The sequence below is a fragment of the Streptomyces sp. NPDC037290 genome, assembly GCF_055603245.1.
Map to the genome: position 1 here is coordinate 268316 of NZ_JBVJVZ010000009.1, position 57262 is coordinate 325577.

Sequence of the window (57262 nt, forward strand, 5' to 3'; positions counted from 1 at the left end):
TCTTCTCTTTCGTTTCAGCTCCGTCTGGGGTTTGCACCCCCCCCGTGGTGACGGTCGCGGGTCTGTTCTCTACCCCGCCCCCCCCCCCCCCCCGGCGGCACGTCAGCTGAAGGCCGACGCGCAGGTGGTGGCGCCGGCGTGGGCCGGGTCGAGCGCGTTGGCCACCTCGTGAAAGGCGATGCGGTCGAACAGGCCGATCGCGACGTGCTCGGAGAGGTCGAGCGGGCACAGGTCCTGGAGCAGGACGTTGCGGACGTCGGAACCGCTCAGGTACTGGCTCTGCCAGGGTGTGGCCACCTCGTCGTACTTGGTGGCGATGACCGTGTAGTGCACGCCCGGGACGGTGTCGCCGTCCGCGTTGAGCTTGGCGAGGAAGTCGGATCCGGGGATCTGGTCGGCGAGGCCGGGGGTGGTGGCCTTGATCAGGTCGCCGGCGCCGGGGAAGTACGGCAGCAGGTGGGTGAGGCCGCTCAGGGTGGCGCCGTGGTTGTCCGGGGCCAGGCCGACGAGGGCGTTCACCTTGGCGGCTCCGCCGAGGAACTTCAGGTAGTAGCGGGGCATCAGGCCGCCCTGGGAGTGGCCGACGAGGTCGGCCCTGGCGGCGCCGGTCGCGGCGAGCACCTTGTCGACGAAGGCGGACAGCTGCTGTGCCGACTTGTCGATGGGGCCGAGGCCGTAGAAGAGGGGAACGCCGGACAACTGGCCGTAGTCGAGGGAGAAGACGCAGTACCCGCGGTCCTCCAGATAGGGCGCGAGGGAGAGCCAGTTGTCGACCGAGTTGCCCAGCGTGCCGTGCACCAGGACGACCGGGCGGGGATGGGCGGCGGAGGGCTTGCAGGAGAAGTCGTTCCAGCCCCGGCTGGGGGCGTCGGAGGCGTGGGCGGCGGCGGCCGGAACGGTGGCGACGGCGGCGGCGAGGAGCAGCGCGGCGAGGGGTCTGAGCGCTCGTTTCCAGGGCAGCATCGTGTGATCTCCTTGCGGCTCAAGGGAGGTGGGGGCCTTACCCTGTGATCCGGATCACGAGGATGCTGTTCACTCGTCAAGTTACGGGCGAGTAGCTCAGCTGTGAAGTTACGCGTCAGTAAAAACTTCCAGTGATCACCAGCGCCCGCCAAAAGCTGACGGATCATCACCAGGCCGGCTTGATCGGACCATGCGGAGCGATCCGCGCCAAACGCTCCCCCAGCGCGCGCACTTCACGCTCCCCCAGCAGCCCGGCCCATCCCGCGACCACCTCGGCGGCCGCCTCCTCCGCCGCACGGGTGCAGGCCCACCCACGCTCGGTCAGCACGACCAGCCGGGCCCGCGCGTCCCCGGGATGCGGCCGACGCTCGGCGTACCCCTTGCGCACGATCTCGTCCACCAGCTGGCTCGCCGCCTGCTTGGTCACCCCCAGGTGGGCGGCCAGGTCGGTGACGGTGGCGCCGCCCGGGGCCATCCGGGCGAAGGCGAAGCCGTGAGCGGGCCGCAGATCGGTGAAGCCGCGGGCGAGGACGCCGTCGTGGATGCGTTGCGTGAGGTCGCCCGCGGCGGCGAGCAGGGCGGCGGACAGGGCCATGGCTTCGGAGTTCTGCACGGGGGCATTGAAACACCCTTGACGAATCGGTCAAGCAGCTTGACCATATAGTCAAGTAACTTGACCACCTGAACGGAGATCACCGCCATGCCCGTCGTCCGCTCCTCGGCAGCCGTCACCCATGAGATCCACGGCGCCCGTTTCGTCTCCTACGCCACCCCGCTCACCGGCAGCAAGGAACTCTGCGCCTGGCGCGGTGAGATCCCGGCCGGCACCAGGGCGCCCGCCCACACCGTCAACCGGGAGGAGATCTTCCATCTGCTCGTCGGCGAGCTGCTGCTGACCCTCGACGGACACGCCGAGCAGATCTCGGCGGGCGACACGGTGATCGTCAACCCCGGCGCGACCCTGGCCGTCGAGAACCCCACCGACCACACCGCGATCTCCTGGGTCACCACCTCCATCGGCCTGGAGGCGCGGCTCGCCGACGGCACCCGCCTCACGCCGCCCTGGGCCAACTGACCGACGTGGAGCCGCCACCGCCCCCCAGTGCCCCCGGCATCACCGCCCTGGGCCCGAACTTCGCCCGCGCGCGGTCCGCGACCTCCTCGATACGGCGGACCTTCTCGTCGACGGGGTCGAAGGTGAGCTGGTGGGAGGCCTGGCCGGCGGGGGCCAGGCCCTCGGCACGCAGGGCGAGGGCGCGGACCCGGGCGCGCTGCAGGCCGAGCGCCTCGTACATGCCGTAGGCCGCCCCGGTCAGGGCCGCCGAGTGCGCGGTCGGCTCCCTGAGGGTGCGGCTGCGCGTGGTCGAGGAGCGGTCGGCGTAGCGCACGGTGAGGGTCAGGGTGCGGCAGATCCTGTCCACCGCGCGCAGCCGGGCGCCCAGTTCCTCGGCGGCGGACAGCAGGGCACGGCGGTGCCGGCCGGGGTCCAGCTCGTCCAGTTCGAAGGCCCGTTCCGTCACCAGCGAACGGGAGACGGCGTTCGGTACGACCCGGCCCCGGTCGATGCCGCTCGCCTTCTCACGCAGCTCGCGGCCGGCCTTCGCACCGATCAGCCGCTGGAGCGTGGACAGCGGCGCGGCGGCGACCAGGCCCAGGGTGTCCAGGCCGTACTCGCTCAGGGTGCGGGCGGTCGCCGCGCCGACGCCGGGCAGCGCGGACACGGGCCGCTCGGCGAGGAAGGCGGCGATGCCGTCCGGGTCCCCGGGCACGGCACACGTCACCCCGGGCCGGGCGCCCAGCAGCGCCACGCGGGCCAGCATCGGGCCCGGACCGGCGCCGATCACACAGTCGACGCCGTACCGCGCGAGGGCCCGCACCCGGATCACCGAGGCCAGCTCCACCGCGCTGCGCCCGAAGTACCGCTCGGCCCCGCGCAGATCGGCCAGCGCCCCGTCCGGGGGCAGCGCCTCGACGACCGGGGTGAAGTCCTCCAGCAACCCGAGCAGTCCCGGCAGGGCCGCCTCGTACATCGGCGGCAGCTGGAAACGTACGCAGAGGATGGTCATCCCGCACTCCCCGGACTCTGGTGCCACAACTTCCGTACGGCAGCAGGCCCTTGTGAGGCCTCCTGTCCCGCGGGCCGCAGATCGGCCCACGGATGCATCTGGTATCCGGTCGGCAGCTGGATCCGCCGGCCACCGGTCGGATCGCCGCCCGCACCCTCGGCCACCGGCGCGGCGAGCCGCGCCGCCACCTCGTCCAGGCCTCCCTCGGCACGCAGTTCCACCAGCTCGGCGAGGTTCCAGGCGGCGGAACCCACCACGCTCAGGCTGCGTGGGCCACGCCGCTGCACCACGCCCCGCACCAGCAGCAGCCAGGAGTGGAAGACGGTGTGGGCACACGCGTCGTGCGAGTCGTCGAAGAACGCCAGGTCGACCAGGCCCGTGCCGTCGTCCAACGTGGAGAAGACGACCCGCTTGCCGGAGCGGATCGGCGGGGTCTGGGTGGCCGCCTTGGCGCCCGCGACCAGCACCGTCTCGCCGTGCCGGACCTCGCGCAGCCGGCGCGCGGAGACCACGCCCAGCTCCTTGAGGAACTCCCGGTGGTCGTCCATCAGATTGCGCGAGGCGTCCATGGACAGCACACCCAGCTCGGCACTGAGCCGCTCCGCCGATGTCAGATCCGGCAGGCCGGCCGAGGCGGTCCTCCGCCCGCCCGCCAACGGCAGTTGGCCACCCCCGCCGCCCCGGGCTCCCCGGTGCAGTTCGGCCAGGTGCAGCTGCAGATCACGCCGGTTGGCACCGAAGGCGTCCAGCGCACCCACCTGGGCGAGCCTTTGGGCCAGCGGGCGGCTCGGCCGCGCCCGCTCCCAGAAGTCCACCAGGGAGGAGTACGGCTGCCCGGCCACGATCCTCTTCGCCTCGGCCTCGCTGATGCCGTGCACATCGGAGAAGGCGAGCCGCAGCCCCCACACCCCGGACTCGGACACCAGTTCGATCCGATGGGCGACGCCGGACACGTTCACGTCCAGCGGCAGGATCGGCACCCCGCGCCGCCGCGCATCGGCCAGCAGCAGCCGCTTCGGATACATCCCGGGATCGTGGGTGAGCAGCCCGGCGTAGAAAGCGGCCGGGTGATGCGCCTTCAGCCAGGCCGACTGGTACGTCGGCACGGCGAACGCGACGGCATGCGCCTTGCAGAACCCGTACGACCCGAAGGCCTCCACGATCTCCCAGGTCCGCCGGATCGTTTCCGCGTCGTACCCCCGAGCCGCCGCGGCCTGCGCGAACCACACCCGGATCCGCCCCTGCGACTCCGGGTCGGACAACCCGCGCCGCACCCGGTCGGCCTCGCCCCGCCCGCATCCGGTCATGACGGCGACGATGTCGATGACCTGCTCGTGGAAGACGACGACGCCGTACGTCCCCTGCAGCGACTCCTCCAGGTCCGGGTGCGGGTAACGCACCGGCGCCCGCCCGTGCCGCGCCTCGATGAACGGCCGCACCATGTCGGCGGCCACGGGTCCGGGCCGGAACAGCGAGATGTCGACGACCAGATCGTGAAAAGTACTCGGCTGCAGCCGTCCCACCAGGTCCCGCTGCCCCGGCGACTCGATCTGGAAGCACCCCAGCGTCTCGGTGGACCGGATCAGCCGGTACGTCTCCGGATCCCCCTCCGGCAGCGCGTCCAGATCGATCCGCTCCCCGGTCACCCGCTTCACCTCGGCGACCGCGTGCGCCATGGCCGACTGCATCCGCACGCCCAGCACATCGAGCTTGAGCAGCCCGAGATCCTCCACGTCCTCCTTGTCGAACTGCGACATGGGCAGTCCCTCGCCGCTGGTCGGCACCACCGGCGTACGGGCAAGGAGCGAGGCGTCGGACAGCAGCACCCCGCACGGATGCATGGCGACCCCGCGCGGCAGGGCGTCGAGCGCCTCGACCAGTTCCCACAGCCTGCCGTACCTGTCCTTCTCCCCCGCCAGCTGCTTCAGCTCGGGCAGTTCCTCCAGCGCGGCCCGCGCGTCACGCGCCCGGATGTGCGGAAAGGACTTGGCCACCCGGTCGATCTCAGCCGGGTCCATGGACAGGGCGGCACCCACGTCCCGGACGGCGTGCCGCACCCGGTAGGTCTCCGGCATGGACACGGTCGCGACCCGCTCGGTGCCGAACCGGTCGATGATCGCCCGGTAGACCTCCAGCCGGCGCGCTGACTCCACGTCGATGTCGATGTCCGGCAGCACGACGCGCTCCTTGGACAGGAAGCGCTCCATCAGCAGGCCGTGCTCGACCGGATCGGCGTGCGCGATACCCAGAAGATGATTGACGAGGGAGCCCGCGCCGGAACCGCGAGCGGCCACCCGGATGCCCATCTTCCGTACGTCGTCGACCACTTGGGCCACGGTCAGGAAGTAGGAGGCGAAGCCGTGGTGGGCGATGATGTCCAGCTCGCGGTGCATCCGCTCCCAGTACGCACGCCTTCCGCCGTAACCGAGCCGCACCATCCCCGCCACCGCCCGGGAGGCGAGCGCCCGCTGGGCGGTGCGGCGGCCGGCGCCCACCAGGTGCGCCTCGGGGAAGTGAACGGTCCCGATACCGAGGTCCCCCTCGGGATCGACCCGGCACTCCTCGGCCGTGGCCAGGGTCTGCTCCAGCAGCCGCAGGGCGGTGTGCCGCCGGTACCCGGCCGCCTCCACCACCCGCTCGGCGATGTGCAGCATGGCCTGCGCGTCCTTCAGCCAGGCCTCGCCGGAGTCCAGCTCTGCGCGCGGGTCGATCGGAACCAGGCGCCGGGCGGCGTCCAGCACGTCGGCGACCGGCCCCTGGCCAGGGTCGGCATACCGGACGGCGTTGCTGAGCACCGGCCGCACCCCCTGTTCGGCGGCGAAGCCGACGGTACGGGCGGCCAGCCGCAGGGAGCCGGGCCCGGTACCCGTACGACCGTGCCACACGGCCTCCAGCCGCAGGGCGTCCCCGTGGATCTCACGCCACGCCCCGAGAAGCTCCGCGGCCCGGTCGGGACGTCCCGCCGCAAGGGCCCGCCCCACGTCCGACCCCGGCCCGAGCAGCACGGTCAGGCCATCACCGTGGTTGCCCGACCAGGGCAGCTCGGGCGCGCCCGCACCCGCATGCGCCGCCGTGACGATCCGGCACAGATCCGCCCACCCCTGGGCATCACGGGCAAGGAAGGTCACACGTGGAGCCGACTCATCGACAAAGGCACCGCCCCGCACCGGCGCCTTCCTCCGCTCACGCCGTACGGCCTCGGCCTCGCCCACCGCCAGGTTCACCCCGAAGACCGGACGCACCCCCACCCCGGCACAGGCCTTGGCGAAGCGCACCGCGCCGGCGACGGTGTCACGGTCGGCGAGGGCGAGGACGTCCATCCCCCGCTCCGAGGCGCGCTCGGCCAGCCGCTCCGGATGGGATGCCCCGTACCTCAGGGAGAACCCGGAGACGGTGTGCAGATGCGCGAAGCCCGGCACACGCACCTCCCGCAGTCGTGAGCCCCGACCAGCTCTCGAACATCAGTTCCCTACTTCCGCCTCCACCATACCCCCATTCCCGAACATGTGTACGACATCCGTGAGGCCACCCCTCACCTGCGCAAACGCCACGGAGCCCCGCCCCCGCACACCGGGGGACGGGACTCCGTGACCATGCGTACTCGAACGTGTCAGCCGATCTGCGCGCCCGTGGCGGACAGCGCAGCGGTCACCGGCTGGAAGAACGTCTCCCCACCGGACGTGCAGTCCCCGCTTCCCCCGGACGTCAGCCCGATGGCGTTGCTCCCCGAGAACAGCGAGCCACCACTGTCACCGGGCTCGGCGCACACATCGGTCTGGATGAGACCGCTGACGGAGCCCTCCTGGTAGTTCACCGTGGCGTTCAGCCCGGTGACCGTGCCCTCGTGCACATGGGTGGTCGACCCGCTGCGCGTCACCTTCATCCCCACCGTCGCCTCGGCGGCGCCGGTGATCTTCTGGGTGGACCCGTTGTACAGGTCGACCTCGCTCGGGTGGTCGACCTGCGCCGTGTACTTGACGAGCCCGAAGTCGGTCCCCGGGAAGTGGGACTCCGCGTTCTGCCCGATCGCCTTGCCGCTGGAGTCCGACCAGGCGGAGATCGCCGCGGTGCAGTGCCCGGCGGTCAGGAAGTACGGCTGCCCGTCCTTGACCACGTTGAAGCCGAGCGAGCAGCGCCCGCCGGAACCGCTGATCGCGTCACCACCGGCGATGAAGGGCTTGAAGGCCCCCTTCGACCGCCTCAGCTCCGCCTTGCCGCCGAGCCCGTCGACCACCTGGCTCAGCCTGGCCCACCGCGCGCCGGAGACCGTCTTGTCGGCGGTGACGACGACCTTGTTGCTGACCGGGTCGGTCGCCCACGAGGTCCCCGGAATGGTCGCGTCCTTCTTCAGCGTCGTCCGGGCGCCGTCGAGTGCGGCGAGCGAGTTGGTGACGAGTCTCGCCTTGGCCCCGGCCGCCTCGACGGTGTTCGCCGCGCCCTCGTCGAGCACGTTGACGACGAGGCTCCTGGCCCGGGCGTCGTAATAGCTGCCGGCCGCGTCGGAGCCGAGGTTCTTCAGCAATGCCGAGGCGAGGTTTCCAGCCGCCGGTGCGGACAGGACCCGCAGCCGCGGAGCGGACTTCACGGGCTCGCTGGCGTTCGCATTCTGCAAGGTGACACCCGCGGCGACCAGTGCGGCGATTCCCGCACCGGCCATGGCGGCCCGCCGCCCGGATATGCGTCGGTGCTTCAACTCACGTCCTCCTGTGGGGGGACGGCCCGCGAGTTGTGGGGGCTCGACGGGCCGGAAGGCTGGTTGACGAGCGCCTACTCTTCCGAACCGCACAGGGAGCACACAAGGTTGACTTCAGGACGCGCGCAGAGAGGGCTTGCGCACCCCCCTGGGCTTGACTGGACACGATCAGTCCAGGAAATTCGCACCGCAAACACTACGGGCAAGTACTCCTCAGCGGAACGTCATGACACCGCTCGGCTTGTTCCTTACCCTCTCCGGGCGAGGAAAAGTCCCCGTACGCGGGGCGCGTACGGGGACTTTCGAGGAAGCCGGAGCCGCCGCTCGCTACGGCAGCGTGACCCCGTAGTAGCTCAACGCCTCGGTCACCGGCTGGAAGAACGTCGTACCACCGGAGGTGCAGTCACCGCTGCCCCCGGACGTCAGCCCGTACGCCACGCTGCCCGCGTACAGCGGGCCACCGCTGTCGCCGCCCTCGGCGCACACCGTGGTCTGGATCAGCCCGGAGACGACGTCACCGCCGCCGTAGTTGACGGTCGCGTTCAGCGCGGTGACCCGGCCGCTGTGCGTACCGGTGGTGGAACCGCGCCGGTAGACGGTCGTGCCCACGGACGGCGTGGCCGCGCTCGTGATGGACTGGCTGCCCACGGAACTCGGGTGCGAGATCGAGGAGTTCGTGTACCGGACGAGCGCGAAGTCATTGCCCGGGAAGCTGTAGCCGACGTTGGTGCCGAGCACCGTGCTGTGGCTGGAGTTGCTGTACCAGGTGGAGGCGACCTGGCCGCAGTGACCGGCGGTCAGGAAGTAGTAGGTACTGCCGCTGTGCACGTTGAAGCCGAGCGAGCAGCGGTACTGGCCGCCGTAGATGGCGTCGCCACCGCTGATGAGCTTGTTGAACCTGCCGGGGGTGTGCTTGATGGTGAGCGCGCCCGCGTCGGCGCCGGCCTGCCGCCTGATCCTGGCGATCTCGGCCTGGGTCACCGTGCTGTCGACGGTGACGACGACGCGGTCGGTCCTGCTGTCCACCGCCCAGGCCGTACCGGGTACGTCGGCCTTGAGGACGGAGTCGTCGACCTTGTTGAGCTGGGCGGCGCTGAACGAGTGGTCGTCGCTGGCGTTCGCGGTGGGGGCGGCGAACGCGGCCGCGGCCAGGAGGCCGGTGGCCACGGCGATCAGCCGGGTCCGTCTCGCGGTGCCGCTGCGGGGAGTGGTGCGCTTGATCCTCACTTTTCGTTCCCTCCCAGGGGAAGTCGGGGGGCCCGCGTGGGGTCGGGGCCCGTGAGTCGCAGCCAGGGGGATGGCCGGATCCCGAACATGCATGCCCCCTGACAAGCGCTGAGGGGGAGTATTCGGCCGAACGACCGGTCGCCACAAGAGTGCCTTTCGGCCGTCCGACTTTAAACCACTCTTACGCAGCAGACGCTTGACATCAGCTCAGCGCGCGTTCGCCCGCCTCGATCGCCACGTCCAGCGTGTTGCCGGGCGGCGGGAGGGGGCAGATGAAATGGTCGGCGAAGGCGCACGGCGGGAGCTGGGCGCGGTTGAAGTCGACGGTCGTACGTCCCTCGGCGTCCGGCGCGGCCGGATACAGGAAACGGAACCGGAAACTGGTGCCGCCGCTGGTGGCGTCGGCGAACACCGCCCACAGCAGCCCGTCGCCCTGCCGCGCGACCTGCAGGGTCAGCTCCCGGCCCGCCAGGGTGAAGGCCAGCTCACCGGCGAGGGCGAGCCCGCGCTCGCGCCCGTCCGCGTTGCCCACCCGCACGGTGCGCGTGCCGTCGTACGGCGTGAACCGCCCCGGCACCGACCAGCGGGACTCGTACGCGGCGGCCTCGATGCCCTTGAACGCGCGCCGGGTCCCGGACCCGGGGTCGTAGACCCGTACGCCCCAGACACCCTCGCGGACCAGCACGACCAGCCGCTTGTCCCCCAGCGCGACCCGCGCCCCGGTCACCGGCCCGGGGTCGGCGGCGAGCCGGACCGCGCCCGCGAAGGGCCTCCCGTCCACGGTCAGTCCCTCGGCCCCGGCGGCGGTGAGCACAACGCCCTCACCATCCGCCACCCAGGTCCCGGGGATGTCCGGAAGTCGCCCCTCCGGATGGTCCTCGACCCAGTGCGTGGCGGTCAGCGCAAGCGGCCCGTAGGGCGCCGAGACCTCCTCCACGCGCTGGGCGTGCCACTGCTGCCACGCCTCGGCGGGGTCCGTCGTCATGCCGTCGGTTCCTTTCATCCGTGGTCAGTCCTCCCCCGGGTGCGGCAGCCCGAGATGGGAGCGGAGCGTGCTGCCCCGGTATTGGGTGCGGAGCGCACCGCGCTCCTGGAGCAGCGGGACCACCCGGTCCACGAACTCCTCCAGACCGTCCGCGAGCTGCGGGACGAGGACGAAACCGTCCGCGGCCCCCTCCTGGACATACCGGTCCAGCTCGGCGGCGACCGCGTCGGGCGTGCCGACGAAGGACTGCCGCCCGCTCGCCTCGATCACGGTCTCCCGGATGGACAGCCCCTTCTCCTTCGCGAGCGCCCGCCACCGCTCGGCGAGCGCCTGCGTCGCGCCGTCCCGGCCCGCGGGGGCCGTCTCGGGCAGCGGGCCGTCGGGGTCACAGGCGGACAGGTCGGTCCCCCAGATCCGCTCCAGCGCGCACAGCGCGTACCGCGGGGTGATCCGCTGCCGCCGGATCCCGGCGGCCCGCTCCTGCGCCTCCTCGGCGGTGTCCGCGAGGACGACGGTGACGACGGGCATGACCCTCAGGTCCCGCGATGTCCGGCCGTACGCCGCGAGCCGCCGCGTGGTGTCGGCGCGGCGCGCGCGGGCCGCCTCCGGCGAGCCGTGCCGGACGAGGTGCACGTCGGCCGAGGCCGCGGCCGACTCCCGCGCCCCCTCGGACTCGCCCGCCCGGATGATCACGGGATGCCCCTGGGGGGAGCGGGGCAGGGCGAACTCCCCCGCGACCTCGAAACACCGGCCGCGGTGCGCGAACGGGCGGGGTGTCCCGTCGGGCGCCCAGGAGTCCCACAATCCCCTTACCACGCGGGAGAGTTCATCAGCCCGTGCGCCGGGGCCCGGCCGGCCGCAGGAGCGGAGGTTCGCACCGGTGCGGGCGTCCGCCCCGGTCACCGTGTGCCAGGCCGCCCGGCCGCCGCTGAGATGGTCCAGGGTGGCGAGCCGGCGGGCGATTTCGTACGGCTCACCGGACGCGCTGTGCACACCGGCCGCCAGTCCGAGCCGGTCGGTGACCCCGGCCAGCGCGTTCAGCACGGCGACCGGCTCCGGCCGGCCCACCGGGTGCACGTCGTGCGGCCGCCCCCGGTGCTCGGGCAGTCGCAGGTCCTCGTCGAGCAGCAGGAAGTCGAACCGTCCGCGTTCGGCGGTGCGGGCGAGGCGCTCGTGGGCGGCGAACTCGATCTGCGCGCCGACCCGCTGATCCGTCCACACGGTGGCGTCGCCGGCCCCGGGGAACCGGACCGCCAGGTGCATCCTGCGCCGTACGGTCATGACGTTCCCCCGGTCATGGCGTACTGGTTGGCGGGCCGGGCCAGACCCAGGTGCTCGCGCAGGGTACTGCCCGGGTAGAAGGTGCGGAACAGACCACGGTGCTGGAGCAGCGCCACCGTGCCGTTGACCAGCCGCTCCAGGTCACGGCGCGGCTCGACGGGCACGAGGTGGAACCCGTCCGTGACACCGTCGGCGTGCCAGCCTGCGACCAGTTCGGCGAGGTCGACCGGGCCGCCCCGGTACAGCGGCCCGCGCGCGCTCGGCCGGGGGCCGCCGCCACCGTGTCCGGGATCGGCCGCGTACTCCCCGTCGCCGAGGTCGACCAGCAGGCTCACCAGGATCCGCAGGGTGTCCGGGTCCCGCCCGCACCCGACGGTCCGAGCGCGCAGTTCGTCGCGTACGGCGGCGGCCTCGGCGGGGGTCGCGGCGCGGACCAGGGCCACGTCCGCGTGGCGGGCGGCGACGGTACGGGCCCGGCCCTCGGTGGCGTCGAGCACGCGCACGGGGTGGCCCTGCGGTGGCCGCGGCACGGTCGAGGGGCCCCGGACCGAGAAGGCGCTGCCGGTGAAGTCGACGCGGTGCAGCTTGTCCCGGTCCAGGAAACGGCCGGTCGGCACGTCCCGGATCTCGGCGCCGTCCTCCCAGCTGTCCCACAGCTTCGCGGCCACGTCGGCGACCTCACCCGCCTCGTCCCACAGCGCCTCGGCGGACTCCGCCCGGCGTCCGCCGAAGAGCCGGGCCTCGGCCTCGCCGGCGGACACGTCGATCCGCCATCCGGCCCGCCCCCGGCTGACCCAGTCCAGCGTCGCCACGGCGGCCTGCACCCGGAAGGGCTCGGTGTGGGTGGTGGTGACGGTCGGGACCAGGCCGATGCGCCGGGTCGCGGGCGCCGCCCGGGACAGCACGGCGAGCGCGTCGGGGCCGGGCCGGGCGAAGGAGTCGTCCAGCGTCACGAAGTCCAGCCCGCCACGCTCGGCGAGCCGGACCAGCTCGACGTACGGTTCGGCACCGAAGCAGTCCGGAAGGTCGACGGCGGCGGCGAGATGCAGCAGGCTGCTCATCCCCGGCGCCCCCGCCGCCACTGCCTCCGCATCCTCACAGCACCTTCGCCAGGAACGCCCGGGTCCGCTCCTGCCGCGGCCGGTCCAGCACCTCGCTCGGCGGCCCCTGTTCGACGATCCTGCCGTCGGCCATGAAGACCACCGTGTCGGCGACCTCACGGGCGAAGGCGATCTCGTGCGTGACGACGATCATCGTCGTGCCCTGGGCCGCCAGGCCCTTGATGACGTCGAGGACCTCACCGACCAGCTCGGGATCGAGCGCGGAGGTCGGCTCGTCGAACAGCAGCAGCTTCGGCTCCAGCGCGAGCGCCCGTGCGATGGCCACCCGCTGCTGCTGCCCACCGGACAGCTGCCGGGGGTACGCGCCGGCCCTGTCCCCGAGCCCCACCCGTTCCAGCAGCCGGCGCGCGCCCGCCACCGCCTCCTTCCGGGGCCGTCTCAGCGCGGACACGGGCGCCTCGACGACGTTGTCGAGGACCGTGAGGTGCGGGAAGAGGTTGAAGCTCTGGAAGACGAACCCGATCCGGGTGCGCTGCCGGAGCACCTCGCGCTCGGGCAGCTCGTACAGCTTGTCCCCGGCGCGCCGGTAGCCCATCAGTGAGCCGTCGACGCTGATCTCGCCCCGGTCGGCCTTCTCCAGATGGTTGATGGTGCGCAGCAGCGTGGACTTGCCGGAGCCGGAGGGGCCGAGCACGACCGTCACCTCACCGGCGCGCACCTGGAGGTCGATGCCCTTGAGGACGTCGAGCGAGCCGAAGCTCTTGTGCACGGACCTGATGTCGACCATGACGCTCATCGCGCGGGTTCCTTTACGTGTGAGGCGCTCAGAAAGGCCAGCGCCGCCCGGGCGGTGGCGTCGTTCTGCCGGAACGCGGCCCCGCCGGTGCGGGGCCGGGTGAAGGCGCCGGGGGTGCGGGCGTCGGTGTACGGACCGAGCGCGAAGCGCCGGGGATGCGGCCGCCCGGCGCCGTCGAGGATCCGGCCGTCGCCGGGGTCGACGCGGAGCAGCCCCTCGGGGGTCTCGGCGGCGCCGTCGGCGTGCAGCCCGCGCAGCAGGCGGTCGCGGGCCCGGCCGACGGTGGGCTCGGGCAGCCGGGCCTCGACCAGTGCGCGGGCCTCGACCGAGAAGCCGGGCACGGTGGGGCTGGCGGCCCGGAACACGCCGTCCTCGGCGGTGACGGTCATGTCGGCGCCGACGAACTTCAGCAGCCCGGCCCGGGACAGCGCGAGCATCTGCCGCAGCCGGGGTCCGGGCGGCCCGGACGCGAGGTAGCTGAAGAAGCCGTGCCACCAGGGACCGGTGTTCCCGAGCCGGACGAGCTGCCCGTAGACGGAGAGCAGCCCGAGGAAGACGCTCAGGTCGGCGCTGTACGACGGATCGTGCCGCCGCGCCAGATCGCCCTCGCCGTAGGCGCGCAGCCCGTCCTGGAGCTCCTCGTGCGAGGCGTACCGCACCCCGGCCAGCGGGTGGTCGAGCGCGGCGAGGTCGAGCCGGTCGGCGGGATCCGGTACGGCGGCGGTGACCAGCGCCTCGGTCTCCGCGGGGCCGGCGGCGGCCGCGTACTTCTCCTCGAAGTCGGCCCAGGCCATCGCCGTACGCCCGGCGTGGGCGGTGAACAGCCGGTGGTAGTGGGCGAAGCCCAGCTCCTTCTCCACCAGCGGCCACACATCGCGCCGGAAGTCGAAGCCGTCCGCGCGGGCCAGCAGCGCCTCCACCTCGGCCGGTCCGAAGAAACGGGGCAGCGGGGGCCGGTCACCGGTCCAGTCGTAGCCGATCTTCGAGTGGTACGGCACTCCGCGCCGGGAGCCGACGTGGAGCACCGGCTCCCGGCCCGAGGGAAGGTAGGCGTCGCCCTCGTACCGCCCGCCGCGTCCCTCGGTGAGCAGCACCATCAGGTCGACGAAGGCCAGCCCGAAGCCCCGCACGAGGACGGGTTCGCCGGGCCGCAGCGGGGACAGGTCGCTGTCGGCGGTGAAGTCGGGCGGCAGGTGCACCAGGCCGTGTTCGCGGGCGTAGGCGGCAAGCGCGGCCTGCTCGTCGTCGGGTTCGGCGTCGAGGTGGCCGATCGCGAGGACCACCAGGTCGGCGAGGAGGGGGCGCGGGTGGCCCTCCAGCCACACCTGCTGGCGGCCCTCGCGCGGGCCGCTGATCCGCAGGGCGCGCCGGGGGTGGTGGTGGACGGTGACGCCCGGCGGCAGATCGGCCAGGGCCTGCTCGTACACCCAGCGCAGATAGCGGCCCTGGAGCTGCCGGTCCGCGAAGGTGCTGCCGTCCAGTCCGGCCCACTCGTGCAGGGTGGGGCCCGCGCGCACCGGGCCGTCCATGGTCACCGTCTCGTCGGTGAACATGGTGACGTCCTCGGCGTGCGAGTTCATCCACAGCAGCGGCGACTGCGCCTGGCGCCAGATGCGGCCGCCGCCCGGCGGGTGCGGGTCCACCAGATGGATGTCGAGGCCGGTGCGGGCGTACAGCTCGGGGGCGTTGGCGGCGATGCGCTCCAGGAGGCCGGTCCCCCGCGGCCCGGCTCCCACGATCACCAGCTGCGGCCTCATCGGGCGTTCTCCGTACCGCGTGCGTAGTACTTCTCGACGTAGTGCTGGCCGAGGCCGAGCAGCGAGGTGACGACCGCGTACCAGAGGGTCGCGACCATCAGCAGCGGGATGACCTGGTAGGTGCGGTGGTAGATCAACTGGGCCGAGAACAGCAGGTCGTTGACGGCGATGACGCTGACGATCGAGGTGCCCTTGAGGGTGCCGATGAGCATGTTGCCGGCGGGCGGCACGATGGACCGCATGGCCTGCGGCAGCACGATCCGCCACCAGCGCCGCCACCGGCTCAGGCCGAGCGCCTGGGCGGCCTCGATCTGCCCGCGGTCCACGGAGAGGATGCCGGCCCGGACGACCTCGGCGGCGAACGCGGCCTCGTGCAGGGTGAGTCCGACGATCGCGACGGCGACCGGGGTGAGCAGGTTGACGGTCTTCACGCCGAGCACCTGCGGGTACAGCGCACCGATGTTGAACCACAGCAGCAGCTGCACCAGGATCGGTATCGACCGGAACAGCCACACATAGCCCCACCCGACCGCCCGCAGTACCGGGTTGGCGGAGAGCCGGAAGGCGGCGAGCAGGGTGCCGAGGGCGAAGCCGAGGACCATCACGACCGCGGTCAGCCACAGCGTGAGCCACAGTCCGCGCAGGATGGAGTCCGAGGTGAAGTAGCCGGCGACGACGTCCCACTGGAACGCCTGGTTGCGCAGGACGGAGTTGACGGCGAGGGCGAGCAGCACGAGGACGGCTGCGGCTGCGGTCCACTGGCCGTACCGGCGGCGCGGGACGATCCGCGGGGCGTTCGCCGGCTCGGGAATCTCCGCTGCGGTGGGGGCTTTGGCGAGGGTGTCGGATGACATGCGAAGGCTCCGTGACGCGAAGTGTCAGGGTGGTGCCTTCACACGGCCGAGCCCCTCAGCAGGGCCGTACACCGAGAGTACGCGGGCGTTTCGGTGCACTGTCAAGGTCGTCCGAACTGTGAGCCGCACTTCTCAAGTCAGTTGACGCAGAACCGGATGCCTGTTCCACTTGCCCCATGCATCCACAGCAGTGGCTGGTCACCCGCTCCCACATCGACTTCGGTCGCGTGTGGTCCTCTTCCTGTTGAGCTGACCCCCTGCACGCGCCTGCCCTGGGGGCGGGCGTGCACGCGTTCTCCCTCTTCTCCTCCCTGTTCGCTTTTCCCTCGCCTTCACACGCGCACCCCTCCCCTCGCGCCCTGCAACCCTTTCTGCTCCCAGGAGACCGCCACCGATGCGTATGCGGCATTTCATGCCTTTTGTCAGCATTACCTCCGCTGCCCTGCTCCTCACCGCCTGCGGCTCGGGCGGGACGGCCACGTCCGCGGTGGCCGCGGGGTCCGACGAGGTACCCACCACCGACGTCGTCTCGCGCGAGAAGAAGGACGACGCGGCGGCCCGGCTGCTGCCCGCCGGCACCACCCACCTCACCGTCGCGATCAGCGTCGGCGGCACTCCGCCCGGCACCACCTACCTGTCCGACGGAAAGACGCCGACCGGCCAGGACGTCGACTTCACCAAGGCGGTCGCCAGGGTGCTCGGCGTCGATCTGACGGTGGAACAGGCGAGCTTCGAGGCGATCCTGCCCGCGCTGGACAGCGGCAAGTACGACTTCGGCGCGAGCAACTTCGGCGTCACGGACGAGCGCCGCAAGACCATCGACTTCGTCACCTACGTCAACGACGGACAGGGCTTCGCCACCCGCAAGGACAGCAGGCTGACGAAGATCACCGACCTCGGGCAGCTGTGCGGCCTGAACGTGGCGACCGGAGCCGGCACCACCTTCGAGGCCACACTGGAGGAGAACAAGCACGTGTGCACCGACGCGGGCAAGAAGGCGTACCAGGTGCAGACGTACTCCGAGCAGAGCGCGATCTGGTCGTCCGTCCAGCAGGGCCGCAGCGACGTCGTGATGTCGACGATCAACGGCCTGCGGTACGCCGTGGCCCACCAGCCGGGCCTGAAGTTCCTGGGCGAGTACCACCGCCTGGACGTGGGCTTCGCCTTCAAGAAGGGCACCAGGCTGGCCCCCGCCTTCCAGGCGGCGGTCAACAGACTCCTGGCCGACGGCACGTACGCCAGGATCCTGAGGAAGTGGGGCACGACGGGGTCGGCCGTCAAGGAGTCCCGGATCAGCCCTCCGGAACTGAAGGACCAGCGGCGCGGTCCGGCCTGATCACCCGTCAGGGCCCGGAGAAGATGCGGAGAAGTCCGCAGTTCGTCACGATGAACACACGGTCTGACGATTCGGGACACGCCGATCCCTCGCGATGTGGTACGACGTTGGGATTCACCCGGACGCACCGGTCATCACCCATCCGCCGACGACTATCATATTTCACTCTCAGTCAGCAGCCGTAAGTGTCACGACCCTTGGGGGACAAGGACTCTCGACGGATCGACTGTGCACCAGTACCGTCACAAACCCCCCGCGCGGCGTCTATCCACTTGGCGCGCCGTCCGCATCATGGATGACCATAGGGATGCGGAAGCAAGAAGGACCGCTGTGAGAGGAGGCGTCCATGGGATCGGTACGCAAGGCGAGTGCGTGGCTCGGCCTCGTCGACGACAACGATGACGAGCGTTACTACGACGACGAGTACTCCGAGGGCACCGAATCCGGGGACGCCTGGGTCACGGACCCCCGGGTGAAGGTGGCCACGGACACGGCCGAGGAGAAGGGCCGCCGGATCGGCACGGTCACCCCGGACAGCTTCCGGGACGCCCGCGCCATCGGCGAGCTGTTCCGGGACGGCGTACCGGTGATCATGAACCTCACCGCGATGGAACCCTCCGACGCCAAGCGCGTGGTGGACTTCGCGGCGGGCCTCATCTTCGGTCTGCGCGGTTCGATCGACCGCGTGTCCAACCGCGTGTTCCTGCTGACGCCCGCCGACACGGAGATCATCAGCGGTGAGGCGTCCGCCCACCGCGAGGACGGCTTCTTCAACCAGAGCTGAGGCAGGGCCGCTCACCGGCCCTGCCCGTCCGGGGCCTCACCGGAAGGCGTCGAGCCCGGTGAGCGCCTTGCCCAGCACGAGCTGGTGCATCTCGACGGTGCCCTCGTAGGTGAGCACCGACTCGAGGTTGGTCGCGTGCCGCATCACGGGGTACTCGAGGGAGATCCCGTTGGCACCGAGGATCGTCCGCGCCGTACGGCAGATCTCGATGGCCTCGCGGACGTTGTTGAGTTTGCCGAAGCTGACCTGCTCGGGGCGCAGGCGGCCGGCGTCCATCCGCCGCCCCAGATGGTGGGCGAGCAGGATTCCCTTGTGCAGTTCGACCGCCATGTCGGCGAGCTTGGCCTGGGTGAGCTGGAAGCCGCCGATGGGCCGCCCGAACTGCTCCCGCGTCTTCGCGTAGTCGACCGCCGCCTCGAAGCTGCTGCGCGCGGCGCCCATCGCGCCCCAGACGATGCCGTACCGGGCGTGCGAGAGACAGCTGAGCGGTCCGCGCAGACCGGTGACCTCGGGAAGGACGGCGGTGGCGGGCAGCCGTACGTCGTCCAGGACGAGTTCACTGGTGACGGAGGCGCGCAGGGACCACTTGTGCTTGATCTCGGGCGCCGAGAAGCCGGGGCTGTCGGTGGGGACGACGAAGCCGCGGATGCCGTCCTCGGTCTGCGCCCAGACGACGGCGACCCCGGCGACCGATCCGTTGGTGATCCACATCTTGCGGCCGCTGAGGACCCAGTCCCCGCCGTCGCGCTTGGCGTGGGTGCGCATCGAGGCGGGGTCGGAGCCGTGGTCGGGCTCGGTCAGCCCGAAGCAGCCGATCACCTCGCCGGCCGCCATGCGCGGCAGCCACTGCTGCTTCTGCTCCTCGCTGCCGAACCGGTGGATCGCGTACATGGCGAGGGAGCCCTGCACGGAGACCAGGGACCGGATCCCGGAGTCGGCGGCCTCCAGCTCCAGACAGGCGAGCCCGTACTGCACGGCACTGGCCCCGGCGCACCCGTAGCCGCTGAGCGACATCCCGAGCGCCCCGATCCTGCCCAGCTCCCTCGCGAGCTCGCGGATGCCGGGCAGCTCCCCCTTCTCGTACCACTCGGCGACGTGCGGCAGCACCCGGTCCGCCGCCCAGGCGCGCACGGTGTCCCGCACGGCCAGGTCTTCCGGTTCCAGCAGGTCGTCGATCCCGAGCGGGTCGGCGGGATCGAAAGGGGGCAACTTCGAGGACGCGGACATGGGACACCCTCCGGCACACAAGAAACTAGCACCGCTAGTTACATTTTGACGCCGACGTTACGGTGCAGTGTCCCGCAACGTCCAGTGGTCATCGTGTTCCGTGCGTCAGGCCGAGACGCGGGAGTCCGCCACTTCCCGCGGTGCGGGCAGCTCCACCGCGACCGCGGGCTCCGCGCACTGCATGACCCTCGGCAGCCGCAGCGCCATCAGCGCACCCAGCACCAGCAGACCCGCGCTCACCAGCAGCGTCACATGCAGCCCGTGCACGAAGGAGTCCCGCGCGGCCCGGCGCAGCGCCGCCCCCGCGGATCCGCCGAGGCGCCCGGCGACGTCGTAGGCCTCGCCGAGCGAGTGCCCCGCCGCGTCCGAGGCGTGCCCCGGCACGCCTCGCACCGAGCGCAGACCCGGGGCGTAGGCGGCGTTCATCACGCTGCCGAGCAGCGCGATGCCGATGCCCGCACCGAGCTGGTACGACGTCTCGCCGATCGCGGCCGCCCCGCCGGCCTGGTCCACCGGGGCCTCGCTGAGCATCGACTCGTAGGCGCCGAAGAGCGTGGTCTCCAGGCCGAAGCCGAGCAGCACGAAACCGGACAGCAGCAGCGGGGCGTTGTCGGTGCCGCCCATCGCGGTGAGCGTCACGACCGCCGCCGCGGTGAGGCAGAAGCCGAAGCAGACCATCCGGCGCGGCCCGAAGCGGCGCAGCATCCGCGCTCCCGCCAGGCCCGCCGCCATCGCCGCGATGGTCAGCGGCAGCAGCCTCAGGCCGGTCTGCAGCGGGGAGAGCCCGAGCACCAGTTGCAGATACTGGGCGGCGATCAGCTCCAGGCCGACGAGCGCGAGCATCGCCAGCACGATGCAGGCCACCGAGGTGCTGAACGCGGGCCGGCGGAACATCCGCAGATCCACGAGCGGATGCGGCAGCCGCCGCTGTCGCCGCACGAAGAAGAACAGGAGCGCCGCGCCGGCCAGCAGCGGCAGAAGGGTGAAGGGACCCGCCGGCGCCTGACCGCCGCCCAGCCGCTTCACGCCGAGGACGACACCGAAGAGACCGCCGGCCGCCATCAGGGCACCGACGACGTCCCAGGGGCCGCCCTGCTCCCCGCGGGACTCGGGCAGCAGGATCCGGCCCACCGGCAGGCTCACCAGCATCAGCGGGATGTTGACCAGGAACACCGCGCCCCACCAGAAGTGCTCCAGGAGGAAACCGCCGAGCAGCGGTCCGACCGCCGCGCCGACGGCGGCCACCGCGCTCCAGATGCCGATGGCGAGCGCGCGCTCGCGGCGGTCGGGAAAGACCTGACGCAGGATCGACAGCGTCGCCGGCATGATCATGGCGCCGCCGACGCCGAGCAGCGCACGGGCGAGGATCAGCGTCTCGGCCGTCTGCGCGAACGCGGCCAGGGCGGACGCGACGCCGAAGAGGCCGTAGCCCAGCAGCAGGACGCGTCTGCGGCCGATCCGGTCGCCGAGGGTGCCGAAGAGGATCAGCAGCGAGGCGCAGACCAGCGGATAGACGTCGACGATCCAGAGCAGTTGTATGGCGCCGGGCTTGAGGTCCTCGGTGACGGCGGGCACCGCCACGTGCAGCACGGTCGCGTCGAGGGCGACGAGCAGCAGGCTGACGCAGAGGACGACGAGGACGACCCAGCGGCTCGCACCGGCCCCGGCCGTCCGACGGCGCGGCCGTGCGGCAGCCGTGGTCGTCCCGGACATGTACGTACCTCCCAGATGAGCCTCGCGTTGGGGCGGACCGACGGGGTGGGGACTCCCTGTCGTACGGCCGGAGAGGAGCGGTGTCTCCGGCCCGCGCGAACCCACGCGGGTGACTCGTCAGCGTACGCGAGTTCGTCACGGGGGCACGTGGCGGACCTCTCACACGCACGACGGAACCCGTGTGGCGTACGCCACGGCACCTCCTCCGGACCACGCCCCGGGGGCCGGTCCGGTTCCGTCGGCGGTCGATAATCGAGCCCGTGACCGATCTTGAGACGCGCGTGGCCCCCTCCCACGCCTCCCTCCTGCGCCGGGCGGCCCCGGCCCTCCTGGGGTACGCGGCGGTCCGCGCCCTGGGGCTGGTCGTGCTGGCGGTGTGGAGCGCCGCGCGCGGCAAGAGCGCGTACACCTTGCTGACCGCGCGCTGGGACTCGCTGTGGTACACACGGGTCGCCGAACTGGGGTACGGCTACGAGGTGCGGCTGCCGAACGGCGACGTCCACTCCAACCTGGCGTTCTTCCCGCTGCTGCCGTGGCTGGAGCGGCTGGGGCACGCGGCCCTGCCGCTGTCGTACGCGGACGTCGGTTTCGTCGTCGCCCTGCTCGCCTCGCTCGCCGCGGCCTGCGGCATCTTCGCGGTCGCCGACCGGGTGTACGGGCCGCGGGTGGGGATCTGCGCCGTGCTGCTGTGGGCGGTGCTGCCGGTCGGGATCGTGCAGTCGATGGCGTACAGCGAGTCGCTGTTCACGGCGCTGGCGGCCTGGTCGCTGTACGCACTGCTGACCGGCCGCTGGATCACCGCCGGCACGCTGGCCGCACTCGCGGGGCTCACCCGGCCGGTGGGGGCCGCGGTGGTCGCGGCGGTGTGGGTGGCGGGTGTGACCTCGTTCGTGCGAGAGAGGAGCGCGTCGCGCACGTTCCGCGCGCGCAACGAGACTCACGCCCCCGCGCATTCCTCGGGCGCGCCCGAAGGCGCACACGCCCCGGCGCGTACGAGCGGCGCGCAGGACACCGAGGGCGCTTCCTGTAGCGCCTCCTCCACCTCTTTCGCACCACACGCCGCGCCCGGGCGGGTCGCCCTCGGCATGCTCATCGCGCCGCTCGGGGCCGCCGGTTATGTGCTCTGGGTCGGGCGGCGGACCGGCAAGGGGCCGCTCGGGTACCTGGACGTCCAGGCCGGATGGCGCAACGGCTTCGACGGCGGCTACGCCTTCGCACGCTTCGTGGCCGACAAGTTCACGTCATTTCCGTCCGCCCTCGCCGGCCTCGGCCTGATCATCGGGGTCGCCCTGCTGCTGTGGCTCTACGTGACCGGCGTGCGCCGGCGTCAGCCCGTCGAACTCCTGGTGTACACGGGTGTCGTCCTCGCGCTCGCCCTGTGCGCGTCGAGCTACTTCGGCTCCAAGCCGCGGCTGCTGGTGCCGGCCTTCCCGGTGCTGCTGCCGCTCGCCTGCGCCCTCGCCCGGTCGCGCACGTCCCGATCCGTGCTGGTCATGGCCGTCCTGGCCGTCGCCTCGGCGGTCTACGGGGCCTTCTGGCTGAACGGTTCCGGTCCACCATGATCCACTTCGTCCACGCGATGACGCCGCGGAGAATTCCGCGCCAGGACCGGGTTAACGCATTCATAAGCGCGATATAAACAACGCCCGGCATGATCAAAGGAATTGCAGAGGACGGCGTCACCGGATTGCAGAATCACTGGAATTCAGACCTCGCTTGAGAGGTTTCCCACATCACATCGTCATCACAAAGCCGCTGTTTCGACCGGGGACACAGCTCACTCGCTGTAACGTCGATTGGGTGCGTACCGAACGAAACCTCACCCGGCGTCTGGACCGGGTGTTCGCCAGACTCGACCGTGAGCCGGAACGACCGGCCCACATCGATGTGCCAAGGATGAGCCGGCACCGGGTCGTTCTCTTCACCGCGACCCTGGCTTTCTACCTGGCGATCGTGTGGGCCGTGGTGATCACGTCCTGGCTGGTCCGGCTCGACTGGCAGGTCATGTTCTTCCGGCCGTACCAGCAGTGGCCGCAGATCCACGCCTTCCTCGACTACTACGTGGTGCTCGGCCAGCGCGGCCCCACCGCGGTGATGGTCGCGGCCTGGCTCGGCTGGCGCTCCTGGCGGCAGCACACCCTGCGCCCGCTGCTCACCCTGGCCACCTCACTGCTCCTGCTGAACATCACGGTCGGCGCCGCCAAGCTCGGCATGGGGCGCCTCGGTCCGCACTACGCGACCGTGATCGGCTCGAACGAGATGGGTCTGGGCGGCGATATATTCCCCAGCGGCCACACCGCCAACGCGGTGGTGACGTGGGGCATCCTGGCCTATCTGGCCTCTACCCCGAGAGCGCGCCGCTGGCTGTCGGCGCTGTCCGCGATCACGGCGCTCGGGGTCGGCCTCACCACCGTCTACCTCGGTACGCACTGGCTGAGCGACGTCCTGCTGGGCTGGGCCGCGGGCCTGCTGATCCTGCTCGCCCTGCCGTGGTTCGAGCCGCTGATCGCCAGGACCGAGACCGCGCTGTTCGATCTGCGCGACCGTTGGCGCGCCCGCCGTGGCCGCCCCCTGCCCGAACCGGCCGTCCCCGTCACGCCGGTGGTGCTCAGGCCGCGCGCCACGCCGGCCGAGCAGCCGACCCCGGCGCGCGAACCGGTCGCCACGACCCGCGCCTCCAGAGGGCTGGCCCATCTGGCCCCCGGTCCGCACACGACCCGTTCCGAACGCACTCCGGTCACCCCGGCGGGCAGCCGCCGCCCACCGCACACCGACCACCGCCTGCCCCGCGGCACGACGCAGCCGGCGGCCCGCCCTCTCACGGGCGGCTGACAGCGGGGCCTCGGTCACGCCGGCGCGGACAGCGCCCCGCAAGGGGCGCGGGGAGCGGCGCGACAGGCCGATACGGCGCCGCAGGGGAGCACATGACGGCCCCGCGGAGCGCTACCCCTTCCAGGCACGCACCACGAGACCTTCCCGCACCTCGAAGTTCAGCCGCCCCACCCGGTACTCCATGGTGATGATCGCGCCCGGCGGCAACGACCGCACCGTCGGCCATCCCCGCTCCCGAGCGAGCCGCTCGGCGTTCGCGGCGTCGAGGCCGACGTACCCGTCCGGACTGTCCTGGGGCTCCGCTGACGGAGCGGGAATCGGTGCCATGCCGCCACGCTACCGCGCAGCCCAGGGTAAGAGTCCTATCAGACTCCCGTCACACTTCTGTCACAGCTTCCCGGCCGGCGTACCGCTCGAACCCCTTCACACGTACGAGGGTTTCCGCAGGTCTCCGCGGGGTAATCGAACGCAATTCCCGTGTTGCGCAGCACCGCTTCGAATTGGCCCGGGAAAAGTGCCGCGGCGCCGATCCAGGCGGCTCCCGGAGCGGGATTCCCACGCAATCCGGTGCCCCGCCCCGGCAGCTGACGCCGCATAGGAAATTCACTCATTCAGCACACGACGGCCGTATGCCCCCGGTCGAAGCGCATGCCAGGGCGAGCATCAGGACGCCCGCTCACGGGTACGCGTGCCGCGGGCGTGGGCGGGTCCGGGCGCGAGGATGCGGAGGGGCGGGCGAGCGATGGGGACCGAGACCGTACGGGCGACGGCAGGGCCGGTGCGCGGCAGGAACCGGGCTGGACGGGTGGTGGTCGACTGGCTCACCACCACCGACCACAAGAAGATCGGGCATCTGTACCTGATCACGGCGTTCGGCTTCTTCCTGGCCGGTGGGGTGATGGCGCTGCTGATGCGGGCCGAGCTGGCCCGGCCGGGGCTGCAGATCATGACCGATGAGCAGTTCAACCAGCTGTTCACGCTGCACGGCACGATCATGCTGCTGCTGTTCGCGACCCCGAGCTTCGCGGGGTTCGCCAATGAGCTGATGCCGCTGCAGATAGGCGCCCCGGACGTGGCGTTCCCTCGGCTGAACATGCTGTCGTACTGGCTGTTCGCCTTCGGCGGGCTGATCGTGCTGGGCTCGCTGCTGGTGCCCGACGGGCCGGCCGACTTCGGCTGGTTCGCCTACGCGCCCCTCAACAGCGCCACCCACTCCCCCGGCGTCGGACCGGACCTGTGGATCATGGGCCTGGCCCTGTCGGGCTTCGGGACGATCCTCGGCGCGGTCAACTTCATCACCACGATCGTCGGGATGCGCGCGCCGGGCATGACGATGTTCCGGATGCCGGTCTTCACCTGGAACACGCTGTTCACGTCGATCCTGATCCTGCTGGCGTTCCCGGTGCTCGCGGCCGCGCTGCTGGTGCTGGAGGCGGACCGGCGGTTCGGGTCCCGGGTGTTCGAGGCCGCCGACGGCGGGGCGCTGCTGTGGCAGCACCTGTTCTGGTTCTTCGGGCACCCCGAGGTGTACATCATCGCGCTGCCGTTCTTCGGGATCATCACGGAGATCATCCCCGTGTTCAGCCGGAAGCCGGTCTTCGGCTATCTGACGCTGGTCGGCGCGACGATGGCGATCACCGGGCTGTCGGTCGTGGTGTGGGCGCACCATATGTTCGCGACCGGCGCGGTGTTGCTGCCGTTCTTCTCCTTCATGTCGTTCCTGATCGCGGTGCCGACGGGCGTGAAGTTCTTCAACTGGGCCGGCACGATGTTCATGGGCTCGCTGTCCTTCGAGACGCCGATGCTGTGGGCGACGGGCTTCCTGGTGACGTTCCTGTTCGGCGGGCTGACCGGGGTGATCCTGGCCTCCCCGCCGCTGGACTTCCATGTCACGGACTCGTACTTCGTCGTCGCCCACTTCCACTACGTCGTCTTCGGCACGGTCGTCTTCGCGGTCTTCGGCGGCTTCTCCTTCTGGTGGCCGAAGTTCACCGGCAAGATGCTGGACGAGCGGCTCGGGAAGATCCACTTCTGGACGTTGTTCGTCGGCTTCCACACCACGTTCCTGGTGCAGCACTGGCTCGGCGCCGAGGGCATGCCCCGCCGGTACGCCGACTACCTGGCGGCCGACGGCTTCACCGCCCTCAACACGGTCTCCACGATCGGCGCGTTCCTGCTGGGCCTGTCGACGCTGCCGTTCCTCTGCAACGTCTGGAAGACGGCGAGGTACGGCGAGAAGGTCGACACCGACGACCCCTGGGGCTACGGCCGGTCCCTGGAGTGGGCGACCTCCTGCCCGCCGCCCCGGCACAACTTCGTCACGCTGCCCCGGATCCGCTCGGTGTCCCCGGCGTTCGACCTGCACCACCCGGAGTACGCGGAGCGGGCGCCGCGGCCAGAGCCGCGTCGAGCCGGTCCCGGATCCTCCTGATGGCCTCAGTCAGCTCGGCGGGCTCGATCACCTCGAACGGGAAGCCCAGCATCATGACGTGAACGACCATCAGGTCCGGGTTCGCCGCGCCGGAGCGGAGGATGCACGTGTCCGGGCCGTCGGACTCCAGCGTCCCGGCGGACGGCGAGATCCGCTCGGCGGCCTCCTGCAGCGGCACCAGCAGCCGTACGGCCGAGTGCGTGGCGTACGCGCGCGTGGAGACGCCCTTGGAGACATAGGCGGCCAGGTCCTCGGCAGGGGGTTCGCGCGGGGTGAAGCGGGGTCCGTGCGGCGGCTTCGGGGTGATCCGGTCGGCGCGGAACGTGCGCCAGCCGGCCCGGTCGACGTCCCAGGCGACCAGGTACCAGCGCCGCTCGCTGCACACCAGCCGGTGCGGCTCGACGGTGCGGCGGCTGGCGGCGCCGTCGTGGCTGCGGTACTCGAAGCGCAGCAGTTCGGCGTCCCGGCACAGGTGCGCGAGTTCGGTGAGCAGGGCCGGGTCGACCGGCGACACCGGCGGGCCGCCGCGCAGCATGGGCACGGTGAAGGCGTTGAGGGCGCTCACCCGGCGGCGCAGCCGGTTCGGCAGCACCTGCTCCAGCTTGGCGAGGGCGCGTACGGAGGTCTCGCCGATGCCTTCGATGCCCTGGCCCGCCGCGGTGCGCAGGCCCACGGCCACGGCGACGGCCTCGTCGTCGTCCAGCAGCAGCGGCGGGAGTTCGGCGCCCGCGCCGAGCTGGTAGCCGCCGCCGGTGCCGGGGCTGGCGTTGACCGGGTAGCCCAGCTCGCGCAGCCGGTCCACGTCCCGGCGGACCGTGCGCGAGGTGACGCCGAGGCGGTCGGCGAGTTCGGCGCCGGACCACTCGCGGTGGGCCTGGAGCAGCGAGAGCAGGCGCAGGAGTCGTGCCGAGGTCTCCAACATGGGGCCGAGTCTGCCAGGGGATGCGGACAGCCGCTGTCCTCGACGGGACAGCGGCTGTCTCGGGCGTACCGGGCGCGGCTCAGAGAGCGAGGCGCTGGCCGGGCACGATCAGGTTCGGGTCGGCGCCGATGACCTTCTTGTTGGCGGTGTAGATCCGCTGCCAGGTGGTGCCGTGCCGGGCGGCGATGGCGCTCAGCGTGTCGCCCTCGCGGACGGTGTAGTCACCGCGCAAGGCGCTGCGGCCGGTCGGGGCCGCGGGGCGCTGCGGCGTCTTCGCCGGAGCGGACCGGGCCGGGGTGGACCTGGTCGGGGCGGACTTCGTCGTCACGCCCTTCGAGGCCGCCGTGCCCGAGGAGCCGGTGCGGTCCGCCGCGGGAGCGGTACCGAAGGCTCCGGCGCGGGCCGAGCAGACGGGCCAGGCGCCCCAGCCCTGGGCGTGCTGGACCTGGGTGGCGACGGCGATCTGCGCGCTCCTGGAGGCCTGGTCGGCCGTCGGGGCGTAGGCAGTGCCGCCGTACGCGCGCCAGGTGCCGGCGGAGAACTGGAGCCCGCCGTAGTAGCCGTTGCCGGTGTTGATGTGCCAGTTGCCGCCGCTCTCGCACTGGGCGATGCGGTCCCACACCCCGTTGTCCGCCGCTGCGGCGTTACCGGTGGCGGCCAGCAGGCCCAGTGGGGCCAGCAGGGCGGCTCCGGCGAGCGCGGCCGTCGTACGGCCCTTGCGGGCGCCGTCGGGACGGGCGGTGCTACGGGTGGTATCGGCACACTCGGACATGTAGTTCCCTCTCCACGAACCCGGGCTCCCCCGGGCGGAGCACGTCTCGCCGCGACGGACCGCGGTTGGCCGTGCCCGCCCCGTCCGCGTGACCGGTGCCGGCGGTGGTGCCGTGCCGGTGCCGGTCGTCGGACGTACCCGAGCGGTGCTCGTTGCACACGGCGGAGGAATGTAGGGAGGTCGAGCGGTCACAATCAACCAACTCGCTGTCATTCCAGGCCAGTTGCCCGTTACCGCGGGTATCAGCGATTTTTTGCCACCCACTAGATCCACTGATTTCCTGATTTGTCGACCACCGGCCGCAGCGATCTGTGACTTACTTCACCCCTCCAAGTTCCTTGACGCGGCGGGCAGTTGACCGTGAGTGGCGGATTCCGCACCCAAGGTGACCGTGTACGGCGGTTGGTTCGAACCGGTCGGCCGCAAGGCGTGACCCCCACCACAGGACGCCCGTTGTCTTCTTCATGAGCCCGGAACCCCGGGGCTCATCGGCCGGGAGCCACCCGGCCGACCCAGCACAGCATCCCGAGGGAGCCACCGTGCCGCGCATGCTCGACGTCAGCGACGCCGTACGCGCCGAGATCGGCGACGAAGAAGCCGACCGGCTGCTCGCCGGAGAGACCGCCCCGGGCAGTTACGACTGCACGTCCTGCCGCACCCCGGGCGACTCCGAGCAGGAGCGCACCAGCACCGTTCTGTTCGTCGGCGACGAGACCGCCGTCCTCGCCTTCGCCCACGCCAGCTGCCTGCCCTCCCAGGTCGTCCAGGTCACCGAGGAGCAGCTGCGGGGCGCCGTGCGCTCCATCGGCGGAATCGCCGGCGACGCCGCCGCGGGCGCGCCGCAGCAGGCCGCGACCGAGCCGGCGGTACTCGGCGTGACCAGCGGACTCGTGCTGGTCGAGGGCGAGTTGCACCCGGCGCTCGTCGTGGAGCCCACCTCGCCAATCGTGCGTCCGGGTACCACCGGGTCCGGCGACGACTTCCTTCCGCTCCTCATCGAGCAGGGGTTCATGCCGGTGACCGAGCTGGCGTCCGTGCCCCCGGTGCTGCACGGCTGGTCGGTGCTGCTCGCCGCGGGCCAGCTGCACGCGGTGCTGCAGCCCTCGGCGAGCGGCGGACAGCCGGTCGCCTGGTGGCAGGCGCATCAGCCGCTGCAGGTGACGGACAGCTGGCGGGCCGCCGCCAACAAGCACCAGCAGGCGCTGATGTTCGCCGCACCGGTGGGCTCGATCGGGCGGCAGCCGCGGGAGGACCTGCTGCGGGACTCCCTCGACAAGGCGGCGGCCGCCGGGAAGCTGGTGGCCGCGGCGCTGCCTCTCGCGGGCACGTGATCTTCCGGCCCCACCCGGCCCCGCACCCCTGACCAAGTGACCGCATCCCTTTGGGGCTCCGGTCGTTTGGACATACGTGCACGCATACGACACTCCTCCCCGCCGGTCATCGTTCTCCACCATTCCCTCCGCACGGACGGGACAGGAAGGGGCTGGTGGTGCCTCGGCCACGCCGATCTACGACTCGCTCTACGCGGAGTGGGTCAAGAGCTTCCGTACGCTGCCGGGTGACCGGAGCGGCGAGGAGGGACTGAGGTTCTGCCCCTTCGGGCACCTCACGGACCGTACGGCCTCCTACGGAGGGCACCGGGCGGGGTCGTTCAGCAGCTCGTACAGCGCCTACAGCGCGGGGGCCTACAGCGCGCGCCAGCAGTCGCAGTGGCAGCGGATCGGCACGCTGGGGCGGCAGCAGCACGACACCGGGATGCAGCACGTACCGGCGGCGCTGCCTCCAGGGCCGCGCCGGGGCGTGTGACCGGCGCACGGTGAAGGGCGGCACCTGGTCCTCCAGGTGCCGCCCTTCGCGTCGTACCGCCGTGGTGCTTCTGCTACTTCTTCTTCGCGCCGCGCTTCTCGCGCACCCGCACCGAGATGTGGATCGGGGTGCCCTCGAAACCGAACTCCTCACGCAGCCGGCGCTCGATGAAGCGGCGGTAGCCCGCCTCGATGAAGCCGGAGGCGAAGAGGACGAACCGCGGGGGCTTGGTGCCGGCCTGGGTGCCGAACAGGATGCGCGGCTGCTTGCCGCCCCGGACCGGGTGCGGGTGGGCCGAGACCAGCTCGCCGAGGAAGGCGTTGAGGCGGCCGGTGGGGACGCGGGTCTCCCAGCCGGCGAGGGCGGTCTCGATCGCCGGGACCAGCTTCTCCATGTGGCGGCCGGTGCGCGCCGAGACGTTCACGCGCGGGGCCCAGGCGACCTGGCCCAGCTCGGTCTCGATCTCCCGCTCCAGGTAGTAGCGGCGCTCCTCGTCGAGGTTGTCCCACTTGTTGTAGGCGACGACCATCGCGCGGCCCGCCTCGACAGCCATGGTGATGATCCGCTGGTCCTGGACCGAGATGTTCTCGGAGGCGTCGATCAGGACGACCGCGACCTCGGCCTTCTCCACGGCGGCGGCCGTGCGCAGCGAGGCGTAGTAGTCGGCGCCCTGCTGGAGGTGGACGCGCTTGCGGATGCCGGCGGTGTCCACGAACTTCCAGGTCTTGCCGCCGAGTTCGATGATCTCGTCGACCGGGTCGCGGGTGGTGCCCGCCAGCTCGTTGACGACGACGCGCTCCTCGCCGGCCACCTTGTTCAGCAGGGAGGACTTGCCGACGTTCGGGCGGCCGATCAGGGCGATCCGGCGGGGGCCCCCGACGGCCGTGCCGAAGGACTGCTCGGGCGCCTCGGGCAGGACTTCCAGGACGGCGTCGAGCATGTCGCCGGTGCCACGGCCGTGCAGGGCCGAGACCGGGTGCGGCTCGCCGAGGCCCAGGTTCCACAGGTAGGCCGCGTCGGCCTCGCCGCTCGGGCCGTCGACCTTGTTGGCGCACAGCACGACCGGCTTGCCGGCCTTGCGCAGCAGCCGTACGACCGCCTCGTCGGTGTCGGTCGCGCCGACCTTGGCGTCCACGACGAAGACGACCGCGTCGGCCGCCTCGATCGCGTACTCGGCCTGGGCGGCGACGGAGGCGTCGATGCCGAGGACGTCCTGCTCCCAGCCGCCGGTGTCGACGACCTTGAAGCGGCGCCCGGCCCACTCGGCCTCGTAGGTGACGCGGTCGCGGGTGACGCCGGGCTTGTCCTCGACGACCGCCTCGCGACGGCCGATCATCCGGTTCACCAGGGTCGACTTGCCGACATTGGGGCGGCCGACGACGGCGAGCACGGGCAGCGGACCGTGGCCCGCCGCCTCGATGGCGCCCTCGACGTCCTCGATGTCGAAGCCCTCTTCCGCGGCGAGCTCCATGAACTCCGCGTACTCGGCGTCGCCGAGAGCCCCGTGGTCGTACTCGTGCGCGTCCTCGTACGCGTCCGAGCCGTCGGGCTGGATCTGGTCGTTCATGAAGTCCGTACCTCGTTCGTTCGTGGTGATCGGTGGACCGGCCCGGATCGTCCGGCTGATCCACTACTCAAGGGTCGCCCAGCGCCCGGTCAGGCGCCTGGCGTTTTCCAGGTGGCTGGTGAGCTGCTTCTGGATGCGCTCGGTCGCCTCGTCCAGCGCTCTGCGCGTGCGCCTCCCGCTGCCGTCGCCCGCGTCGAAGGGATCGCCGAAGACGACGTCGACGCGGGAGCGCAGGGGAGGAAGCCCCTTTATCAACCGTCCGCGCCTGTCCGTGCTTCCCAGTACGGCGATGGGCACGATCGGCGCACCGCTGCGTACCGCGAAGTAGGCGAGCCCGGCGCGCAGCGAGGCGAAGTCGCCCTCACCCCGGGTGCCCTCCGGGAAGATGCCCAGCACACCGCCGGCCTCCAGCACGCCGAGCGCCCGGGTGATCGCCGTGCGGTCGGCGACGGCGCGGTCCACCTTCAGCTGGCCGATGCCGGTCAGGAAGGGGTCCAGCGGGCCGACGAAGGCTTCCTTCTTGATCAGGAAGTGCGTCGGCCGGGGCGCGACGCCCATGACCATCGGGCCGTCGATGTTGTGGGAGTGGTTCACGGCGAAGATCACCGGGCCGGTGGCCGGCACCTTCCAGGCGCCGAGCACCCTCGGCTTGAACAGCCCGTACATCAGGCCGACGCCGATGCGCCGCCCGACCTCGGCGCCCCGCGGCGAAGGAACCGGTGGTCGGCTCACTTCCCGGCCCGCTTCTCCTCGACCAGGGTGACGACGCACTCGATGACCTGGGCGAGGGTGAGCTCGGTGGTGTCCACCTCGACCGCGTCGCCGGCCTTGGCGAGCGGCGAGGTCTTGCGGCTGGAGTCGGCCGCGTCCCGCTTGATCAGGGCCTCGCGGGTGGCGTGGACGTCGGCGCCCTTCAGCTCACCGCTGCGGCGGGCCGCGCGGGCCTCCGGGGAGGCGGTGAGGAAGATCTTCAGGTCGGCGTCCGGCAGGACGGTCGTACCGATGTCACGGCCCTCGACGACGATGCCGTTCTCCGCGCCGGCGGCCAGCGAGCGCTGCAGCTCGGTGATCCGGGAGCGCACCTCGGGCACCGCGCTGACGGCGCTGACCTTGGAGGTGACCTCCTGGGTGCGGATCGGGCCGGACACGTCGAGGCCGTCGACCGTGATGGTCGGCTTGTCCGGGTCGGTGCCGGAGACGATCTCCGGCTTGCCGGCGACGGCCGCGATGGCGGTCGGGTCCTCCAGGTCGATGCCGTTGCTCACCATCCACCAGGTGATCGCCCGGTACTGGGCGCCGGTGTCCAGGTAACTCAGGCCGAGCTGCGCGGCGACGGCCTTCGACGTGCTCGACTTGCCCGTGCCGGAGGGGCCGTCGATCGCGACGATCACGGGCTTGGCGGTCGGGGCGGCGCCGTTTTCCACGGAGGGACACCTTCCTGGTGCGGTGCGGGCGGGGTGCGGGGAGCGAGAGCGCCCTGCACAAGGTTACTGGGTGCGCGTCACTCGTCCGGACGCGTGCGGGCGGCCTACTGCCGCAGAGCCCAGCCGCGCTCCCGCAACGCGGCGGTCAGCGCCCCCGCCGCCTTCGGCTCCACGCTCAGCTGGACCAGACCGGCCTGCTGCCCGGTCGCGTGCTCGATGCGCACGTCCTCGATGTTGACCCCGGCCCGCCCGGCGTCCGCGAAGATGCGGGCCAGCTGGCCGGGCTGGTCGTCGATGAGCACGACGACGGTCTCGTACACACGCGGCGCGCTGCCGTGCTTGCCGGGTACCCGTACCTGGCCGGCGTTCCCGCGGCGCAGCACGTCCTCGATGCCGGCGGTGCCCTCGCGCCGCTTGGCGTCGTCGGACGACTGCAGGGCGCGCAGGGCCTCGACGGTCTCGCCCAGGTCGGCGGCGACGTCGGAGAGCAGGTCGGCGACGGGGCCCGGGTTCGCGGACAGGATGTCGATCCACATGCGCGGGTCGGACGCGGCGATCCGGGTCACGTCCCGGATGCCCTGCCCGCACAGCCGTACGGCGGCCTCCTCGGCGTTCTCCAGGCGTGCGGCGACCATGCTGGACACCAGGTGGGGCATGTGGGAGACGAGAGCGACGGCGCGGTCGTGGGCGTCGGCGTCCATGACGACCGGGACGGCCCGGCAGTGCGAGACCAGCTCCAGGGCGAGGTTCAGCACCTCGGTGTCGGTGTCCCGGGTCGGGGTGAGGACCCAGGGGCGGCCCTCGAAGAGGTCGCCGGTCGCGGCCAGCGGGCCGGACTTCTCCCGGCCGGACATGGGGTGCGTGCCGATGTACGCCGACAGGTCCAGGCCGAGCGCCTCCAGCTCGCGGCGCGGGCCGCCCTTGACGCTGGCCACGTCCAGGTAGCCGCGGGCCACGCCGCGGCGCATGGCGTCGGCGAGGACGCCGGCCACGTGCGCGGGCGGTGCGGCCACGATCGCCACGTCGACGGGTCCCTCGGGGGCCTCGTCGGTGCCGGCGCCCAGCGCGGCGGCCGTACGGGCCTGCTCGGGGTCGTGGTCGGTGAGGTGGACGACGACGCCACGCTGGGCGAGGGCCAGGGCGGCGGAGGTGCCGATGAGGCCGGTGCCGATGACGAGTGCGGTTCTCACTGGGCGATGTCCTTGCGCAGGGCGGCCGCGGCACCGAGGTAGACGTGGTTGATGTCGGCGCGGGGCCTGTCCGACTCGATGTGCGCGAGGATCCGTACGACCCGGGGCAGGGCGCCCGCGATGTCCAGTTCCTGGGCGCAGATCAGGGGCACGTCCACGATGCCCAGCTTGCGGGCGGCCGCGGCCGGGAAGTCGCTGTGCAGATCGGGCGTGGCCGTGAACCAGATGCTGATCAGGTCGTCGGTGGTCAGTCCGTTCCGCTCCAGGACCGCGGTGAGCAGGGCTCCGACCTGCTCGTCCATGTGCCCGGCCTCGTCCCGCTCCAGTTGGACGGCCCCCCGGACCGCTCGTACCGCCACGGCGCTGCTCCCTGCTGACGTGCGGATCTGTTCTTGGTCCGTCCAGCGTAGTCAGCCCGCGCGGACGCGGCGCACCGCGACCGATCACTGAGACGATGCGGCTGTTCCGGTATGTGCCGGTTCGGCACCTTGTTCTCTTCAACGTCTGTACGGAGTGGTGACATGAACCAGCCCGCGACGCGGCGCACGGCTATGGCGACGGGCGCGGCGGCGATCGCCGCGGGATGCGTGGGGTGCGGCGGCGGCAACAAGAGCTCCTCGTCCCCCGCCTCCTCCGGGCCCGCCACCCCGGCTCCCACGTCCTCGGCCGCCACCTCCTCGGCCTCGCCGATGCCCGAGTCCCCCGTCACCGATTCCTCCCACGAGAAGGCGCTGGCCAAGGCGGGGGACATCCCGGAGGGCGGCGGGAAGATCTTCAAGGAGCAGAAGATCGTCGTCACCCAGCCGAAGAAGGGCGAGTTCAAGGCGTTCTCGGCGATCTGTACGCACATGGGCTGCACCGTGAGCACGGTCGCGGACGGCACGATCGACTGCCCGTGTCACGGCAGCAGGTTCCACATCGCCGACGGCGCGGTGGCGCACGGCCCCGCGACCAGGCCGCTGCCGAAGAAATCGATCAAGGTGGAGAAGAACGCGATCCACCTGACGTGAGGGGTCCGCGTACGCTCCCGGCATGCAGCCCGAGACCCTGGTACGCGACCACACCGTCTACGCCTGTGTCATGGGTTCCCGGGCCTTCGGTCTGGCGACGGACACGAGCGACACCGACCGGCGGGGTGTGTTCCTCGCCCCCACACCCCTGTTCTGGCGGTTCGAGAAGCCGCCGACGCATGTGGAGGGGCCGGGCGAGGAGCAGTTCTCCTGGGAGCTCGAGCGGTTCTGCGAGCTGGCGCTGCGGGGCAACCCGAACATCCTGGAGTGTCTCCACTCACCGCTCGTGGAGTACACGGACGACACCGGCCGGGAGCTGCTCTCCCTGCGCGAGGCCTTCCTCTCCCGGCGGGCCCACGACACCTTCACCCGCTACGCCCTCGGCCAGCGCAGGAAGCTCGACGCAGACGTCCGTACGACGGGCGCCCCCCGCTGGAAGCACGCCATGCACCTGCTGCGCCTGCTGACGACCGCGCGGGACCTGCTGCGCACCGGCGAGCTGCGGATCGAGGTCGGTGACCAGCGCGAGCCGCTGCTCGCGGTGAAGCGGGGCGAGGTCCCCTGGGCCGAGGTCGAGAGGTGGATGGCCCGCCTGGGAACGGAGACGGAACAGGCCCTGCACCGCACCCCGCTCCCGCCCGATCCGGACCACGCACGCGTGGCCGACTTCCTGTTCCGGGTCCGCCGGGACTCAGCCCTGCAGGCGGACGCGTATCACGAAGTCGTGCAGGGCGTCGTACGCGCCGGGAGCGTCCGGCAGGACTGAGGCGGCCTGGGCCTCGTCGAGCACGGCGTGCAGCCGCTCCACGTCGGCCTCCGCGCGCGCGTGCTCGACACCGGCCGCCCCGTGCTCCCGCTCGCCCTTGGCCGCTATCAGCTCCGGCAGATAGCCGGGCGCGTCCACCAGCTGGAGCAGTGTGGGCAGATGGGCCTGGACCTCGCCGCTGCGCATGAGGTGGATGCCGGTGAGCAGCACCCGGAAGGTGTAGAGCAGCGGTTTGAGTTCGCCGGTCTTCTCGAACAACCGCCACTGGGTCACCGCGAACCCCCGGTAGTGGTGGGCGTGGTGACTGGTGAGGACGCCGGGGGCGAGCCCGGCCAGCTCCCGGTGCGCGTCCCCCGTGTGCACGACCAGCGGTGAGAGCAGCTGCTCCAGCACATAGCCGTTGCGGCGCAGCATCAGCCGGACGAACTTGCGCAGATCGTGCGTGACGAGGTCCAGCTCGACGCCGTAGCGCACCCAGGTCCGCGAGCGGGTCTCCTCCGGTTCGTGCAGGCCGACGAGGTCGGCCGGCGGGAGCAGGTGGACGCCCCGCAGGTCCACGTCGGAGTCCTGCGAGGGGAAGCCGTACAGATGGGCTCCGGAGACGGTCGCGAACAGCAGGGGGTCGGGCTGTTCCGCGACCACGGGCTTCAGGTCGATGTCGAGGTCGTCGATCATGGCCCCAAGCGTCCCAGAGCGCGCCCGGGGCCAACAGGTCGCCCCGGGACGCGGCAGGGCGTTCTAGAGGTCGACTTCCTTCATCAGCATCCCGACCTCGGTGTTGGACAGCCGACGCAGCCAGCCCGACTTCTGGTCGCCGAGGGTGATGGGGCCGAAGGAGGTGCGTACCAGCTTCTCGACCGGGAAGCCGGCCTCCGCCAGCATGCGCCGCACGATGTGCTTGCGGCCCTCGTGCAGGGTCACCTCGACCAGGTAGTTCTTGCCGGTCTGCTCCACGACCCGGAAGTGGTCCGCGCGGGCGTAGCCGTCCTCCAGCTGGATGCCGTCCTTCAGGCGCTTGCCGAGGTCGCGCGGGATCGGGCCGACGATCGCGGCGAGGTAGGTCTTCTTCACGCCGTACTTCGGGTGCGTGAGGCGGTGCGCCAGCTCGCCGTGGTTGGTGAGCAGGATGACGCCCTCGGTCTCGGTGTCCAGCCGCCCGACGTGGAAGAGCCGCGTCTCACGGTTGGTGACGTAGTCCCCGAGGCACTGCCGGCCCTCCGGGTCCTCCATCGTGGAGACGACACCGGCGGGCTTGTTCAGCGAGAAGAACTGGTACGACTGCGTGGCGACGGTCAGGCCGTCGACCTTGACCTCGTCCTTCTCCGGGTCGACCCGGCGACCCTGCTCCAGCACGATCTCGCCGTTGATCTCGACCCGCGCCTGCTCGATCAGCTCCTCGCAGGCCCGCCGGGAGCCGTAGCCGGCGCGCGCGAGGACCTTCTGCAGCCGCTCGCCCTCCTGCTCGGCGCCCGGGAAGGTCTTGGGCAGCTTGATGTCCTTCTTGCCCGCGTAGCGCTCCCGGTTGCGTTCCTCGGTCCGCGTCTCGTACTCACGCGAGCGCGCCGGGGCCGTACGGCCGCCCCGCTGCTGGGACTGCTTCGGGCCGCCCTTGGCGCCGCCTCGCGCGCTGCCGCCGCGCCCCGACTTGGGGCCGTCCTGCGTGGCGCCGGGGCCCACGTCGTAGCGGCGCTCCTCGGGGCGGGGCTTGCGGGGACGGCCCTGCCCCTGCCGCTCGTCCCGGTTGTTGCCGGCGCCGCGGTGGTTACCGCGCCCGCCCTGCCCGCCACTCTTGCCGCTGCCGCTGCTTCGCATCAAGGTTTCCGTCTTAGTCGTCTGCGTCCTGACCACCGGGCGCGTCGGGCGCGTCCGGGTCGAACGACGGGACCCCTTCCTGGGTCTCGGCCTCGATCGCCTCCGCCTCCGGGAGGAAGGGCGCGAGCTCCGGAAGCTCGTCCAGGCCACGCAGGCCCATCCGCTCCAGGAAGTAGTTCGTCGTCCTGTACAGGATCGCACCTGTTTCGGGTTCCGTGCCCGCCTCCTCGACCAGACCCCGTTGCAGGAGGGTGCGCATCACGCCGTCGCAGTTGACCCCGCGTACGGCGGAGACGCGGCTGCGGCTGACCGGCTGGCGGTAGGCGACGACCGCGAGGGTCTCCAGTGCCGCCTGGGTGAGCCGGGCGGTCTGGCCGTCCAGGACGAGCCGCTCGACGGCGGGGGCGTACTCGGCCCGCGTGTAGAAGCGCCAGCCGCCCGCGACGAACCGCAGCTCGAAGCCGCGGCCCTGCACGGTGTACTCGTCGGCCAGCGCCCGCAGCGCGTCCGCGACCTGCCGTCTCGGCCGTTCCAGCAGCTTGGCCAGGTGCTCCTCGGTGGCGGGCTCGTCCACGACCATGAGCATGGCCTCCAGGGCCGGCTTGAGGTCGAGGTCGGCGACGCCGCGCAGCCCCGCGGGGAGCTCTGTGGTCTCGCTCATGCCTTCTTCTCCTCCTTGGGCAGCTCGGGCGGCCGGTCGAACTCGTCGGTGACCATCGGTGCCGCGTCCGTCTCCCCGCCGGTCCAGCGCACCAGCAGTTCCCCGAGCGCGGCCTCCTGCTCCAGGGCGACGGCCTTCTCGCGGTACAGCTCCAGCAGGGCGAGGAACCGGGCCACGACGGTCAGGGTGTCGTCGGTGTCCTCGACCAGCGCCCGGAAGCTCGCCTCGCCCAGTTCCCTCAGCCGCGCGACCACGATTCCGGCCTGTTCCTGCACGCTGACCAGGGGGGCGTGGATGTGGTCGACATAGACCTGCGGCTTGGGCCTCGGCTGCATCGCCTTGACCGCGAGCCTGGCGAACCCCTCGGGGCCGATGCTGATGACGACCTCGGGCAGCAGCTCGGCGTGGTGCGGTTCGAGGCCGACGGTACGGGGCCGGCGGCGGGCCTCGTCGTCGAGGCGCCGGTTGAAGATGTCGGCGATCTGTTTGTACGCGCGGTACTGCAGCAGCCGCGCGAACAGCAGGTCCCTGGCCTCCAGCAGCGCCAGGTCGGCCTCGTCCTCCACCTCGGCTGCGGGCAGCAGCCGGGCCGCCTTGAGGTCCAGCAGCGTGGCGGCGACGACGAGGAACTCCGTGGTCTGGTCCAGGTCCCAGTCCGGCCCCATGGCTCGGATGTGCGCCATGAACTCGTCGGTGACCTTGGACAGGGCGACCTCGGTGACGTCCAGCTTGTGCTTGGAGATGAGCTGGAGGAGCAGATCGAAGGGGCCCTCGAAGTTCGAGAGCCGGACCTTGAAGACGCCGTCGGGAGCGGTTGCACCCGCACCAGCCTCCGGCTGAGGGTCCTGGGGCTCGTACCCGGGCAGCGCACCTTCCGGCTCGGGCTCCGGCTCGGGAAGCGGAGCTCCAGGCTCGGGAAGCAGGGCCTCCGGCTCGGGAAGCGGAGCTCCAGGCTCGGGAAGCAGGGCCTCCGGCTCGGGCAGCGGAGCTTCAGGCTCGGGGGCCTTCACGCGCTCCGCGACCGGCTCGACCGGTGCCGCCCCCGGCCCCCGCCCCAGCGCACGCCGACGACCGGCACCGGCGCCGGGGTGGGGAACGTCGTTGGAGGTCATGGCCTCCGCAGGCTACCCCTAGCGCCCGCGCAGCCGCCGTACCAGGATGCTCGCGTCCCCGCGGGACTCCAGGTCGGCCAGGACCACGGCCACCGCCTCGCGGACGATCCGCCCGCGGTCGACCGCGAGACCGTGCTCGCCCCGGAGCACCAGACGGGCGTGCTCGAGGTCCATCAGCTCCTCGGCCGACACGTACACCGTGATCTTCTCGTCGTGCCGCTCGCGCCCACTGGGCCGCCGTGACGCCGACCGCCCCCGCTTGCGCGGCTGAGCGGCGGCCGAACCTTCCTGCGCCGCCGGCGAGGACGCCTGTCGCCGTGCCGGCCGGGTGCGGGACTCGCCGGCGTCGGCGGGCTCCGCCTCCGCCGCGGCGTGTTCCGCGCCCTCTCCGTCGCCGCCCTGGACGGGCACCGACTGCGGTGCGTCCTCGGCGGCGGCCATGTCGTCGCTCTCCCCCGCGGGAGCCGGCACCCGGGCCTCACCGTTGGCCCCGCGCCGGGGAGTCGACGGCTGGAGTGCCATCCCCCCTGTCGTACGGAAGAGTTCGTCGGCCCCGGGCAGACTCACTCGGCGTGACACCGGGCGAGCACCTCCCTGGCGAGCTGGCGATAGGCGGCGGCACCGACGGAGTTGGAGGCGTAGGTGGTGATCGGCTCACCGGCGACCGTGGTCTCCGGGAAGCGGACCGTGCGCCCGATGACCGTGTGGTAGACGTGGTCGTCGAACGCCTCGACCACACGGGCCAGGACCTCGCGGCTGTGGACCGTGCGCGAGTCGTACATCGTGGCGAGGATGCCGTCCAGCTCCAGGTCGGGGTTGAGCCGCTCCTGGACCTTCTCGATCGTCTCGGTCAGCAGGGCCACACCGCGCAGGGCGAAGAACTCGCACTCCAGCGGCACGATCACCTTGTGAGCGGCCGTCAGGGCGTTGACGGTGAGCAGGCCGAGCGAGGGCTGACAGTCGATCACGATGTAGTCGTAGTCGGGCATCAGCGGCTTCAGGGCGCGCTGGAGGGTCGACTCGCGCGCGACCTCCGACACCAGCTGGACCTCCGCCGCCGACAGGTCGATGTTGCTGGGCAGCAGGTCCATGTTGGGGACCGCCGTCTTCAGCAGGACCTCGTCGGCGGACATGCCCCGCTCCATGAGCAGGTTGTAGACGGTGAGGTCCAGCTCCATGGGGTTGACGCCGAGTCCCACCGACAGCGCGCCCTGCGGGTCGAAGTCCACGAGCAGCACGCGCCGGCCGTACTCCGCGAGCGCGGCACCCAGGTTGATGGTCGACGTCGTCTTGCCGACGCCGCCCTTCTGGTTGCACATCGCGATGATCTTCGCGGGGCCGTGGTCGGTCAGCGGGCCCGGGATCGGGAAGTACGGCAGCGGGCGTCCGGTCGGGCCGATGCGCTCGCGGCGCTGGCGGGCCGCGTCGGGCGCGAGCGTGGCCGCGTACTCGGGATCGGGCTCGTACTCGGCGTCGGGGTCGTAGAAGTGCCCCTCGGGCAGTTCGTCGTAGTCGGCGAAGTGGTTGTGGGGCGCGCCACTTCCGTCGCCGGCCATGGCGTTCACGTGATGGCCATCCATGCTCTGGTGTGCTGTCCGGGCGGTCTGCGGTCCCGGACTCTGGTGGGCTGCGAAGGTGCGCACAGCTACGGAGCCGACAGCCTCGAATCCCGCGGGGCCCTGGCCCCGTGCGGGCATTCCTGGTTGACCACCCCCGGGAGAAAATGTCGACTCATTCACAAGTCGTCTTACCTCCTTGGTGACCAGGAAACTTCTAGACAAGGTCAGCGTGGCACCATGCCGACGGTTGGCGACTCTATGGCGTGTCGGCGGTCCGCAGCAACACAATCCGCCGGACCCGGCAGGATGTGTCGGCAATGAAACATCTCGCTGTCAAGGGCGTACGGCCGTCGCACAGCAGGTTTCACCGGTGTACGAATCGGTCGAAGGGTTGCGTTCGAGGCGAGTTGGCCAAGAGTCGCCAAGTGACCATACACACATCCGGCCGGACCTTGTCGGGCAAGGTCCGGCCGGGTGCGACGGGTTGACGAGCCGTGTTGACGAATCGCCTTTTGGATTAGCCGAGCAGGGTCTCCAGCGCCACGTACTCCAGGCCGTGCGCCTCTGCGACCTCCTTGTAAACGACCTTGCCGTCATGGGTGTTGAGACCCTTGGCGAGCGCGGCGTCGCGGCGCAGCGCCTCGACCCAGCCGTTGTTGGCCAGCGAGACGATGTAGGGCAGCGTCGCGTTGGTGAGGGCGTTGGTGGAGGTGTTGGGCACCGCGCCGGGCATGTTGGCGACGCAGTAGAAGACCGAGTTGTGCACCTGGAAGGTCGGCTCGGCGTGCGTCGTCGGGCGGGAGTCCTCGAAGCAGCCGCCCTGGTCGATCGCGATGTCGACAAGAACACTTCCGGGCTTCATACGGGCCACCAGCTCGTTGGTGACCAGCTTCGGGGCCTTGGCGCCCGGGATGAGGACCGCGCCGATGACGAGGTCGGCGTCGAGGACGGCCTTCTCCAGCTCGAAGGAGTTGGACATGATCGCCTTGACCTTCGTACCGAAGATCTTGTCGGCCTCGCGCAGCTTGTTGATGTCGCGGTCGAGCAGGGTGACGTCGAAGCCCATGCCGACGGCGACCTGGGTGGCGTTCCAGCCGGAGACACCGCCGCCGATGACCACGGCCTTCGCCGGGGTCACACCCGGGACACCGCCCGGCAGCACGCCACGGCCGCCGGCCGCGCGCATCAGGTGGTAGGCGCCGACCTGCGGGGCGAGGCGGCCCGCGACCTCGGACATCGGGGCCAGCAGCGGCAGCGCGCGGTTGGGCAGCTCGACGGTCTCGTAGGCGATGGCCGTGGTGCCGGACTCGATGAGCGCGTCCGTGCACTCCTTGGAGGCGGCCAGGTGCAGGTAGGTGAAGAGGATCTGGTCCTTGCGGAGGCGGTGGTACTCCTCCGCGATGGGCTCCTTGACCTTCAGCAGCAGGTCGGCGGTGGCCCACACCTCGTCGGCGGTGTCGAGGATCCCGGCACCCGCGGAGACGTACTCCGCGTCCGTGATCGAGGAGCCGAGGCCGGCTCCCCGCTCGATGACGACCTGGTGGCCGTTGCGCACCAGCTCGTGCACACCGGCGGGGGTGATGGCCACCCGGAACTCGTTGTTCTTGACCTCGCGGGGGATGCCGACCTTCACGTCGATCACGGTCCTTGGCTCAGAGGGTATGGGGGGTGCATTACATGACATACCCAGGCATGCGGGGCACACCGGGAGACACCGCAGGAGAACGTGCGGCAGAGCCAGTTTAATGAAGGCGTTCCGCCTGTCTAGCCTTTCATTGCATCAATCTTCGCTGGATGTACTGCGGATTTCGCAGGCGTTAGCGTCCTGATTCGGGCTTGCCTCGGTGTTCTGGGCCTCCTCGTCCAGCATGCGCCCGGCCGCCGCGCGGTGCAGACGGGCGGCGGTGGGGTCGCCGAGATGCTCCAGCGTGTCGGCCAGCCGCAGCTGCACCGCGGCCTGCAGCCGGACGTCCTCGGCGCGCCGCGCCCACTCCACCGCCTCCTGGCAGGTGCGCAGCGACTCCTCGAACCGCCCGGCGTACTCCTGCACCCGGGCCAGCTCGCTCAACGCCCGCGCGTGGGCCGCGACATCGCCGCTCCTGCGGTGGCCGGCGACGGCGGCCCGCCAGTTCCTGAGGGCCTCGCCGTAGCGGCCCGCGTAGGTGTGCGTGGTGGCGATCCGGCCGTACAGCCGGGCGACCTGATCGCGCTCGCCGCGGGCCAGCCGCTCGGCGAGCGCCCGGCCGAACCAGTCGGCGGCCCGGTCGTAGTCCCCCAGCTCCTGGTACGCGCCACCTACGGATTCCATTGCGCGGCCGGTCGCATACGGGTCATTTGCTCTGCGTCCAGCGTCCAGAGCCAGCCGGTACCGTGCCAGCGCGGCCCTGGTGCGGCCGGTCTGCGCGTCCACGTCGCCGAGGTTCAGCAGCGCCGCGGCCTTCTCCCGGGCCAGCCCGCGCCGCTCGGCGACATCCAGGACGAGACTGTGCACGTCGTACAGGTCGGCTGCCGCGGCCTGGGTGCCCACATGCGCGACCATGGCCCTGACCAGCTGGGACATCAGCCGCCGGGCCAGGGTGTCCAGCTCGCCGTCGGCCACCGCGAGACGCGCGGACGCCAGCAGCGCGGGCCGCCGGACGAGCAGCCAGTCGGCGGCCGCCCGGGGATGGGGGAAGCGCACCTCGCGGGGCATCGCGTTCAGCTTCTCCCGGGCCTGCGGGCTGTCCGTCTCGGTGATCGCCCGGCACGACTGCAGCAGCCGTACGGTCCGCTCCAGCATCCGGGCCCGGGCGAGCTGCAGCTCCGCGGGCCGCTCCTGGCTCTCGGCGAGGGCACGCAGCAGCGGGTGCAGACAGCCGGGGACGTCGTACAGGGGCAGTGGCGAGTCCACCGTGCGCAGCAGGCCGAGGGCGACGAGGTCGTCGAGGACGGCGCGCGCGGCACCGACCGAGCAGCCGGCGAGGGCCGAGGCCGTGTGCGGGTCGATCAGGCCGGCCGGGGCGAGGGAGAGCAGCGGCAGCATCCGGGCGGCCGGGCCGGGCAGCTCGCTGCGGACGTGCCGGAAGACCCGGGCCAGCGGGGTGCCGTCCGTGCCGTCGTCGGAGGTGTGCAGCCGCTTGGCGAGGTCGGAGACGGCGGACTTGGGGCGGGCGGCGAGCCAGCCGCCGGCCAGGACGAGCGCGGCCGGATGGCCCTGGCAGGCCTCGACCAGGCTCTCAGCGGAACGCGGGTCGACCGTGATGCGGACCGCGCCGGTGTAACGGGTGAGCAGTTCCACCGCGGACTTGGTGTCCAGACCGCCCAGGGTGCAGGGCCTGACGTCCGCGATACCGGTGAGCGGGCCCGAGGAGACGGCCACCACCAGGCAGTCCGGGGCCTGTGGGAGCAGCGCGTCGACCTGCTCGGCGCCGGCCGCGTCGTCCAGCAGCAGCAGGGCGCGCCGGCCGGCGAGGGCGGTGCGCAGCGCCTCGGTCAGGTCGTCCTCGGCGGCGCCGGCCGGGGCGGGCAGCTCCAGCGCGGCGAGCAGCTCACGGGCGGCGCGCGCGACCGGCACGGGGGTGCCGTCGGGCTCGCTGAGCCGGGCCCGCAGCACCCCGTCGGGGTACTGGCCGGCGACCTGGCGGACGAGTTCCTCGGCGAGGGCGGTGCGGCCGGAACCGGGGCGGCCCGCGATCAGGAGCACGCGCGCGCGAGGGGCCTTGCGGCCGGAGAGGGTGTCCAGGCCCGCGCGCTCGATGTCGGCGCGCAGCTCCTTCAACTCCCTTGTACGGCCCAGGAAATGGTCTTCCGTGCCCGTACGCGCCGACAGCCGCACGAAGCCTGTGTCCACCGCCTGATCCGTCACGGGCCACACTCCCGTCCCACCGCACGCGCAAGCCCGCCGGATCTTCCGCTACGGGCGTGCAAGAGCCTAGTTCACGCGCTGCGACGCGCCGTGGGGAGCGCGGCGGACGGGTCCCCTGATCGGATCAGGCGATGGTCACACCAGTACGCCGTACGGGTGTGGTTCAGGACGCGAAGGGGCGGGCCGGCCAGGGCGCGTCGGCCGGGCGCAGCGCGTCGAGGCCGTCGCCGGCCCGGGCCGCCACCAGGGACAGGACGCCGACGACCAGGCAGTTGTTGTGCACGTCGCCGTCCAGGACGCGACGCACCAGGTCCTCGACCGGTACGCGCGCGTGCTCCATGTCGGTCTCCTCGTGCTCCGCGGTGAACCGCTCGCCCTCGGCCGCGGACAGGTCACGGGCGAGGAAGATCCGTACGGCCTCGTCGCAGCCGCCGGGCGTGGTGTAGACGTCGGTCAGCACCCGCCAGTCCTCGGCCTTGACGTGCGCCTCCTCGTACAGCTCGCGCTGGGCGGCGTGCAGCGGGTTCTCGCCGGGCACGTCGAGCAGGCCGGCCGGGATCTCCCAGAGCTTGTAGCGCACCGGGTGGCGGTACTGCTTGATGAGCAGCACCCGGTCCTCCTCGTCCAGGGCGAGGACCGCGACCGAGCCGGGGTGGACCTGGTAGTCGCGGCGGGCCACCGAACCGTCGGGCATGACCACGTCGTCCGTGCGGACGGAGGTCTTGTTGCCCGTGAAGGGGGTCTCCGTCGCCCGGATCTCCCACGTCTCGGGGGTGTCCTTGATCGTCATGCCCTGTCCTTCCACACCTACGCGAAGCGGCCGGGGCGCGATCGTTCTGAACCCGCGCGCCCCGGCCACCGTACAACTCTTGTGTTACTGCGAGATCTTCCGCTCCACGGCGGCCTTCACCAGGCCGGCGAACAGCGGGTGCGGACGCGTCGGCCGCGAGCGCAGCTCGGGGTGCGCCTGCGTGGCGACCAGGTAGGGGTGGACGTCACGCGGATACTCCACGTACTCCACCAGCTTGCCGTCCGGCGAGGTGCCCGAGAAGAGGATGCCGGCCTTCTTCTCCAGCTCCGCGCGGTAGGCGTTGTTGACCTCGTAGCGGTGGCGGTGCCGCTCCTCGATGTACTCCTTGCCGTCGTACACCTCGCGCACGATCGAGCCCTCGGCGAGCTTGGCCGGGTACATGCCGAGGCGCATGGTGCCGCCCATGTCGCCCTCACCGGCGACGATGTCCAGCTGCTCGGCCATGGTGGAGATGACCGGGTGGCCGGTGGCCGGGTCGAACTCGGTGGAGTTGGCGTCCGGGATGTCGGCCAGGTGCCGCGCGGCCTCGATCACGATGCACTGCAGGCCGAGGCAGAGGCCGAGCAGCGGGATCCTGTTCTCGCGGGCGAAGCGGATGGCGCCGACCTTGCCGAGCACACCGCGGTCGCCGAAGCCGCCCGGGATGCAGATGCCGTCGACGTCGCCGAGCTGGGCCTTGGCACCGGCCGGGGTCTTGCAGTCGTCGGAGGTGACCCACTTGATCTTCACCCGGGCCCGGTTGGCGAAGCCGCCGGCGCGCAGCGCCTCGGTGACCGAGAGGTAGGCGTCGGGCAGGTCGATGTACTTGCCGACGAGCGCGAGGGTGATCTCGTGGTCCGGGTTGTGGACACGGTCCAGCAGGTCGTCCCAGGTCGTCCAGTCGACGTCGCGGAACGGCAGGTCGAGCTTGCGCACGACGTAGGCGTCCAGGCCCTCGCCGTGCACGGTCTTCGGGATGTCGTAGATCGAGCGGGCGTCCGGGCAGGCCACGACGGCCGCCTCGTCCACGTCGCACATCAGCGAGATCTTGCGCTTGATGGCGGTCGGGACCTCGCGGTCGCAGCGCAGCACGATCGCGTCCGGCTGGATACCGATGTTGCGCAGCGCGGCGACCGAGTGCTGGGTCGGCTTGGTCTTCAGCTCGCCGGACGGGCCGATGTACGGCAGCAGCGAGATGTGCACGACGAAGACGTTGTCCCGGCCGACCTCGTGGCGGACCTGGCGGACGGTCTCCAGGAACGGCAGCGACTCGATGTCGCCGACCGTGCCGCCGACCTCGGTGATGACGACGTCCACCTCGTCGGTGGCCATGCGCCGGATGCGGTGCTTGATCTCGTTGGTGATGTGCGGGATGACCTGCACCGTGTCGCCCAGGTACTCGCCGCGCCGCTCCTTGGCGATCACGGTCGAGTACACCTGGCCGGTGGTGACGTTGGCGGAGCCGTCCAAGTCACGGTCGAGGAAGCGCTCGTAGTGTCCGATGTCGAGGTCGGTCTCGGCCCCGTCGTTGGTGACGAACACCTCACCGTGCTGGAAGGGGTTCATCGTGCCCGGATCGACGTTCAGGTACGGATCCAGCTTCTGCATCACGACACGCAGGCCACGGGCCTTGAGCAGCATGCCCAGGCTGGAGGCGGTGAGGCCCTTGCCGAGCGAGGAGGCGACACCCCCGGTGACGAAGATGTGCTTGGTCGTCGTAGATTTCGGCGGCATGGCCAAGAGGGTGCTCCCGTGGTCGCGGTCTGTCGTGCGGTGTGGCTGCCGTCCCGGAGATCTCCGGGGGTGCCGTCGCTGCGGTTCGGGGGTTTCAGGCCCACCGGTCCACGGGCTACCAGGGTATCAGCGCCTGGACGAGATGGCTTCCGGCCACGCTCCGCGCTCGTCCGGGCACGGGCGGCTCGCTCACCCGGTACGGGGACGCGGCGCGGGCGGCTCGCGCACGCCGGTACGGGGTCCGGGCGCAGGGAGGCTCGCCCCATGTGTCAGCACAGGCACACACAGGTCACATGGTTATCACCCGCTGCTCACCCGTTCGGCTCACACGGGTTGCCCGGAGCGGCACGCAGATCATCTACGTGCGTCGTATCCTGCTCGGACACTCGCTGCCGAGCCCGGCCGGAACGACGGCACACCCCCGCCTGCACCACCCGGAACAACGAGAGCGCGGCAGTTCGTTGAGCAAAGACTGTCGTGTTGCCTCAGGGCTCGGCGGACTGCTTTGCTTCACCGCTCAACGACGCATAACAACGACCCCTTGACCGCACTAGCGACAGCCCCCTGCGTGGGGGTGTGACGTGGCCGTTCGACTGGAGTTGCACGTGGCCGGGCGCATCGAAGACTACGCACTCATCGGAGACATGCAGACCGCGGCACTGGTCTGCCGGGACGGCACGGTGGACTGGCTGTGCCTGCCCCGCTTCGACTCGCATGCCATCTTCGCCGGCCTGCTGGGCACCGAGGAGCACGGCTTCTGGCGGCTCGGCCCGGCGCACGCGGCCGACGCGCAGCCGCCCACGGCTGCCCGGCGGGGCTACCGCGGCGACTCGCTGATCCTGGAATCGGAGTGGGACACCCCCCGTGGCACGGTCCGCGTGACGGACTTCATGCCCCCACGTGAGGGCGCGCCGCAGCTGATCCGGATCGTGGAGGGCGTCACCGGGCGGGTCCCGATGCGCTCCGCCCTGCGGATGCGGTTCTCCTACGGCCGTGTCGTGCCCTGGGTGCACAAGCACGAGGGCCGCACGGTGGCGGTCGCCGGTCCTGACTCGGTGTGGTTCGACACGGAGGCCGAGACCTACGGAAAGTCGCTGACGACGTACTCCGACTTCACGGTCGCCCCGGGTGACCGGATCACGTTCACGATCTCGTGGCAGCCCTCGCACAAGGAGCCGCCGGCGCTGCCGGAGCCGGAGACCTCGCTGGAGGCGACGGAGGCATTCTGGCGCGAGTGGGTCGAGCACTGTACGTACCACGGGCCGTACCGCGAGGCGGTGGTCCGCTCCCTGATCACCCTCAAGGCCCTGACGTACGCCCCCACGGGCGGCATCGTCGCGGCCCCGACCACCTCCCTGCCGGAGGACATCGGCGGCGTCCGCAACTGGGACTACCGCTACACCTGGCTGCGCGACGCCGCGATCACCCTGTCGTCGCTGCTGCGCACCGGCTACCGCGAGGAGGCCCGCGCCTGGCGCGAGTGGCTGCTGCGCGCGGTCGCCGGCGACCCGGAGAACCTGCAGATCATGTACGGCATCGCGGGCGAGCGCGAGCTCGGCGAGGCCGAGCTGGACTGGCTGCCGGGCTACGAGCAGTCCGCCCCGGTCCGGGTCGGCAACGGCGCGGCGCACCAGCTCCAGCTGGACGTGTACGGCGAGGTCACCGAGGCCCTGCACCTGGCGCACATGACGGGCCTGGCCCGCAACGACTACGCCTCCCTGCTCCAGCTCAAGCTGATCCGCTACCTGGAGGACCACTGGCAGGAGCCGGACGAGGGCATCTGGGAGGTGCGCGGCCCGCGCCGGCACTTCGTGCACTCCAAGGTGATGGCCTGGGTGGCGGTGGACCGCACCATCAAGCTGATCGAGTCCGGGGACGCGGACGGCCCGCTGGAGCGCTGGAAGGAGCTGCGCGACGACATCCACCGGGACGTGTGCGAGAAGGGCTACGACAAGGAGCGCAACACCTTCACGCAGTCCTACGGCTCGCAGGAGCTGGACGCCTCGCTGCTGCTCATCCCGCAGATGGGCTTCCTGCCGCCGGACGACAAGCGGGTGATCGGCACGATCGAGGCGATCCAGCGCGAGCTGTCCACGCCGGACGGGTTCATCCTGCGCTACCCGACGGAGGGCGACCACGCGGGCGTCGACGGCCTGCCGGGTGACGAAGGGGCCTTCCTGGCCTGCTCGTTCTGGATGGCGGACGACCTCGCGATGATCGGCCGGGTGGACGAGGCCCGCAAGCTGTTCGAAAAGCTCCTCGCGCTGCGGAACGATCTCGGTCTGCTGGCCGAGGAGTGGGACCCGCGCCTGCAACGCCAGGTCGGCAACTTCCCGCAGGCGTTCAGCCACGTTCCGCTGATCGACACGGCACTGCGGCTGACGGCTTCCGGGGCGTACGGAGGCTGAGCGGTCCGCCTAGGCTGAACAGCAGCACCCTGTCCGGAAGGGGGCTGCCATGGTGGCCCGTTCCAAGGCGCACACGGCCCTCGGCGCGCTGCGTGAGGCCCTGGCCGGCGACGCGTTCGCCCCGGGGGACCCGGGTTACGACGCGGCCCGTGCCGTCGCCAACGGGATGACCGACCGGCGCCCGGCCGTGATCGCCCAGTGCGCGGACGCGGCCGACGTCGTCCGGGCCGTGCGCTTCGCGCGGGAGCTGGACCTGCACACAGCGGTGCGCGGCGGCGGGCACGGCCTGGCGGGTGCCCTGGTCGACGGCGCGCTGGTGGTGGATCTGCGCCGGATGCACGAGGTGACCGTCGACCCGGCGGCCGAGGCGGTCCGCGTCGAGGGCGGGGCCACGACGAGCGACCTGGACCGGGCCACCCGGCCCTACGGCCTCGCCGCCACCGGTGCCCGGGCTCCGGCCACCGGGCTCGGCGGCTTCGTGCTCGGCGCCGGCACCGGCTGGCTGGACCGTACCTTCGGTCTCCCCGTGGACGGCCTCATGGGGGTCGAGCTGGTGACCGCCGACGCCGAGCGGGTGCACGCCAACGCCGACGAGAATCCCGAACTGTTCTGGGCACTGCACGGCGGGGGCGGCAACTTCGGCATCGCGACGGCGCTCACCCTGGAGCTGCACGAGCTGCCGGAGTTCTCGGTGGCACTGCTGCTGTGCCCGCCGGAGTCCGGCCCGGACGTGGTCCGCGCCTTCCGCGAGCTCGTCCGTACCGGTCCGGACGAGGTGAGCGGCGCGGTGATGTGGCTGGCCCTGGACGGGCTGCTGTGCGGCGCGCTGCTGACGTACGCGGGCGGGGAGGCCGGGTTGCGCGACCTCGCCGGGCCGCTGCTTGCGCTGCCGCACACCGCGGAGCTGACCGGTGCCGGGGCGCAACGCCTGCTGTACTCCACGGGCGGGCGGTCCCACTGGTCGGCGGAGTGCCTGACGGACCTGCCGGACGGGCTGGTGGACGTCTTCTGCGCCCGCGGGCGGGCCATGCCGGTGCCGGGCGGCTTCCGGCACCTGCTCCTCCCGCTGGGCGGTGCGGTCGTCACCGGACCGGCCGCGTACCCGGTGCCGTACCGGGACGCGCCCTGGCTGGTGCACCCCTTCGCCCGCTGGACGGACCCGGCCGATGACGAGCGTGCCCTCGCCTGGGTGCGGGACGCGTGCGCCGACGTCCGGCCGTGGCGCACCGGTGCCGTCTGCCTCGACCTCGTCGGCGACGAGGGCCCGGACCGGGTGCGGGCAGGCTTCGGCGCCGGGAACCTGCTCCGGCTCGAGAAGGTGAAGCGCCGCTACGACCCCGACAACGTCTTCCGCTTCAACCACAACATCCGGCCGATCTAGCCCGGAGCTGTCCTGCGGGCGTTTGCGCAGGTAGCGTCCGCTGCATGGAGAGCCGCACGGACCACCGACTCGACACCCAGGGCGCCGGGATCACCGTTCAGCGGGCGCTGGAGCTGCCCGGACTGCGCAGCGGGCTGCCGGAGATCCTGGCGGGTGCCGACCGGCTGGGGCGCACGGTGCGCTGGGTGCACGCGGGCGAGGTGCCGAACATCGCCTCGCTGCTCAAGGGCGGCGAGCTGCTGCTCACCACCGGCTACGGCCTCGGTACCCGCCCGGCCGAGCAGCGGGCGTTCGTCCGCACCCTCGCCGAGCGCGGGATCGCCGCCCTGGTGGTGGAGCTGGGCCCGCGCTTCACGCGGCTGCCGGCGGCCCTGGTGGACACCGCCCGCTCCGCCGGGCTGCCGTTGGTCCAGCTGCACCGCGAGGTGCCGTTCGTGACGGTGACCGAGGAGATCCACACCGAGATCGTCAACGGCCACTACGCCCTGCTCCAGCGGGCCGAGGAGGTGCACCGGCGCTGCACCGAGGCGCTGCTGGGCGGCGGTGGGGTGCCGCAGGTGCTGGGCATCCTGGCCGGCTTCAGCGGCAACCCGGTGTTCCTGGAGACGGCCGACGGCCGCCTGCTGTACGCCGCCGGGGAAGGGCCCGAGGGCGCGGACCCGCTGCAGGTGTGGGAGGGGCTGCGCGGCCCGCACAAGGACGCCCCGCCGCCCACCGGTTCGGTGCTGGTGGACGTGCCCGGCGGCGGCCCCGGGACGGCCGGCTCCGTGCGCGCCCGCCTCGTCCTGCTGCCGGTCCGCGGCCCCCTGGCACCGGTGCACCGGATCGCCGCCGAGCGTGCCGCGGGCATCCTGGCCGTGGTGCTGATGCAGGCGCGGCAGGAGGAGGAGCTGGCGGCCCGCGGGCGCGGTGACTTCCTCACCGATCTCGCCGAGGGCCGGATCACCGCCGAGGACGCCCCGGCGCAGGCCCGGGTCCTCGGCTTCAAGCCGGGCGACAGCCCGCTGCTGCCCGTGGTGATGCGGATCGGCGACTCCCTCTCCCCCGGCGGCGGCTGGGCGGTGCTGGCGCGGGCGGTCTCCGAGGAGCTGGCCGCGGTCGGGGTGCCGGTGCTGCTGGGCGTGCGGCCGGTGGAGGGCCGGGTGCTGGTGCTGCTCGGGCTGCGCTCGGAGCCGGAGCGGTCGGCGGTCGCGGACCGGGTGGCGGCGGCGCTGCGGGCGGGCGTGGAGCGGGCCGGGATGCGGCGGCCCGGCTCACCACCGCCGGTCGTGGTCGTCGGGGTCGCGGGTGGCTGGGCTGCGGCGTCGGCCGGGCTGCGGCACGCGGCGGAGACGGCGACGGCGGCGCAGGGCCTGACCGACCGGCCCTGGTACGACGCCCGCCGCCTCGACATCGACCTGCTGATGTGGCGGCTGCGTGACCACCCGGACCTCGCCGCGTTCGTGGACCGCGCGATCGGACCGCTGCGCGACCACGACCACCGCTCCAAGCCGCCGCTGCTGCCGACCCTGGAGACCTATCTGGCGCACGCCGGCCGCAAGGCCGAGACCGCACGCGAACTGCACCTCAACCGCCAGACCCTCTACAACCGCCTCGCCCGCATCGGTGAGTTGCTGGGCACCGACCTCGACGACCCGCAGACGGTGCTGGCGCTCAGCCTCGCGCTCCGGGCCCGCAGGCACGTGCCCTGAGCCTCGCTCAGGCCAGCGGCCGGGGCTGGGTCAACTCGTCGTAGACGCTGAGCACTTGGGCGACCGTCTCGTCCTCGGTCGGCCAGCCGGCGGCCTGCCGTACGCCCCGCTCGCGCAGCTCCTCCCGGCGCTCCGGGTCCCGCAGGAGCCGTACGACGGTGTCCGCGAGGGCCTCGGGGTCGCCGTACGGGACGAGTTCGGCCGCGTCGCCGACGAGGTCGGGGATGCCGCCGACCCGGGTCGCGACGAGCGGCACGCGCGCGTACAGCGCCTCCTGGGCGAGGACCGAACGGGACTCCCAACTGCTGGTCAGCAACGCCAGGTCGGCGGCGGCGAGCAGCTCGGGCACGTCCTCGCGGCGCCCGATGAGCCGCACCGGCAGCGCCTCGTCCTCGATCCGCCGCTGCAGCACCGCCCGCAGCGGCCCTTCCCCGGCGATGACGACCAGCGGCACCGGGTCGAGGTCCCGCCAGGCGCGGGCCGCGTCGAGCAGGACGTCGTAGCCGCGCTGCCGGTCGAGGGAGCCGACCGCGATGAGCAACGGGCGGCCGGTGGCGCCGAGTTCGGCCCGTACCTTGGGGCGCAGCCGGTCGGGGTCGTCGAGGACGACGGGCCGGCGCTGTCCCGGCAGGCCGACGGCGGCGAGCCGCGCGTCCCGGGCCCCGGTCCGCCTGGCCCGCTCCACCAGGTCGGGGCTGCTGCCGAGGACCACGGCCGCCGTCCGCACCACCCGTCGCTCCAGCAGCCGCAGCAGATGCCCCCGCGGTCCCTCCGCCTGCGCCCGGTTGTGCCAGGTGACCACGAGCGGGGTGGGCCGGCCGCTGAGCGCGAGGACCGCCCGGAAGGAGGCGTGCAGCCCGTGCGCGTGCACCAGGTCGGCGTTCGCGCAGGCCGTCCGCAGCGCGGCCACCGAGACGGGGTCGCTGCTGCGGGGCACGTGCACGTGCTCGGCTCCGACGCCGGTGAAGTCGTAGGAGTGTTCGGCCTCGACAGGGGCGCACACCGTGACCCGCACGCCCCTCGCCACGAGCCCCTCGGCGAGCGAGCGCACATGCGCGCTGCTGCCGGCGTTGCCTCCGCCCAGCACCTGCACGGTGCGCAGCGGCGACTGACCGTTCGGCGCGTTGCTGCTCAGGGGGGTCACGGGGGCCTGCGCTCCTGGTTCGGCGTGGGCGGTCACGAGGAAACGTACAGAAGGTAGCGGGCTCAGGGGGGCGGAAGGACGTACCCCGCGCGCCTCCCGCGCGGACCGTGTACCCCCAAGCATGCCAGGGGGACCGGCCGTTACGGGAAATCCGGAGGGCGCACAGTGCGGCGGGCCGGGGCAATGCGCCGGAGCACGTCACCCACACGGGTGAGCGAAACCTCGGCGCGGCCGACCGGCCGCCCGCCGCATTCGACGAGGTCAGAACCTCACAGCGCCCGCGCCCACGCGCTCACCCGGTCCCCGTACGCGGCGGCGGCCACGACCGCCGCGGCGTGCGCGAGAAGGCCGGGGCGCTGGTTGCCGGCCACGACGGCCGCCCCCAGCGCCGCGCCGAGGGCGTGCGCCCCGGTGTCCCCGATCATCGCGCGCTCGGCGAGGTCGTCGGGCAGGACGGCCGCGGCGGTGCCGACCGCGGCGGCGGCCAGCTCCCCGGCCGGGCCGCTCCGCAGCAGCCCCGGCGCCCCGAGCGCGAGCACGGCACCGGCCGCCCGGCCGGGCCGTACGTCGAGGAGGTTGACGACGTGCGCGGCCCCGGCGATGACCACACCGGCGAGCACCTTGTCGAGGAACCGCTCCTTCATCAGCGCCCCGGCCGCCAGCCCGGCCGCCGATATCCCGAACAGCTTCACGGCCCCGCTGGTGACCTCCCCGTCCCGCAGGGCCCCCAGATGCGCCCGGAACCCGCGCCGCGGATCCCCGGCGCCGGCGACGTCGTCGTACGCCCCGCACACCCCTGCCGCGAGCACGGCGAGTCCGGCGGCGGGGTGCGCCCGGCCGGCCCCGACGGCGACGGAGACGGCGGAGGCGGGACCGGCGTACAGCTCGACGGTCCGCCCCGCGTAGTTCTTCCGCTCCCAGCGCTCCCGCCCGCCGGGCCGAGCGGTACGGAGCAGGGCCTGGCCGGCCCGGGTGAGCGCGGCGGACAGCAGGAGGGAGCGGGATTCTCGCTTGACGATCATCCCGCCACCCTAGAACCCGCCCACGGACCGGCGCGGGCCGTGGGCACGGGCACCCGCCCGGCTGCCGTCCCGCGCCGTGGACACCCCGGCTAGAGGTCGGCTCGCGCCGTGGCCAGCAGTTCCTCCGCGTGCGCGCGGGCCGTCTCGGAGTCCTCCTGGCCGGCCAGCATCCGGGACAGCTCGCGGACGCGCTCCTCGCCCTCCAGCACCTTCACACCGGACCGGGTGACCGAGCCGTCGTTGGTCTTCTCGACCAGCAGTTGCCGGTCGGCGAAGGCGGCGACCTGGGGCAGGTGGGTGACGACCACGACCTGCGCGGTCCGGGCGAGCTTGGCCAGGCGTCGGCCGATCTCGACCGCGGCCTTGCCGCCGACACCGGCGTCGACCTCGTCGAAGAGGTACGTCGGCACGGGGTCCGTCCCGGCGAAGACGACCTCCACGGCGAGCATCACCCGGGACAGCTCACCGCCGGACGCGCCCTTGGCGATGGGCCGCGGCGGCGCGCCCGGGTGCGGGGCGAGCAGCAGCTCGACCTCGTCCACGCCCGACGGGCCGTAGGCCACCGTACGTCCGCCGACCTCGACGCCCTCCGGGTCCTCGGTCTGCCGGATGGCGAAGGACACGCGCGCGTGGGGCATCGCCAGCGAGGCCAGTTCCGCGGTCACGGCGGCGGCGAACCGCTCGGCGGCCTCCGTCCGCGCGTCCGTCAGCGCCTGCGCCAGACCGCCCAGTTCGGCACGGAGCCCGTCCCGCTCCGCGGTCAGCTCCCCGATCCGCTCGTCGTCGCCGTCCAGCTCGGTCAGCCGCGCGGCGCTCCGCTCGGCCCAGGCGAGGACGGCGTTCACGTCCTCGCCGTACTTGCGCGTCAACGCGGTCAGCGCGGCCCGCCGCTCCTCCACGGCGGCCAGCCGCAGCGGATCGGCGTCGAGGTCGTCGGCGTAGCCCGCCAGTTCCCCCGCGACATCGCCGAGCAGGATCCCGATCTCCCCGATCCGCTCGGCGAGGGAGGCCAGCGCCGGATCGTGCGCCCGCACGGCCTCCAGCGCCCGGTGGGCGCCCGCGACGAGGGTCGAGGCATCGATCCCCTCGGGGTCCTCGGGATTGCCCGCGAGAGCGGCGTGCGCGGCCGTCGCGGCGGACGACAGGGCCTCGGCGTGCCCCAGCCGCTCGGCCTCCTCGGCCAGCTCGACGTCCTCCCCGGCGCGCGGCTCGACGGCGGCGATCTCCTCCAGGCCGTACCGCAGCATGTCGGCTTCCTGCGCCCGCTCACGCGCGCGGGTGGTGATCTCCTCCAGCTCGGCGGAGACGGCCCGCAGCCGCCGGTAGGCCTCGGTGTACTTGGCGAGCGGCACGGCGACACCGTCGCCCGCGTACCGGTCGAGCGCCTGCCGCTGCCGGGACAGCTTCAGCAGTCCCTGCTGGTCGGTCTGCCCGTGCACGGCCACCAGGTCGTCGGCCAGCTCGGCGAGCAGCCCGACCGGCACCGAGCGCCCGCCCAGATGGGCACGGGAACGGCCCTCGGCGGAAACGGTACGGCTGATCAGCAGGGCCCCGTCGTCCAGCTCGGCCCCGGCCTCCTCGGCGCGTACGGCGGCGCCGCCGTGCGCGGGGACGGTGACCCGCCCCTCCACGACCGCCTTCTCGGCCCCGATCCGCACGAGCGCCGGGTCCGCCCGCCCACCGAGCAGCAGCCCCAGGCTGGTGACCACCATGGTCTTGCCCGCACCCGTCTCACCGGTGACAGCGGTGAACCCGGGTGACAGCTCGACGACGGCATCGTCGATGACCCCGAGCGACCGTATCCGCATCTCCTCCAACACGGAACAGACCATACGAGGTCCGGGGCGGGGAGTGCACACAGGCCGCTCTTTCTAGTGAGGCGCCCCTCGCCAGCCGGTGGTCGGCAACGCGAACTTCGCCACGAGCCGGTCGGTGAAGGACGAATGGTGCAGCCGGGCCAGCCGCACCGGCACCGCCCCGCGCCGTACCTCCACCCGCGCCCCGGGCGGCAACTCGACGGTCCGCCGCCCGTCGCACCACAGCACGCCCGGCGGAATGTGCGGCAGGACCTCCACGGCCAGCACCGAATCCGGCGACGTGACCAGCGGCTTGGCGAACAGCGCGTGCGCGCTGATGGGCACCATCAGCAGTGCCTCCACCTCCGGCCACACCACAGGACCCCCGGCGGAGAAGGCGTACGCCGTGGACCCGGTGGGCGTGGAGAGGATCACCCCGTCACACCCGAACTCCGACACCGGGCGCCCGTCGATCTCCAGCACGACTTCCAGCAGCTTCTCGGCGCCGGCCTTCTGCACGGCCGCCTCGTTCAGCGCCCAGTCCGTGTGCACGATGTCCCCGTTGCGGTGCACGACGACATCGACGGTCATCCGCTCCTCGACCTCGTACGACCGCGCCACCACCCGGTCGACCACCCGATCGAGGTCATCGCGTTCCGCCTCGGCGAGGAACCCGACGCGCCCCAGGTTGACGCCGAGCATCGGCACCCCGGAGGCCCGGGCGAACTCGGCGCCCCGCAGCAGCGTGCCGTCGCCGCCGAGCACGATCAGCAGCTCGCACCCGTCGAGGCACTGCGCGGTCGCCTCCTTGACCAGCTGCACCTCGTCCGGCAGCGGCAGGTCGC

Annotated in this window: 49 protein-coding genes (1 of these 49 only partly in view); 13 read left to right on the forward strand and 36 right to left on the reverse strand. The window is 72.0% G+C overall.

Features of this window, described 5'->3' with window-relative positions; all coding sequences use genetic code 11:
* Nucleotides 1-102 precede the first annotated feature (102 nt).
* Both ACZ7HQ_RS29190 and ACZ7HQ_RS29195 read right to left on the reverse strand, forming a co-directional pair.
* Nucleotides 103-963, reverse strand: a complete 861-nt coding sequence (locus ACZ7HQ_RS29190; RefSeq protein WP_470995999.1) for an esterase/lipase family protein — start codon at nucleotides 961-963, stop codon at nucleotides 103-105.
* Nucleotides 964-1129: 166 nt separating this feature from the next.
* Nucleotides 1130-1576 (reverse strand): MarR family winged helix-turn-helix transcriptional regulator, encoded by a 447-nt coding sequence (locus tag ACZ7HQ_RS29195; RefSeq protein WP_470996001.1) that lies wholly within the window; start codon nucleotides 1574-1576, stop codon nucleotides 1130-1132.
* 87 nt (nucleotides 1577-1663) lie between these two features.
* Between ACZ7HQ_RS29195 and ACZ7HQ_RS29200 the strand changes: the two genes are divergently transcribed.
* Entirely contained in the window at nucleotides 1664-2038 is a 375-nt protein-coding gene (locus ACZ7HQ_RS29200) for a cupin domain-containing protein (protein WP_470996003.1), read from the forward strand.
* On the opposite strand, the gene ACZ7HQ_RS29205 is transcribed toward ACZ7HQ_RS29200, so the two are convergent.
* The 10 genes from ACZ7HQ_RS29205 to ACZ7HQ_RS29250 all read right to left on the reverse strand — a co-directional run bounded on the left by ACZ7HQ_RS29205 (nucleotide 2016) and on the right by ACZ7HQ_RS29250 (nucleotide 15683).
* Nucleotides 2016-3029, reverse strand: a complete 1014-nt coding sequence (locus tag ACZ7HQ_RS29205; RefSeq protein WP_470996006.1) for a DNA polymerase Y family protein — start codon at nucleotides 3027-3029, stop codon at nucleotides 2016-2018. The genes ACZ7HQ_RS29200 and ACZ7HQ_RS29205 overlap by 23 nt on opposite strands.
* Nucleotides 3026-6448, reverse strand: coding sequence for a DNA polymerase III subunit alpha (locus ACZ7HQ_RS29210; protein WP_470996009.1), 3423 nt, complete (start codon nucleotides 6446-6448; stop codon nucleotides 3026-3028). The genes ACZ7HQ_RS29205 and ACZ7HQ_RS29210 overlap by 4 nt, the downstream gene beginning before the upstream one ends.
* A 191-nt stretch (nucleotides 6449-6639) precedes the next feature.
* A complete protein-coding gene (locus ACZ7HQ_RS29215; RefSeq protein WP_470996012.1) occupies nucleotides 6640-7722 on the reverse strand; it encodes a S1 family peptidase in 1083 nt (360 codons plus the stop codon).
* Nucleotides 7723-8049: 327 nt separating this feature from the next.
* Entirely contained in the window at nucleotides 8050-8949 is a 900-nt protein-coding gene (locus tag ACZ7HQ_RS29220; RefSeq protein ID WP_470996015.1) for a S1 family peptidase, read from the reverse strand.
* Nucleotides 8950-9151: 202 nt separating this feature from the next.
* Complete coding sequence (locus tag ACZ7HQ_RS29225; protein ID WP_470996018.1) at nucleotides 9152-9934, reverse strand: DUF1684 domain-containing protein; 783 nt, start codon at nucleotides 9932-9934, stop codon at nucleotides 9152-9154.
* Nucleotides 9935-9958: 24 nt separating this feature from the next.
* A complete protein-coding gene (locus ACZ7HQ_RS29230) occupies nucleotides 9959-11215 on the reverse strand; it encodes an NtaA/DmoA family FMN-dependent monooxygenase (RefSeq protein WP_470996021.1) in 1257 nt (418 codons plus the stop codon).
* On the reverse strand, nucleotides 11212-12276 hold the full coding sequence (locus tag ACZ7HQ_RS29235; RefSeq protein WP_470996024.1) for an LLM class flavin-dependent oxidoreductase: 1065 nt from the start codon (nucleotides 12274-12276) through the stop codon (nucleotides 11212-11214). Before ACZ7HQ_RS29235 ends, ACZ7HQ_RS29230 begins: the two co-directional genes overlap by 4 nt.
* A 34-nt stretch (nucleotides 12277-12310) precedes the next feature.
* Nucleotides 12311-13072, reverse strand: coding sequence for an amino acid ABC transporter ATP-binding protein (locus tag ACZ7HQ_RS29240; RefSeq protein ID WP_470996027.1), 762 nt, complete (start codon nucleotides 13070-13072; stop codon nucleotides 12311-12313).
* Nucleotides 13069-14829: an FAD/NAD(P)-binding protein gene (locus ACZ7HQ_RS29245; protein WP_470996030.1), complete on the reverse strand. Its 1761-nt coding sequence runs from the start codon at nucleotides 14827-14829 to the stop codon at nucleotides 13069-13071. The genes ACZ7HQ_RS29240 and ACZ7HQ_RS29245 overlap by 4 nt, the downstream gene beginning before the upstream one ends.
* Entirely contained in the window at nucleotides 14826-15683 is an 858-nt protein-coding gene (locus tag ACZ7HQ_RS29250) for an amino acid ABC transporter permease (RefSeq protein ID WP_470996033.1), read from the reverse strand. The genes ACZ7HQ_RS29245 and ACZ7HQ_RS29250 overlap by 4 nt, the downstream gene beginning before the upstream one ends.
* A gap of 412 nt (nucleotides 15684-16095) precedes the next feature.
* Here ACZ7HQ_RS29250 and ACZ7HQ_RS29255 point away from each other — a divergent pair, with 412 nt between their 5' ends.
* Both ACZ7HQ_RS29255 and ACZ7HQ_RS29260 read left to right on the forward strand, forming a co-directional pair.
* A complete protein-coding gene (locus ACZ7HQ_RS29255) occupies nucleotides 16096-17019 on the forward strand; it encodes an ABC transporter substrate-binding protein (protein ID WP_470996036.1) in 924 nt (307 codons plus the stop codon).
* 346 nt (nucleotides 17020-17365) lie between these two features.
* Nucleotides 17366-17803, forward strand: a complete 438-nt coding sequence (locus ACZ7HQ_RS29260; RefSeq protein ID WP_470996039.1) for a cell division protein SepF — start codon at nucleotides 17366-17368, stop codon at nucleotides 17801-17803.
* Between the two features lie 36 nt (nucleotides 17804-17839).
* On the opposite strand, the gene ACZ7HQ_RS29265 is transcribed toward ACZ7HQ_RS29260, so the two are convergent.
* Together ACZ7HQ_RS29265 and ACZ7HQ_RS29270 are read right to left on the reverse strand one after the other, a co-directional pair.
* The gene (locus ACZ7HQ_RS29265; protein ID WP_470996043.1) at nucleotides 17840-19030 is read right to left on the reverse strand and encodes an acyl-CoA dehydrogenase family protein; all 1191 of its coding nucleotides are present in this window, start codon (nucleotides 19028-19030) and stop codon (nucleotides 17840-17842) included.
* Between the two features lie 105 nt (nucleotides 19031-19135).
* Nucleotides 19136-20743, reverse strand: coding sequence for an MFS transporter (locus ACZ7HQ_RS29270; protein WP_470996045.1), 1608 nt, complete (start codon nucleotides 20741-20743; stop codon nucleotides 19136-19138).
* 260 nt (nucleotides 20744-21003) lie between these two features.
* On the opposite strand from ACZ7HQ_RS29270, the gene ACZ7HQ_RS29275 reads away from it, so the two are divergent.
* Nucleotides 21004-22305, forward strand: coding sequence for a mannosyltransferase family protein (locus ACZ7HQ_RS29275; protein ID WP_470996047.1), 1302 nt, complete (start codon nucleotides 21004-21006; stop codon nucleotides 22303-22305).
* 238 nt (nucleotides 22306-22543) lie between these two features.
* On the forward strand, nucleotides 22544-23575 hold the full coding sequence (locus ACZ7HQ_RS29280; protein ID WP_470996050.1) for a phosphatase PAP2 family protein: 1032 nt from the start codon (nucleotides 22544-22546) through the stop codon (nucleotides 23573-23575).
* A gap of 111 nt (nucleotides 23576-23686) precedes the next feature.
* Here the strand turns inward: ACZ7HQ_RS29280 and ACZ7HQ_RS29285 are convergent, their stop codons facing one another.
* Nucleotides 23687-23902, reverse strand: coding sequence for an I78 family peptidase inhibitor (locus tag ACZ7HQ_RS29285; protein WP_470996053.1), 216 nt, complete (start codon nucleotides 23900-23902; stop codon nucleotides 23687-23689).
* 415 nt (nucleotides 23903-24317) lie between these two features.
* Between ACZ7HQ_RS29285 and ctaD the strand changes: the two genes are divergently transcribed.
* On the forward strand, nucleotides 24318-26006 hold the full coding sequence (ctaD, locus tag ACZ7HQ_RS29290; protein ID WP_470996056.1) for an aa3-type cytochrome oxidase subunit I: 1689 nt from the start codon (nucleotides 24318-24320) through the stop codon (nucleotides 26004-26006).
* Here ctaD and ACZ7HQ_RS29295 read toward each other — a convergent pair.
* The gene (locus ACZ7HQ_RS29295; protein ID WP_470996060.1) at nucleotides 25894-26928 is read right to left on the reverse strand and encodes a helix-turn-helix transcriptional regulator; all 1035 of its coding nucleotides are present in this window, start codon (nucleotides 26926-26928) and stop codon (nucleotides 25894-25896) included. The genes ctaD and ACZ7HQ_RS29295 overlap by 113 nt on opposite strands.
* A gap of 79 nt (nucleotides 26929-27007) precedes the next feature.
* Nucleotides 27008-27700: a transglycosylase family protein gene (locus tag ACZ7HQ_RS29300; RefSeq protein ID WP_470996063.1), complete on the reverse strand. Its 693-nt coding sequence runs from the start codon at nucleotides 27698-27700 to the stop codon at nucleotides 27008-27010.
* Between the two features lie 539 nt (nucleotides 27701-28239).
* Here ACZ7HQ_RS29300 and ACZ7HQ_RS29305 point away from each other — a divergent pair.
* Both ACZ7HQ_RS29305 and ACZ7HQ_RS29310 read left to right on the forward strand, forming a co-directional pair.
* Nucleotides 28240-29031, forward strand: a complete 792-nt coding sequence (locus ACZ7HQ_RS29305) for a hypothetical protein (protein ID WP_470996066.1) — start codon at nucleotides 28240-28242, stop codon at nucleotides 29029-29031.
* 76 nt (nucleotides 29032-29107) lie between these two features.
* The gene (locus ACZ7HQ_RS29310) at nucleotides 29108-29506 is read left to right on the forward strand and encodes a hypothetical protein (protein ID WP_470996069.1); all 399 of its coding nucleotides are present in this window, start codon (nucleotides 29108-29110) and stop codon (nucleotides 29504-29506) included.
* A gap of 73 nt (nucleotides 29507-29579) precedes the next feature.
* Here ACZ7HQ_RS29310 and der read toward each other — a convergent pair whose 3' ends face one another.
* From der to aroH, 5 genes are all read right to left on the reverse strand, one after another.
* Nucleotides 29580-31073, reverse strand: a complete 1494-nt coding sequence (gene der, locus ACZ7HQ_RS29315; RefSeq protein ID WP_470996072.1) for a ribosome biogenesis GTPase Der — start codon at nucleotides 31071-31073, stop codon at nucleotides 29580-29582.
* Between the two features lie 63 nt (nucleotides 31074-31136).
* Nucleotides 31137-31805, reverse strand: coding sequence for a lysophospholipid acyltransferase family protein (locus ACZ7HQ_RS29320; RefSeq protein WP_470996075.1), 669 nt, complete (start codon nucleotides 31803-31805; stop codon nucleotides 31137-31139).
* On the reverse strand, nucleotides 31802-32497 hold the full coding sequence (cmk, locus tag ACZ7HQ_RS29325; protein ID WP_470996079.1) for a (d)CMP kinase: 696 nt from the start codon (nucleotides 32495-32497) through the stop codon (nucleotides 31802-31804). Before cmk ends, ACZ7HQ_RS29320 begins: the two co-directional genes overlap by 4 nt.
* Before the next feature lie 104 nt (nucleotides 32498-32601).
* The gene (locus ACZ7HQ_RS29330) at nucleotides 32602-33687 is read right to left on the reverse strand and encodes a prephenate dehydrogenase (protein WP_470996082.1); all 1086 of its coding nucleotides are present in this window, start codon (nucleotides 33685-33687) and stop codon (nucleotides 32602-32604) included.
* Nucleotides 33684-34046: a chorismate mutase gene (gene aroH / locus ACZ7HQ_RS29335; protein WP_470996085.1), complete on the reverse strand. Its 363-nt coding sequence runs from the start codon at nucleotides 34044-34046 to the stop codon at nucleotides 33684-33686. The genes ACZ7HQ_RS29330 and aroH overlap by 4 nt, the downstream gene beginning before the upstream one ends.
* 162 nt (nucleotides 34047-34208) lie before the next feature.
* Here aroH and ACZ7HQ_RS29340 point away from each other — a divergent pair, with 162 nt between their 5' ends.
* Complete coding sequence (locus ACZ7HQ_RS29340; protein WP_470996088.1) at nucleotides 34209-34697, forward strand: Rieske (2Fe-2S) protein; 489 nt, start codon at nucleotides 34209-34211, stop codon at nucleotides 34695-34697.
* 22 nt (nucleotides 34698-34719) lie between these two features.
* Entirely contained in the window at nucleotides 34720-35463 is a 744-nt protein-coding gene (locus tag ACZ7HQ_RS29345) for a nucleotidyltransferase domain-containing protein (RefSeq protein ID WP_470996091.1), read from the forward strand.
* On the opposite strand, the gene ACZ7HQ_RS29350 is transcribed toward ACZ7HQ_RS29345, so the two are convergent.
* The 10 genes from ACZ7HQ_RS29350 to ACZ7HQ_RS29395 form a co-directional block, all read right to left on the reverse strand.
* A complete protein-coding gene (locus ACZ7HQ_RS29350) occupies nucleotides 35389-36138 on the reverse strand; it encodes a nucleotidyltransferase domain-containing protein (protein WP_470996093.1) in 750 nt (249 codons plus the stop codon). The two genes, ACZ7HQ_RS29345 and ACZ7HQ_RS29350, sit on opposite strands and share 75 nt — an antisense overlap.
* Before the next feature lie 63 nt (nucleotides 36139-36201).
* The gene (locus ACZ7HQ_RS29355; RefSeq protein ID WP_470996096.1) at nucleotides 36202-37275 is read right to left on the reverse strand and encodes a pseudouridine synthase; all 1074 of its coding nucleotides are present in this window, start codon (nucleotides 37273-37275) and stop codon (nucleotides 36202-36204) included.
* Nucleotides 37276-37288: 13 nt separating this feature from the next.
* Nucleotides 37289-37936: an SMC-Scp complex subunit ScpB gene (scpB, locus tag ACZ7HQ_RS29360; protein WP_470996099.1), complete on the reverse strand. Its 648-nt coding sequence runs from the start codon at nucleotides 37934-37936 to the stop codon at nucleotides 37289-37291.
* Nucleotides 37933-39048, reverse strand: coding sequence for a segregation and condensation protein A (locus ACZ7HQ_RS29365; protein WP_470996102.1), 1116 nt, complete (start codon nucleotides 39046-39048; stop codon nucleotides 37933-37935). Before ACZ7HQ_RS29365 ends, scpB begins: the two co-directional genes overlap by 4 nt.
* 18 nt (nucleotides 39049-39066) lie before the next feature.
* Nucleotides 39067-39627 carry a hypothetical protein gene (locus ACZ7HQ_RS29370; RefSeq protein ID WP_470996105.1) on the reverse strand — a complete coding sequence of 187 codons (561 nt, stop codon included), beginning with the start codon at nucleotides 39625-39627 and terminating at the stop codon, nucleotides 39067-39069.
* Nucleotides 39612-40745: a ParA family protein gene (locus ACZ7HQ_RS29375; protein ID WP_470996108.1), complete on the reverse strand. Its 1134-nt coding sequence runs from the start codon at nucleotides 40743-40745 to the stop codon at nucleotides 39612-39614. Before ACZ7HQ_RS29375 ends, ACZ7HQ_RS29370 begins: the two co-directional genes overlap by 16 nt.
* A 379-nt stretch (nucleotides 40746-41124) precedes the next feature.
* Nucleotides 41125-42240: an alanine dehydrogenase gene (ald, locus tag ACZ7HQ_RS29380; RefSeq protein ID WP_470996179.1), complete on the reverse strand. Its 1116-nt coding sequence runs from the start codon at nucleotides 42238-42240 to the stop codon at nucleotides 41125-41127.
* A gap of 147 nt (nucleotides 42241-42387) precedes the next feature.
* Nucleotides 42388-44451 carry a tetratricopeptide repeat protein gene (locus ACZ7HQ_RS29385; protein ID WP_470996111.1) on the reverse strand — a complete coding sequence of 688 codons (2064 nt, stop codon included), beginning with the start codon at nucleotides 44449-44451 and terminating at the stop codon, nucleotides 42388-42390.
* Between the two features lie 163 nt (nucleotides 44452-44614).
* Entirely contained in the window at nucleotides 44615-45241 is a 627-nt protein-coding gene (locus ACZ7HQ_RS29390) for an NUDIX domain-containing protein (RefSeq protein WP_470996113.1), read from the reverse strand.
* A gap of 84 nt (nucleotides 45242-45325) precedes the next feature.
* Nucleotides 45326-46975 carry a CTP synthase gene (locus ACZ7HQ_RS29395; RefSeq protein ID WP_470996116.1) on the reverse strand — a complete coding sequence of 550 codons (1650 nt, stop codon included), beginning with the start codon at nucleotides 46973-46975 and terminating at the stop codon, nucleotides 45326-45328.
* A 605-nt stretch (nucleotides 46976-47580) separates the two neighbouring features.
* Here ACZ7HQ_RS29395 and ACZ7HQ_RS29400 point away from each other — a divergent pair.
* From ACZ7HQ_RS29400 to ACZ7HQ_RS29410, 3 genes are read left to right on the forward strand one after another with little or no spacing between them, the layout of a single operon-like run.
* Nucleotides 47581-49383, forward strand: a complete 1803-nt coding sequence (locus ACZ7HQ_RS29400; protein ID WP_470996182.1) for a glycoside hydrolase family 15 protein — start codon at nucleotides 47581-47583, stop codon at nucleotides 49381-49383.
* A 49-nt stretch (nucleotides 49384-49432) separates the two neighbouring features.
* A complete protein-coding gene (locus ACZ7HQ_RS29405) occupies nucleotides 49433-50764 on the forward strand; it encodes an FAD-binding protein (protein WP_470996119.1) in 1332 nt (443 codons plus the stop codon).
* A gap of 44 nt (nucleotides 50765-50808) precedes the next feature.
* Nucleotides 50809-52455 carry a PucR family transcriptional regulator gene (locus tag ACZ7HQ_RS29410; protein ID WP_470996122.1) on the forward strand — a complete coding sequence of 549 codons (1647 nt, stop codon included), beginning with the start codon at nucleotides 50809-50811 and terminating at the stop codon, nucleotides 52453-52455.
* Between the two features lie 7 nt (nucleotides 52456-52462).
* Here the strand turns inward: ACZ7HQ_RS29410 and ACZ7HQ_RS29415 are convergent, their stop codons facing one another.
* The 4 genes from ACZ7HQ_RS29415 to ACZ7HQ_RS29430 all read right to left on the reverse strand — a co-directional run.
* Nucleotides 52463-53599 (reverse strand): glycosyltransferase family 4 protein, encoded by a 1137-nt coding sequence (locus ACZ7HQ_RS29415; protein ID WP_470996125.1) that lies wholly within the window; start codon nucleotides 53597-53599, stop codon nucleotides 52463-52465.
* Between the two features lie 269 nt (nucleotides 53600-53868).
* Entirely contained in the window at nucleotides 53869-54621 is a 753-nt protein-coding gene (locus ACZ7HQ_RS29420; RefSeq protein ID WP_470996127.1) for a hypothetical protein, read from the reverse strand.
* Between the two features lie 89 nt (nucleotides 54622-54710).
* Nucleotides 54711-56453 (reverse strand): DNA repair protein RecN, encoded by a 1743-nt coding sequence (gene recN, locus ACZ7HQ_RS29425; RefSeq protein WP_470996130.1) that lies wholly within the window; start codon nucleotides 56451-56453, stop codon nucleotides 54711-54713.
* A 39-nt stretch (nucleotides 56454-56492) separates the two neighbouring features.
* A protein-coding gene (locus ACZ7HQ_RS29430; protein ID WP_470996133.1) for an NAD kinase crosses the window boundary here: on the reverse strand, nucleotides 56493-57262 show its 3' portion. Its footprint extends 136 nt past the window's final position; only the last 770 of its 906 coding nucleotides appear in the window; the start codon falls outside the window, past its right edge; its stop codon occupies nucleotides 56493-56495.

Bases quoted from the DNA above. Each gene is read 5' to 3' on its own strand.
- ACZ7HQ_RS29190 (WP_470995999.1), bottom strand. From the start codon at position 963: ATGCTGCCCTGGAAACGAGCGCTCAGACCCCTCGCCGCGCTGCTCCTC.
- ACZ7HQ_RS29200 (WP_470996003.1), top strand. From the start codon at position 1,664: ATGCCCGTCGTCCGCTCCTCGGCAGCCGTCACCCATGAGATCCACGGC.
- ACZ7HQ_RS29205 (WP_470996006.1), bottom strand. From the start codon at position 3,029: ATGACCATCCTCTGCGTACGTTTCCAGCTGCCGCCGATGTACGAGGCG.
- ACZ7HQ_RS29225 (WP_470996018.1), bottom strand. From the start codon at position 9,934: ATGACGACGGACCCCGCCGAGGCGTGGCAGCAGTGGCACGCCCAGCGC.
- ACZ7HQ_RS29230 (WP_470996021.1), bottom strand. From the start codon at position 11,215: ATGACCGTACGGCGCAGGATGCACCTGGCGGTCCGGTTCCCCGGGGCC.
- ACZ7HQ_RS29235 (WP_470996024.1), bottom strand. From the start codon at position 12,276: ATGAGCAGCCTGCTGCATCTCGCCGCCGCCGTCGACCTTCCGGACTGC.
- ACZ7HQ_RS29240 (WP_470996027.1), bottom strand. From the start codon at position 13,072: ATGAGCGTCATGGTCGACATCAGGTCCGTGCACAAGAGCTTCGGCTCG.
- ACZ7HQ_RS29245 (WP_470996030.1), bottom strand. From the start codon at position 14,829: ATGAGGCCGCAGCTGGTGATCGTGGGAGCCGGGCCGCGGGGGACCGGC.
- ACZ7HQ_RS29250 (WP_470996033.1), bottom strand. From the start codon at position 15,683: ATGTCATCCGACACCCTCGCCAAAGCCCCCACCGCAGCGGAGATTCCC.
- ACZ7HQ_RS29255 (WP_470996036.1), top strand. From the start codon at position 16,096: ATGCCTTTTGTCAGCATTACCTCCGCTGCCCTGCTCCTCACCGCCTGC.
- ACZ7HQ_RS29260 (WP_470996039.1), top strand. From the start codon at position 17,366: ATGGGATCGGTACGCAAGGCGAGTGCGTGGCTCGGCCTCGTCGACGAC.
- ACZ7HQ_RS29265 (WP_470996043.1), bottom strand. From the start codon at position 19,030: ATGTCCGCGTCCTCGAAGTTGCCCCCTTTCGATCCCGCCGACCCGCTC.
- ACZ7HQ_RS29270 (WP_470996045.1), bottom strand. From the start codon at position 20,743: ATGTCCGGGACGACCACGGCTGCCGCACGGCCGCGCCGTCGGACGGCC.
- ACZ7HQ_RS29285 (WP_470996053.1), bottom strand. From the start codon at position 23,902: ATGGCACCGATTCCCGCTCCGTCAGCGGAGCCCCAGGACAGTCCGGAC.
- ctaD (WP_470996056.1), top strand. From the start codon at position 24,318: ATGGGGACCGAGACCGTACGGGCGACGGCAGGGCCGGTGCGCGGCAGG.
- ACZ7HQ_RS29295 (WP_470996060.1), bottom strand. From the start codon at position 26,928: ATGTTGGAGACCTCGGCACGACTCCTGCGCCTGCTCTCGCTGCTCCAG.
- ACZ7HQ_RS29300 (WP_470996063.1), bottom strand. From the start codon at position 27,700: ATGTCCGAGTGTGCCGATACCACCCGTAGCACCGCCCGTCCCGACGGC.
- der (WP_470996072.1), bottom strand. From the start codon at position 31,073: ATGAACGACCAGATCCAGCCCGACGGCTCGGACGCGTACGAGGACGCG.
- ACZ7HQ_RS29340 (WP_470996088.1), top strand. From the start codon at position 34,209: ATGAACCAGCCCGCGACGCGGCGCACGGCTATGGCGACGGGCGCGGCG.
- ACZ7HQ_RS29345 (WP_470996091.1), top strand. From the start codon at position 34,720: ATGCAGCCCGAGACCCTGGTACGCGACCACACCGTCTACGCCTGTGTC.
- ACZ7HQ_RS29350 (WP_470996093.1), bottom strand. From the start codon at position 36,138: ATGATCGACGACCTCGACATCGACCTGAAGCCCGTGGTCGCGGAACAG.
- ACZ7HQ_RS29355 (WP_470996096.1), bottom strand. From the start codon at position 37,275: ATGCGAAGCAGCGGCAGCGGCAAGAGTGGCGGGCAGGGCGGGCGCGGT.
- scpB (WP_470996099.1), bottom strand. From the start codon at position 37,936: ATGAGCGAGACCACAGAGCTCCCCGCGGGGCTGCGCGGCGTCGCCGAC.
- ACZ7HQ_RS29365 (WP_470996102.1), bottom strand. From the start codon at position 39,048: ATGACCTCCAACGACGTTCCCCACCCCGGCGCCGGTGCCGGTCGTCGG.
- ACZ7HQ_RS29375 (WP_470996108.1), bottom strand. From the start codon at position 40,745: ATGCCCGCACGGGGCCAGGGCCCCGCGGGATTCGAGGCTGTCGGCTCC.
- ACZ7HQ_RS29390 (WP_470996113.1), bottom strand. From the start codon at position 45,241: ATGACGATCAAGGACACCCCCGAGACGTGGGAGATCCGGGCGACGGAG.
- ACZ7HQ_RS29395 (WP_470996116.1), bottom strand. From the start codon at position 46,975: ATGCCGCCGAAATCTACGACGACCAAGCACATCTTCGTCACCGGGGGT.
- ACZ7HQ_RS29405 (WP_470996119.1), top strand. From the start codon at position 49,433: ATGGTGGCCCGTTCCAAGGCGCACACGGCCCTCGGCGCGCTGCGTGAG.
- ACZ7HQ_RS29410 (WP_470996122.1), top strand. From the start codon at position 50,809: ATGGAGAGCCGCACGGACCACCGACTCGACACCCAGGGCGCCGGGATC.
- ACZ7HQ_RS29420 (WP_470996127.1), bottom strand. From the start codon at position 54,621: ATGATCGTCAAGCGAGAATCCCGCTCCCTCCTGCTGTCCGCCGCGCTC.
- recN (WP_470996130.1), bottom strand. From the start codon at position 56,453: ATGGTCTGTTCCGTGTTGGAGGAGATGCGGATACGGTCGCTCGGGGTC.